Here is a 57,335-nt window from a genome sequence, read left to right on the forward strand (position 1 = left end):
CGGAGACACGGCCACCAGGGTAGAGACATGATCGATTTAGTGCGCACTTTTCGCCGTTCCCGAGGGGAAACTACGAGGTCAGCGCGTTGTACTCAGCGGCGATCCTGAACCGTGAGCCAAGTCAGGTCTGACGGCGCGTCCCGCGGCCGCTTCGCCGGCTGAAAGCCGTGCGCGGCCGGGTCGCCGATGGGTCAGGCGCGGGCGCGCTCGCAGCCGCACTCGCCGGTGATGCGGGCCTCCCGGCCGCCGGCGTCGCGGAAGATCCCCGAGCCGGGGGTCGCGCGGGCGAGGGCGTCCGCGGCGAGCACCACCGCGGCGGCCGTGTATCCCGAGCGCTCGTTGGGGAAGTGCCGCTCGTTCACGAACTGCCAGCCGGTCCAGTAGGAGCCGTCCTCGTGGCGCAGGTGCTGCATGTCGGCGAACACCGCCAGCGCGCGGTCCCGCTGCCCGGCGGCGTCGAGCGCGAGCACCAGTTCGCACGACTCCGCGCCGGTCACCCAGGGCTGGTCGGAGACGCAGCGCGCGCCGAGGCCGGGCACGACGAAGGTGTCCCACTCCAGGTCGAACCGCCGGGCCGCCGCCGTCCCGCGCACCGCGCCGCCGAGCACGGGGTAGTACCAGTCCATCGAGAACCGGCTCTTGTCGGCGAACGCCTCCGGGTGGTCGGCGATCACGTGGCCGAGCTGGTCGGCGGCGAGCTCCCAGTCGGGCTGCGGGTCGCCCAGCCGCTCGGCGAGCAGCGCCCCGCACCGCAGGCCCTGGTGGATGGACGAGCACCCGGTGAGCAGGGCGTACTCCGCCGGACGCCCTTCGGCGTCGCGCTGCCAGAGGATCTCGCCGCGCGCGGTCTGCAGGCCGATGACGAAGTCGAGGGCCCGCGCCACCACCGGCCACATCGACCGGGCGAAGTCCTCGTCGCCGGTCACCAGCAGGTCGTGCCAGACTCCCACCGCGATGTACGCCGCGTGGTTCGACTCCCCGGCCGCCTCGGCGGGCTCGCCGTCGAGGACCTTCATCGGCCAGGAGCCGTCCGGGCGCTGGTGCCGTGCGAGCCAGTCGTAGCCCTTGCGGGCCTCCTCGCGCAGCCCGGCCACGGTCAGCGCCATCAGGCACTCGATGTGGTTCCATGCGTCGATGTGGCCCTCGGGCCAGGGGACGCCGCCCTGGTCGTCCTGAATTGCGGCGATGCTCCCGGCCGTACGGACGACCTGCTCTGCGGTGATGATCCCTGGAACGTCCGGCACCCGCCTCATGTGGGCTTCCGGACGTAGACCACGACGCTCTTGCCGATCAGGGGGTTGAGCACGGCCTCGGCCAGCCGGGTGGCGAGGGGACGCTTCATGATGTCCCAGACGAGAAGCTCGTGGTAGGCCTTGGCCAGCGGGTGCTGGTCGTCGTTCACCCCGACCGCGCACTTGATCCACCAGTACGGCGAGTGCAGGCCGTGGGCGTAGTGGTGGCCGCCGACCTCCAGCCCGGAGGCCTTCAGCTTCGCCTGGAGCTCCGCCAACGTATAAATGCGGATATGTCCGCCGGGGGCGGTGTGGTAGTCCTCCGACAGGGCCCAGCAGATCCGCTCGGGCAGGAAGCTCGGCACCGTGATCGCGGCCCGGCCGCCCGGCTTCAGCACGCGCACGATCTCGCGCATCGCGGCCATGTCGTCGGGGATGTGCTCGAGCACCTCGGCGGCGATGACGCGGTCGAACGACGCGTCGGGGAACGGCATGGCGAGGGCGTCGCCGACGACGGTGTCCCCGGTCGCGCCCGCCGGCACCTCGCCCTCCTTGTCCATGGCCGCGAACATGGCCGCCACGCTCTCCATCTCGGCGGCGTCCATGTCGAAGGCGACCACGTCGGCGCCCCGGCGCAGCACCTCGAAGGCGTGCCGGCCACCGCCGGCCCCGAGGTCGAGGACACGGTCACCCGGTCCGACGGGCAGCCGGTTGAAGTCGACGGTCAGCACTCGCTGCCTGCCTTTCGTAAGTTCTGAGGAGTCACCGCGAGGGGGTGTGGGCGGCGATGGCCTCGTGGTAGGCCTCGACCGTGCGGCGGGCGACCACCGGCCACGCGTAGCGCTCCATGACGCGGTCGTAGCCGCGCCGGCCGAACTCGGCGCGCTCCTCCGGGGAGTCGAGCAGGCGGCGCAGGACGGCGGCCAGCTCCTCGGGGTCGCCCGGCGTCACCTGCACGGCCGCGTCGCCGACCACCTCGGGCAGGGCGCCCGTACGCGAGGCGACCAGCGGCGTGCCGGACGCCATGTGCTCGACGGCCGGCAACGAGAACCCCTCGTAGAGCGAGGGGACCACCGCGACCTCGGAGGTGGCGATCAGCTCGGCCAGCTCCTCGTCCGGGATGCCGTGCACGAACCGCACACGGTCGTGCAGCGACAGCTCGTTGACGAGCTGTTCCGTGGGTCCTCCGGGGGTGGGCCTGCTCACCACGGTGAGGTTGACCTCGCGCTCGGTGGCGAGCTTGGCGACCGCCCGCAGCAGGGTCGCCACGCCCTTCATGGGCGAGTCGGCGCTGGCCACGGCCACGATCGAGTTCTCCCGCTTCGGCAGCTCAGGCCGGGGGTGGAAGAACCGGGTGTCGACGCCGAGCGGGATCAGCCGCATGTTGGACTGCGGCACGTTGAAGTCGCGGTGGATGTCGGCGAGCGACGACTCGCTGACGGTCAGGATCGGGCTCAGCCGGGGCGCGACGATGCTCTGCATGCGCACGAAGCCGTACCAGCGGCGCATCGACAGCCGCTTCCAGCCCTTGGCGGCCTTCAGCTCGATCCGCCGGTCCACGCTGATGGGGTGGTGGATGGTGCCGACCACGGGGAACAGCCGCTGGATGCCGAGCAGGCCGTAGCCCAGCGTCTGGTTGTCCTGGACGACGTCGAAGTCGCCCCGCCGCCTCTTCAGCTCCCGGTAGGCCCGCAGGCTGAACGTCAGCGGCTCGGGGAAGCCGGCCGTCCACATCGTGGCGACCTCGAGCGCGTCGATCCAGTCGCGATATTCGTCGCGCTTCGGCGTGCGGAACGGGTCCTCGTCGCGGTAGAGGTCCAGGCTCGGCACCTTGTTGAGGATCACGCCGTCGTCCAGCTCCGGGTAGGGCTGGCCGGAGAACACCTCGACGTGGTGGCCCAGAGCGACGAGCTCGCGGCTTATGTGGCGCAGATACACCCCCTGGCCGCCGCAGGTGGGCTTGCTGCGGTAGGACAGCAGCGCGACTCGCAGCCTCTCCGCCAAGAGGCACCCCTTTCAGCCGGTTTCCAGCCGTGCCCCCGTGGGGCTGCTGCCAGGAACACTACCATTTGACCTTAGATGGGGTAGGTGAGGTGGAAAGGGTCCTCGCTCGACTCTCACCCTGCCCGACCTGGGGTGTTAGCTTACCCGAACGAGATTCGGTGTAACACGTTCTAGCAGCGCGTATGTGGGCGCGGCCGGGCAGGGCGGTACATTCGCCTCTCATAGGCCAAGTTGGGCGCTACGAGGAGGATCCGTTGGCCAGGCGTGCGCTGATCACCGGCATCACCGGTCAGGACGGCTCCTATCTCGCAGAACACCTGCTGAGCGAGGGATACGAGGTCTGGGGCCTGGTCCGCGGGCAGGCCAACCCCCGCGTCCCGCGCGTGCGCCGGCTCCTGCAGGACGTGCGGCTGGTCCGCGGCGACCTGCTCGACCAGGGGTCGCTGATCTCGGCGGTGGAGAAGGTGCAGCCGGACGAGGTCTACAACCTGGGGGCCATCTCGTTCGTGCCCATGTCGTGGGAGCAGGCCGAGCTCACCGCCGAGGTGACAGGCATGGGCGTGCTCCGCGTGCTGGAGGCCATCCGCGTCTGCTCGGGGATCACCGCCTCGCGTGGGTCGTCGGCCGGGCAGATCCGCTTCTACCAGGCGTCGTCCTCGGAGATGTTCGGCCAGGTCAGGGAGACGCCGCAGACCGAGCGCACCCCCTTCCACCCCAGGTCGCCGTACGGCGTGGCCAAGGCGTACGGGCACTTCCTCACCCAGAACTACCGCGAGTCGTACGGCATGTTCGCGGTGTCGGGCATCCTGTTCAACCACGAGTCGCCCCGGCGGGGGGCCGAGTTCGTCACCCGCAAGGTCTCGCTCGGCGTCGCGCGGATCAAGCTCGGCATGGCCACCGAACTGCGCCTGGGCAACCTGGAGGCGCGGCGCGACTGGGGGTTCGCCGGCGACTTCGTCCGGGCCATGCACATGATGCTGTCGGCCGCCGACCCCGAGGACTACGTCATCGGCACCGGGCGCACGCACTCGGTGCGCGAGCTGGTCGAGGCGGCGTTCGCCGCCGCCGATCTGGACTGGGAGCGGCACGTCGTCTGCGACGCGTCCCTGCACCGTCCGGCGGAGGTCGACCTGCTGTGCGCGGACCCGAAGAAGGCCCGCACCCAGCTCGGCTGGGAGCCCACGGTGTCGTTCGAGGAACTCGTGGCGATGATGGTCGAGGCCGACCTGCGCCTGCTCGCCGGCGGCGGCGACCCCGAACAGGACTCCTCCTGGGCCTGACGCCTGCCGGCGAGGGGCTGATGGGGGCTACGGCGGAGTGAGAGCCCGGCTCACCGCCTCCGCGACCTTGCCGATGCCGTATTCGAGACGGCGGAAGTAGGTGGCCCTGGACAGGTGGAGGCGATGCGCGAGGAGGTCGTGGCCTCCGGCGCGGGCGAGGTAGTAGAGGCGGAGGATCTCCCCGGCTTCGGCGTCCACGGCCGACGCCGACGACGCGAGTGCCTCCACGGCCTGCCGCAGGTGGTCGGCGAGCGCGGGCGACGGCCGCGGGCCCGAGGCGGCCGTCCGGGCCGGCGTGCGAAGGTCCCGCAGCGCGGCGCGGACGAACTCGGCCGTCCGGCCGGGTCCCCCGGCGTGAGGGTCCTGCATCCGCCGCAGCCACGCGGACAGGTTCCGTGCCGTGAACGTGCGGGCGAACAGGGCGCTCGGCCGGCCGCACCGGTAGAGATCGTGCCGCGTCTCGCCCATGCGGCGCAGGCCGAAGCGCACCGCCATCTCCTGGTAGGGGATCCACGGCGTGGACACGACGAGCCGGCCGCCGTCGATCCCCGTCGTGAGGATGCGGCGGACGAGTGCGGGCTGGGCCCGGGCGAACCGCGGCTCGACCGCCATCATGCCGACGACCGATCCGGACGATCCGGACCGCCCGAGGTTGAGCACCGTGTCCGCGTGCTGCTGGAGCAGCGGCTCCAGCGCCGGTGCGCCGTCGGGATCCAGCGGCGTGAGGTTGACCATTCCCACCGCGTGGTCGTCGGTGTCCACCGCGAGATGGAAACCGTGGTCGGCGCCGGAGAGCCACAGATCGCGCATGCGCTCCACCTGGCGTTCCGCCAGGCCCTCGGCGTCGCCCCACAACCGGATCAGGCGGCCGATCGCCTCGTCGTCGCCGTCGCCGGCGCGCCGGACCGAGAACTCGCCGCGCTCGTCGGCGTACAGGTCACGGCGCGCACGCCGGCTCCCCGACAGGTAGAGGACCTGGTCGGCGAGCCGGGCCCGCAGCGGTGGGTCGGAGGTGCGGGCCAGCTGGCGATGCCGATGCTCGGCGGCCCGGGCGGCCAGGTCGGCGCGGAGGACCGGATGACGCCAGCGATAGGCGAGATCGAAAAGCGTGCGGTAGGGCTCGGCGACGGTCAGTCCGTGACGGTCCTGGCGGATCACGCTCAGCCGTCCCAGCCGCGTGAAGGCCCCGGGCGGCAGCCGTGCCAGGGCGGTGAGGAGATCCTCGTCCGCCCCGTCGACCACGGCCACGATCGGCAGCACATCGGGAGGAATCCCCCGGGACTCCACGCCCAGGCGAAGCAGCACCTCGGTGGCGGCCACATCGGCCAGCGCGCCCTCCGGGCCCGGTTCGCCGCCTCTGCGGATCGCCCGGCACAGCGAGTCCGCGACGAGCGGGATCCCGCCGCTGAGCCGTACGACCAGGTCGGCGCGCGCCGGGTCCGTCACCCCGAGCGCGGCGGCCAGCCCGCGGATGTCGGCGGGCGACCACGGCCCGAGCTCGACGGTGACGAGCGGCCTGTGCGCCCATCCGGGCCGCGAGGCCAGGGGCAGCCGGCCGGCGATCAGGAAGCGGCCGCGACCGGCCCGGTCCAGGAAACGCGCCGCCGCGTCCGCACGGCGGTCGGTGTCGACACCGTCGACGGCCAGCGGCGCGCGCCCGCCGCGACGGATCTCGACCGGCGTACGGACGCCGTCCGGCGTGCGGAGGTCCACGAATCCGGATGACAGCGTCGCGAGCAGACGGCTCTTGCCGACCCCGAGCGGGCCCACGACGTTGACGACCACCGGCGCGTGCTCGGCGTCCGTCTCGTCCAACGCGGTGGCGACGCCACGGGCGGCCTCCTCGACAACGACCGGTGTGCCGGCGAGCCGGTGGACGGGGGCGGGGAGGGTGAGACCCGGTTGAGACTCCGCCGCGGACGAGCGCGGATACGTTCGGATCACGTCGAACACGGAGAGGTGACCATGTTCAGTGTCATCCGCGCACGCGCCGGCGCCGCGGCCGTCGTCATCGGTGCGATGAGCGTCCTCGCTGTGACCGCCCGGCCCGCCCAGGCCGCCGTAAACCCGGCCGACTGCCAGTTCAGTTACAACCTGTCCGTCGGACGCGTGGCCGCCGACTGCTGGAACAGCACCGGGTCGGGGTGGTACATCAAGCTCACCTGCGAGCGCTTCGCCAACGGCAACCACTACTACGCCAGGGGATCGATCGTCTACGGCAGCGGCGTGTCGGCCGCGCAGTGCGACGCGCACATCTCGGAGATCGCCGACGTCGAGATCGTCAACATCTGAGCCGGTGTTCACCGGGTCGCACATCGGCGGCCGGTGCCGGGCGGTGTTCCGACCGGGGGAGGCGTGCCGACCTCCCTCGGTCGTCCCGTCGGCCCGCCGGGCGTTCTGGTCGGAGTCCACTGTCTGTCCGGCCGGAACGGCCGCCTAGGAGATGTCCGAAAGGGCCGCCGCGTGGGCGGCCGGCAGCGCGGCCAGCAGGAGACCGGCCACTGCGATACGGGACGACCTGCGGGAAGAGCGCATGGATCCCCCTTCGGGACGCACACCCGCGATGCGGGGCTATGGGGCGGGAAGGGTGGTTCCAGCGCATCGTGAGCCGCCTCACCCATGCTGTCAAGATCCCCCGCGCCCCCGCTGGGGCCGTCCGAAATTGACATAAAACCTACCAAGTGTGCATGATTTTTGCATGTGGCAACCCAGGCTGGATGTCGTGTCTCCGGTGCGGCGCGGGCACGAGCAGGCCGTGCTCGGCCTGCTGCGCGCGCACGGCCCGCTCAACCGGGGCGAGCTCAGCCGGCGGTGCGGCCTGTCGCGCACGACCCTGCACGACACTCTCAGCGGACTGCTGGCCACGGGCGCGGTGGTCACGGCGATGCCGGACGACGCGCCGCGCGGCCGGGGCCGTCCCGCCGAGCGACTGGCCCTCAATCCCGCGGTCGGGCAGGCCCTCGGCATCGACTTCGCCCGCCGCGCGGTGCACGTCGCGGCCGTCGGCGTGACGTACGAGATCGTGGGCGCGGCGGGGGAGGCGCACGCGCCCGGCCTGTCGTGGCCCGACCGGGTGGCGCTCGCCGAACGGCTCGTCCGCGGGCTCGTCGGCGGCGGGTTGTGGCAGAGGGCGCTCAAGGGCGTGGGCGTGGGCGTCGTGGGCCCGCTGGCCGGGCCGCGGAACGGGACCCTCTCCGGCGTCGAGGCCCTGCTCGGGGAGCGCTTCGGCGGGCCGGTGCTGCTGGACAACAACACCAGGCTCGCGGCGCTCGCCGAGTCGACGTGGGGCGCGGCCGCCGGTGACCAGGACGCGCTCTATCTGCGGCTGTCGTACGGCGTCGGCGGCGGGGTGGTGGCCGGAGGCGTGTTGCACCGCGGCGCCGACGGAGTGTCGGGGGAGATCGGGCACATTCCGGTGGACCCGGGCGGAAGGCTCTGCGAGTGCGGTGGCACGGGGTGCCTGGAGACCGTCGCCTCGATCAGGGCGGTGCTCGACGCGTACCGCGCCCGGGGCGGGCGCGGCGACGACCTGCCCGCGCTGACGGCCGCCGTGGAGGCGGGGGACCCGATCGCCCTCGGCCTGCTGTCCGACGTGGGCAGCCAGATCGGCCGGGTGCTCGCCGCGCTGTCCAACGCGATCGGACCCAGGGTGATCGTCGTCGGTGGCGAGCTGGCCGAGCTCGGCGCCCCGCTCCTGGGGCCCGTCCAGGAGGCCCTGGAGGCGGGTGCGGTGCCGATCTCGCGCCATCGGCTGGCCCTGCGCAGGGCGGCGCTCGGCGACGCCGCGGGCGCACTCGGCGGCGTCGCCCTGGCGCTCGGGGAGTCTCCGCTGCTGTCGCGCTACCCGGCCGCGGAGCCGGAGCCCGGCCCCGCGGATTCACGCGCCGGCCGGTACGGCAGGGGGCCGGCCCGGCCGCGACTGGCCCTGACCCCGCTGCCGTCGCTGCCCGTCAGCCGAGGGCGACGGGCAGCGTCTTGATGCCGTTGATGAAGTTGGACCTCAGCCGCGTGGCCTCGCCGGTCTGCCGGATGCCGGGCAGGCGCTGGGCCAGCACCTCGAACAGCACCCGAAGCTCCAGCTTGGCCAGGTGGTTGCCGAGGCAGAAGTGCGCCCCGCCGCCGCCGAAGCCGATCTGCGGGTTGGGGTCGCGGCCGATGTCGAACTCGTCGGGCCGCTCGAAGACCTCCTCGTCCCGGTTGGCCGACGCGTAGAAGACCACCACCTTGTCGCCCTCGGCGATCTTCTGGCCGCGGATCTCGGTGTCCGCCGTGGCCGTACGCCGGAACAGGTTGACCGGGGACACCCAGCGGACGATCTCGTCGGCGGCCGTCCTGGCGAGGGAGGGGTCGTCCACCAGGCGCTTCCACTGGTCCGGGTGCTCGAAGAGGGTCAGCATGCCTCCGGAGGCCGCGTTCCTGGTGGTCTCGTTGCCCGCCACGATCAGCAGCAGGACGAACAGGTCGAACTCGTCCTCGGTCAGCGTCTGCCCGTCCTCGTCGGGCTGCAGGAGCTTGGTGACGATGTCGTCGCGCGGCTCCTGCCTGCGTGCCGCGGCCAGCGTGTGGGCGTACGAGTAGACCTCGAAGGCGGCGGCCTGTCCCTCCTCCGGGCTGGTGGAGTAGTCGGGGTCGTCGCTGCCGATCATGCGGTTGGACCACTCGAAGATCTTGTCCCGGTCCTCGACCGGCGCGCCGAGCAGCTCGCAGATCACGTACAGCGGGAGCGGCGCGGCGATGTCCCGCACGAAGTCGACCTCGGGCTTGCCCTGGACCTCGTCCACCAGGGCGTGGCAGATGTCCCGGATGTGCTCCTCCAGCCGCCCGATCTGGCGCGGGGTGAAGCCGCGGTTGACCAGCGAGCGGCGCCGGGTGTGGTCGGGCGGGTCCTGGTTGAGCATCATCAGCCGCTGGAACTCGCGCTGCTCCTCGGGCATCTCGTCGAACAGCGCCAGTTTCCGTGCCGAGGAGAACAGGTCGGAGTGGCGGGAGACGTGGACGACGTCCGCGTGCTTGGTGACCGCCCAGAATCCGGGCCAGTCGTCCTGTCCCTCGTGCCGGTAGACGGGCGCGTTGTCCCTGAGCCAGCGGAGCTGGTCGTGCGGCACCCCGCTCTGCGCGTAGCGGTCCTTGTCGACGAGGTTGATTTCCATGCACCCACCTAATCGGGTTTGGCTGCCCTTGGTAAGAGGGACGATCGCCCTGCCGGCGCTCGGCGATAGCGCGGTCAAGCGCTTGTTCGCGGCGATTCTGAAACGTGTTCTATTACGTGCGCGACGACCCGTCAAGCGACCCGGAGGTGACGGATCGCTGCCGCCGCCTTGTCGGTGGGCTCTGGTACGACTGGGCGTATGGGTGTGAGCGTCGAGGAGTTTCTCGCCATGCTGGACCGGTTGCCCGAGGTGAGCAAGGGCGAGGGCGGCGACTGGGTCTCGTTCAAGGTGCGCGGCAAGGGGTTCGGCTACCTGTGGGAGCGCACCGAGACGGTGGGCCTCAAGGCGACGATCGAGGAGCAGATCGCGCTGGTGGCCGAGCGGCCCGAGGTGTTCGAGCGGCAGTTCACCGCCGGACGTTTCGGCTGGGTCGTGGTCCATCTGGCGAAGATCGACCCTGACGAGCTGTTCGAGCTGGTCACCGAGGCGTGGTGCCTCACCGCGCCGAAGTCCCTCGTCCAAGCGCACGAATCCCGCTCCTAGCGCGCTGTCCGCACACGTTCACCGGGCTCAAGGGAGCGGAGCGGGCTTCGGGGGGACCGGAGGTTCCTCTTCCGGCGCAGGCCAAGGTTCGTGGGCACCCCACTAGCCGTCACAGCGCGCGGCGCAGCCACTCCTCGACGCCCGCGATGTGGACGGTGGCCCAGGCCTGCGCGATCTCTGGCCGGCGGCCCGCGATGGCCTCGTAGATGGCGGCGTGCTGCGCCCGCGTCGTCTCGGCCGCGCCCTCCTGGGTGAGGCCGCGCCAGATGCGGGCCCGCGCGGTCGGGCCGGAGATGCTCTCGATGAGGGAGCTGAGCACGGGATTGCCGGCGCCCTCGGCGATCCGCTGGTGGAACCGCAGGTCGTTGGCGACGAAATCCTCCGTGCTCGGTTCCTCGGGGAACGCGTCCAGGATGTCGCGCAGCTCGGCGATGTCCTCGCCGGTCATCCGGGTCGCCGCCATCGCGGTGGCCGCGGGTTCGAGGATGCGCCGCACCTCGAAGAACTGCAGGACCGTGTCGTCCTGATGGAAGCCGACCACGAACGACAGGGCGTCCAGCAGCAGGCCCGGCTCCAGGCTGGTGACGTAGGTGCCGTCGCCCTGCCGCACGTCGAGCACGTTGATCAGGGCGAGGGCGCGGACGGCCTCCCGCAGGGAGTTGCGGGACAACCCCAGCCGCTCGGCCAGGTCCGCCTCCCGGGGCAGCCGGTCGCCCGGACCCAGCTCACCCGAAAGGATCATGTCCTTGATCCTGCTGATCGCCGCGTCGGTGACCGCCACGTCCCGTCCCCCTGCCGCGCGCCTTCGTCCGGGGGGCGCGCTCGGCCCGTTCCCGGGGAATTGTATGGCCAGGGCCTGATCACCCCTGAGGGCACGGGTCGCTGGGCTACCGCCCGTTTCCTGCGCTCGACGGCCGGGAGGGGCCGGTGGCGGCCGGATCGCCCGGTTCTGTCATGCTTGAGAAGATCGGGTACGCCCGCGCCGACCGCTCTCCGCATTGGAATTCAATCCAATAGAGCTGGAACCTGTTCTAGCCGCATAAGGGCGAATGCGTGAACGAGATCCATCTGACTCGGTGATCTTACTGATGGTTATGCGGCAGTCGATGCCGAGATGCGGGAAAGCGCGGCCATCAATAGAAGGAAAATCTAGAAACCCGCCAGCAGCCGCTCGGCGGCGATCTCGATGCGGTGCTGGATCTGCTCGTAAGTGCGCCGCCCCCGCAGCATCTCCAGCAACTCCTGCACCCAGACTCCGGCCAGGGAGCCGGTGAGCGCGAGCTGGTCCTCCGCGGGAAGGCTCACCGTGCGGCCGTCGGCGGCGACGCGCAGCAGCAGGCTCGCCATCCGGTCGCCGAACGGCGCCTCCACCTCCGCCATGATCAGGGAGCGGATGAGCGCGTCGGCGAGCTCCGGCTCGCGCATCAGGCCCCGTGTGGCCCGCATCAGCACGTCGACCGCGCGGCCGGCGGGGTGGGAGGCGTGCGGAGGGCGCCGCTCGATGCTGGACTCCAGCAGGTCGATCTCCTCGCCGACCACCGCCACGACCAGGTCCATCTTCGAGGGGAAGTAGCGGTAGAGCGTTCCCAGGGCGACGCCCGCGCGCTCGGCGACCGTGCGCATCTGCATCGCCTCGACGCCTCCGCGGGAGGCGAGGGCGGCCGCCGCCTGGACGATGCGCCGGCGCCGTTGGTGCTGGCTCCGGGTGCGAACCCCAGGAGTGGCCGGGGCCGGATGGCTGCCCGTGGCGGAGGAGCCTTCGGGAAGCGGTGGTGGGGCGTCGGCGATTGCATGCGAAGCGCGCATAGGAACACGTTATCTGATTTCCGCTCCTTCCGGATGGTTACTCGTCAGTCACAAAAGCGCTGGCGGCTATATGACTTTCCCGTTTCAGCCGCGTGTCGTCACCGGTTCGTGAGTCTCCCTCTGGACAGAGATTAGAATCCGTTCTAGTTTGCGGTTCTGGGCGGGGAACTCGCCCCGCAGGCAGGTCCGTGGAACACGCGGGAGGTCCGGTGGACTTCGAACTCGACGAGACCCATGCGGAGTTGCGCGCGCTGGCCGCGTCGGTGCTGGACCGGGAGGCGGACCAGGCCAGGATCGAGGCGCATGAGCGCGGCGGCCGGCCGTACGACGCGGGGGCGTGGAAGGCGCTGGCGCAGGCGGGCCTGCTCGGCGCGTGCCTGCCTCCCGAGGCGGGCGGGGCCGGGCTCGGCCCGCTCGCGATGGCGGTGATCCTGCGTGAGGCGGGGGCACGCGTCGCGCCGGTTCCGGCGCTGCCCGGCCTGATCGCCGCGCTGACCGTCGCCGGGCACGGGACGGACGCGCAGCGGCGGGCGCTCGCGCCGTTCGGCGAGGGGGAGGAGGTGCTGACCGTCGCCTCCCGCGAGGCCGGGTCGGGTCCGAGCGACCCGCCGACCGTGATCGCCAGGGACGGAAGGATCACCGGGCGGCCCGGAATCGTCCCGTACGCCGCCGAGGCGTCGGCCATCCTCGTGCCCGCGCTCTCCGACGGCGAGGCCGCGCTGTTCCTCGTACGGCCGGGGGACGCGCAGGTGCGGCCGGTCCCGACGGCGACCGGGGAGTCCGCGGCCGTGGTCACCCTGGAGGACGCGCCGGGCGAGATGGTGGGGGAGCAGGGCGCCGCGGCCGTCGCCGCGCTCCGGCTGAACACCCTGGCCGCCGTGACCGCGACCGCCTCCGGGGTCCTCGCGGGCGCGCTCGCTCTGACCAAGGGACACATCGCCGCGCGCAGGCAGTTCGACCGGGTGCTCGCCGAGTTCCAGGCCGTGACCATGCAGATCGCCGACGTCTACATCGCCGCACGCGCGCTCGACGTCGCCATGTGGACGGGCGTGTGGCGGCTGGGCGAAGGGCTGCCCGCGGAGCGGGACCTGGCCGTCGCCGCCTACAACGCGGCCGGAGAAGCCGTACGGGCGCTCTACACCTGCCAGCACCTGCACGGCGGCATCGGCCTCGACCTGACCTATCCGCTGCATCGTCACTTCGGCCTGGGCAAGCACCTCGCCCATCTGCTCGGCGGCGAGCAGGCCCAACTCGAACTGATCGGAGCCCTGGTCTGATGTTCATCGAACTGACGGCGGAGCAGCGGCGGCTCCGCGACGACCTGCGCGACTACTTCGCGTCCTGCCTGACCGCCGAGCAGCGCGCCGAGATCGCCCGCGACCCGTTCGGGGAGGCGTACATGGCGCACTGCCGCAGGCTGGGCCGCGACGGCAAGCTCGGCCTCGGATGGCCGAAGGAGTACGGCGGGGGCGGCTACGGCCCGGTGGAGCAGCAGATCTTCGCCAACGAGGTGACGCGGGCCGAGGTGCCCTACCCCCTGATCACGTTGCAGACGGTCGGCCCGACGCTGATGCGGTACGGCACGCAGGCGCAGAAGGAGTTCTTCCTGCCGCGCATCCTGGCAGGGGAGTGCCACTTCGCGATCGGCTACAGCGAGCCGGAGGCGGGCACCGACCTGGCCTCGCTGCGGACGACGGCGGTGCTGGACGGCGACCACTACGTGGTCAACGGCCAGAAGGTGTTCACCTCCGGCGCCCACCACGCCGACTACGTCTGGCTGGCGGCGCGCACCGATCCGGCGGCGAAGAAGCACCGCGGGATCACCATGATGATCGTCGACTGCACGGACCCAGGGTTCTCCTGGACGCCGATCATCACGATGGACGGCCGCCACCACACCAACGCGACGTACTACTCGGACGTGCGAGTCCCGCTCGACATGGTCGTCGGCGAGGTGGACAAGGGCTGGGACCTGATCGTCAGCCAGCTCAACCACGAACGCGTCACGCTCGGGCCCGCCGGCAACATCGGGCACACCCTCGACCGTTTCGCCCGCTGGGCGAAGAGCAACCGGGGGCGCGACGGCGCGCCGCTGTGGGAGCACCCCGACGTACGGCGGGCCGTGGCCGAGGTGTACGCGTACTTCCGCACGAACGAGCTGCTGAACTGGCAGGTCGCGGCGTCGATGGATCTCGGCTGGCTGGGGGCGCCCGACGCGTCGGCCACCAAGGTCTACGCCTCGGAGCGGGTGCAGGACGTCGGCCGGATCGTCGGCGACACGCTGGCCCGCTTCGGCGATCCGTACGACGAGGAGACGTGCGACCTGATCGAGCGGGTGGACCGGGGCGTCAAGGGCGCGCTCGTGCTCACCTTCGGCGGCGGAGTCAACGAGGTCCAGCGTGAGCTGATCGCCATGCTCGGGCTCGGGCTGCCCAAACCGCCACGATGAGCACGGGCCCGGTGGTGTGGGCGTTCCGGTCTCAGGGCGTGAAGACCGTCGGCACGTTGAAGAAGACGATCAGCGCGATGATCAGGCAGATCAGGATGCCGACGACCTCCCACAGCCAGTCGTAGTGCCGGTCGCCCTTGACGCGCCGGCCCCTGGCCATGCCCCTGCCCGCGCCGTCGCCGCCGGACGACTTGCCGGCGTGCTTGCTGCCCGTGCTCCTGCCTGCCGTGCTCCTGCCTGCCGTGTGCTTGTGGCCCGGACGGCGGGAGGGGGCGGACGGAGGGACGGGGACCACCGCGGCGGCCGGGTGGACGAGGGCGTCGGTCGCCGTCGCGGACGCCTCTGCGGCATGCTCGCCGGTCGTCTCCGCCGGCGGCTCCTCGGCCGCGCGGAAAGGCTCGGCAGGGAGGAACGGCTCGGCCGGTCGCTCGGCCTCCTGCGGCGCGGACGCGAACGTGTCCACGGGAGGCGCGGCCGGGAAAAGCGCCTCGGAGGGCGGCGTCAGCGGAGACTCGTCGGACGGCTCCTCGGTCCGGGGGAAGGCGTCGGCGGGCTCGGCCTGCCGCGACGTGCCCGCCGCCTCGGCCGTGCCGAACGCGTCGAAGGGCACGGCGAAGCGGAGCGTGTCGAACAACGCGTCCAGCGGCTCCGCCGGGCGGGGCGTGTCGGCGGCGCCGAAGGCGTCGAAGGGCTCCGCGGGGCGCGAGGTGGCGCCGAAGGCCTCGAAAGGCCCTTCGGAGCGCGGGGCTGTGCCGAAGGCGTCGAACGGCTCTGCGGGGCGCGAGGTGGTGCCGAAGGCGTCAAAAGGCTCCGCCGGGCGCGGTGGGGCGGTGCCGAAGGCGTCCAAGGGCTCTGCCGGGCGGGAAGCTGTGCCGAAGGCGTCGAAGGGCTCCGCAGGGCGGGGCGTACTGGCGGTGCCGAAGGCGTCGAACGGATCCGCACGATGGGAGGCGGCGGTGGCGCCGAAGGCGTCGAACGGCTCGGAAGTGGTCTTCGCGACGTCCGGGGCAGGTGGCGGCGTGGCCGGCGAGGTCTGCGCGGATTCCTGCGGTGACGCCTGCGGCTCCACGGGCGCGGCCAGGGCCGCAGGGCGCTCGGCGGGCGCGGGCCGCCCGGTGCGCTTCCTGCGCAGACGGCCCTCGCTGAGCGAGTTCAGCAGCGCTCCGCGCAGCCGGGGCATGGGCTCGGTCGTCGCCTCGTGCTTGGCCTTGCGCCGGGGGCCCTGCGGCTGCGCGATGGCGTCGGTCTTGACCACGCAGGTGTTGGTGACCTGGTCGGGGTCGCTCAACGGCAGCGGCCAGGTCGGAGTGGTCGGCCACAGCCTCTTGGTGACCAGTTTGGAGGACTGTTCCCCGCCCGTCGTGGCGCTCCCCGGCTCCTCGTACGGCAGCGCCGCCAGCACCCGGTCGCGCACGGACGCGGCCGGCCGCCGCCAGGGCAGCCGGGCCAGCACGTCGCCGACGGGGGAGACGCCGATGGCGTCGTAGACCTCGGTGACGGAGGCGGGCACGAACGGCGCCGACCTCGCGGCGGTGACCGCCGTCTCCAGCGTCTGGGTGAAGCGGCGCGTCGCCCCCGCGATCAGTTCCTCGGCGGTGTCGGCCGCCACGTCGAGGACCAGCGCCAGTTCGGGCGCCGGCAGGCCGCATATCTCCGACAGGAGCAGGACCTCACGCTGGTGGGGCCGGATGTCCCGGAACACCCGCTCGATCAAGGCGGTGGCGGGGTCGGCGACGGAGTCGACGGCCGGCAGCGCGTAGCTGACGTCCCGGCGGTAGATCTCCCGGCGCGCCAGCGCGTACAGCGCGGCGCGTGAGGGCGGCTCGGCGGTCGGAGCGGTGGTGAAGACGGCCACCACGGCGTCGGCGGCGGACGCGGTCTCACCGAGCTGGTCGTGGCAGTACGCGAACAACCCCGCCGCGTGACGCTCGTAGAGCTCGGCGATCAGCTCGCTCCTGGAGCGCTGACCGGTGAGCGGTGCAGTCACGACCGGCTCCTCTTGAGTTTCGTGGCTGGTCCGTTCGGAGGGACGCGGCGGAGGGACGGGAGAGGCGTGAGAGTAATCATGCCAACACATCACCGCGCCACGCATCATGAGATGCCCTATTGATAGATATCTAGGCCCGGATATCGGAGGTTCCCACCGTAGGCTGGCCGCCGGGTGGTGTGTCCGGAACGGGTCGCGTTGGATATCCGGGAGGTTCACGGGGAAGAGCGAGTAGGCCTCCCGACGTTGGCTTGATCGCACACTCTTTCGAAGGGCGAGATGGCGTGATCACGTTCGAAGACGTCACCAAGCGCTACCGGGATGGAACGGTGGCCGTGGACGACCTCAGCCTGGAGGTGCCCACAGGTGCGATCACCGTGTTCGTGGGCCCCTCCGGCTGCGGCAAGACCACGTCGCTGCGGATGATCAACCGCATGATCGACGCCACCTCCGGCCGCATCACCCTGGACGGTCAGGACGTGCGCGAGATCGACCCGCCCACGCTCCGGCGCGGCATCGGGTACGTGATCCAGCAGGCGGGCCTGTTCCCGCACCGCAAGATCGTGGACAACGTGGCGACGGTGCCCTACCTGCTGGGCTGGAGCAAGAAGAAGGCGCGCACCCGCGCGATGGAGCTGCTCGAACTGGTCGGGCTCGACCCCGGCCTGGCCGGCCGCTATCCCTTCCAGCTCTCCGGAGGGCAGCAGCAGCGCGTCGGCGTGGCGCGGGCGCTCGCGGCCGACCCTCCGGTGCTGCTCATGGACGAGCCGTTCAGCGCCGTCGACCCGATCGTGCGGGCCAGCCTCCAGGACGAGCTGCTGCGCCTGCAGTCGGAGCTGCGCAAGACGATCGTGTTCGTCACCCACGACATCGACGAGGCGGTCAAGCTCGGCGACACGGTGGCCGTCCTGCGCGTCGGCGGGCGGCTGGCCCAGATGGCCGGCCCGGCCACGCTGCTCACCGAGCCCGCCGACGACTTCGTCCGCGAGTTCCTCGGCCGCGACCGCGGCATCCGGCGGCTGTCGTTCATCTCGGCCAAGGAGGTGCGGCTGAGCCCGTCGCCGTCCGATCTGGTGACCGACGAGGACGGCAGGGCGCTCGGCTGGCGGACCGCGGACGGGCTCGCGACGCACGGCACCTTCAACCCCGAGACCGACTCGCTGCGCGTGGCGCTCGACGCGGCGTTGCTGTCGCCCAACGGCACCGCGGTCGCGGTGGACGAGGAGGGCCGCGTGCGCGGCGTGGCCGGCCGGGACGCGATCGACGAACTGCTCGCCGAGTACGCGCCGCCTGCCGCGGGCCCCGCCCGGGGCGGGCCGAGCGGCGGCTCCTCCTCAGGCGCCGGCGACTCCGAGGAGGCGCCCGCGTGACCGAGGAGCCCCTGGTCCGCTGGGACTGGATCGCGCGCAACTGGGCCAACGGAGGCCCCACCGCGATCAGCGCCCTGCTGGAGAACCACGTCGTGATGGCCTTCCTGCCCGTGCTGTTCGGGCTGGTCGTCGCCCTGCCGCTGGGCCTGGCCTGCGTGCGCTGGCGCTGGCTCTACCAGCCGACGGCCGCGCTGATGAACGTCACCTACTCGCTGCCGTCCCTCGTGCTGTTCTCGATCTTCCTGTCGGTCACCGGGCTCACCCGGTCGACCGTCGTCATCCCGCTGACGTTCTTCGCGCTCGCGGTCCTGATCCCCGCCGTGGTGGACGGCCTGGCCTCGGTGCCCGATCCCGTACGGCAGTCGGCGGTGGCGATGGGGTTCCGGCCCGCGCGCCGGCTGCTCAGGGTCGAGTTGCCGGTCGCGGTGCCGGTGGTCCTGGCCGGGCTGCGGGTCGCGACCGTGTCCAGCATCAGCCTGGTCAGCGTGGGCGCGCTCATCGGCCAGGGCGGGCTGGGCAACCTGTTCATCGACGGCTGGCAGCGGCAGTTCTACACGCCGATCGTGGTCGGGATCGTGCTCATCGTCCTGCTCGCCGTGCTCGCCGACGGGCTGCTCGTGCTCGCGCAGCGGCTGCTGACCCCCTGGTCCCGGGCGAGGAGGACGGCGTGAACTGGCTGGCCGACTTCTTCGGCGACGCGGCGCACTGGTCGGGCCCGGACGGCATCCCGGTCCGGCTGCTCGAGCACCTGGAGTTCTCCGCGGCGGCCTTCCTCGTCGCGGCGCTGATCGCCGTGCCGCTCGGCATGCTCATCGGCCACACGGGCCGCGGCGCGCTGATCGTCGTGATCGCGGCGAACGCCGCCAGGGCGTTGCCGACGCTCGGCCTGCTCGTGCTCGTGGTGCTGCTGGCGGGCGTGGGGACCGTCCTGCCGGTGCTGATCCCGCTGATCGTGCTGGCGGTCCCGCCCATCCTCGTGAACACGTACGAGGGCGTGCGGGGGGTGGACGCCGACCTGCGCGACGCGGCGTACGGCATGGGCCTGCGCGGGCGTCAGGTGCTGTTCCAGACGCTGACCCCGGTCGCGCTGCCGCTGATCCTGCTGGGCCTGCGCCTCGCCGCCATCCAGGTCGTCTCGACCGCCACCGTCGCGGCGTTCGTCGGGCTGGGCGGGCTCGGCCGGTTCATCATCGACGGCCTGGCCACCAAGACCTATGCGGACGTGATCGGGGGAGCGGTCCTGGTGGCCGCCCTCGCCCTGGCCGTCCAGTTCGCCTTCCTCCTGCTCGACCGGGTGGCCGTCTCGCCCGGTGTCCGTCAGGTCCGCTAATCTCGCTATTATCCCCCTAAAATGAAGGGATTTTTTGGTATGAGACGTATCTTCGGCGTCGCGGTGGTCGCCCTGACCGCGGCGCTCACGTTATCGGGCTGCGGGGGCTCCGACCCCCTTTCCACGACCGCGTCCGCCGCCCCGTCGGCGTCGGGCTCGGGCGACGCCGCCGCCGCGAAGGTCGTCGTCGGCTCCTTCAACTTCCCCGAGAGCGTCCTGCTCGCCTCGATGTACGCCCAGGCCCTTCAGGCCAAGGGGGTCACGGTCGAGGAGAAGCCCAACATCGGCAGCCGCGAGGTCGTCTACGACCAGGTCAAGAGCGGCGGCCTGACCGTGCTGCCCGAGTACGCCGGGTCGCTGCTGGCGTTCGTCGACAAGTCGAGCACGGCCAGGACCAAGGACGAGATCCTCGCGGGCCTGAAGGCCAAGCTGCCCGCGGAGCTGGAGATCCTGGAGCCCGCGGCGGCCGAGGACAACAACTCGCTCACGGTCACCAAGGCCACGGCCGAAAAGTACAAGCTCAGCACCATCGAGGACCTCGCCAAGGTGGCGAAGGACTTCGTGGTCGGCGGCCCGCCGGAGTTCAAGCAGCGTCAGGAGGAGAACTTCAAGAACGTCTACGGCCTGGAGTTCAAGCAGTGGAAGCCCACCGGGGACACCACCGCTGACGCGATCAAGAGCGGCACGGTTCAGGTGGGCAACGTGTTCACCACCGACCCCAAGATCGTGCTGAACGACCTCGTGCCGCTGCAGGACAACAAGAACGCCTTCGGCTCGGAGAACGTGACGCCCCTCGTCTACAAGGCCGGGGTGAACGACACCGTGACCTCCACGCTGAACGCGGTCTCCGCCAAGCTGGACACCCAGACGCTGGGCACCTTGATGAAGCGGATCTCCGTCGACAAGGACGACCCGCCCGTGGTGGCCAAGGACTGGCTCACGCAGAACGGCCTGCTCTGACAGCGAGCATGTAGGTGAACGCCTCCCGGTGGAGCATGGCTCTTGCTCAGAACCGGGAGGCGTTCGTCTGTGCTCACCTATCGGTCCGATGCGGTGTCGTGTCAGCGGCCGCGTCAGCACGGCGACGGCCCGATGTCAGCGCGGCCGGCGATCGTGGATGCCATGAACGGAAAAGCGATCGCGGCCTCGGGGCCGCGAAAGGCTTCCGGAGACAACGCCGTGCTCGGCGGCTGACGAGGGGAATGGCCATGGAACACACCGTCACGACGATGCCGACCGCGCGCCGGCCCGGATGCCCCTTCGACCCGCCGAAGGAGCTGATCCAGGCCCGCGAGCACGGCCCGATCAGCCGCTTCCCCTTCCCGGACGGACACGAGGGCTGGCTGGTCACCGGATACGACCTGGTCCGGTCGGTCCTGGCCGACCCGCGGTTCAGCTCGCGCAAGGAGCTCATGCGCCACCACCCGCTGATCGACTACGGCGACATCGAGGTCCCCCCGGCGCCGCCCGGAGAGTTCCTCCTCATGGACGAGCCGCAGCACAGCCGCTATCGCAAACCACTGGTGGGCAAGTTCACCGTACGGCGGATGCGACTGCTCACCGAGCGCGTCGAGCAGGTCACCGCCGACCACCTGGACGCCATGGAGAAGGCCGGGCCGCCGGCGGACCTGGTGACCGCGTTCGCCAAGCCCATCCCCGCCGTCATCATCTGCGAGCTGCTGGGCGTGCCGTACGAGGACCGGGGCTCCTTCCAGGACAACATCGACAAGTTCCTCGGCGGGGAGGTCGGCGACGAGGAACTGATCGCGGCCTACACCGCGACCCAGCAGTACCTCGCGGAGCTGGTGGCCGCCAAGCGCGCCAACCCCACCGACGACGTGCTCAGCGACCTCACTGACAGCGAACTGACCGACGAGGAGCTGCAGGGGATGGCCCTGATCCTGCTGTCGGCCGGATTCGACACCACCGCGAACATGCTGGCACTGGGCACCTTCGCGCTGCTGCAGAACCCGGACCAGCTCGCCGCGCTGCGCGCCGAGCCCACGCTCGCCGACCAGGCCGTCGAAGAGCTGCTGCGCTACCTGAGTGTCGCCAAGCAGTTCCACAGGGTCGCGCTGGAGGACGTCGAGCTGGGCGGCCGGACCATCGCGGCCGGGACGACGGTCATTCTGTCCCTCAACACCGCCAACCGCGATCCGGAGCGCTTCCCCAACCCCCACGTGCTCGACCTGCGCAGGCAGGACGGCGGCCACCTGGCCTTCAGCCACGGCATCCACCAGTGCCTGGGCCAGCAGCTGGCCCGCGTCGAGATGCGGGTCGCCTTCCCCGCGCTGCTCGACCGCTTCCCCACGCTGCGCCTGGCCGTACCGGCCGAGGAGGTCGGCCTGCGGCCGGAGACCGCCGACATCTACGGGGTGAAGAGCCTCCCGGTCACCTGGGACGTGTGACCGCGAGATACGGCTGATCCCCGGCTGGTGAGCCCCCGACCGACCCAGGGCCGGATCGACGCAGGTGGCCGGATCGACGCAGGTGGGCGGTGCGCGCGCGGCCGCGGTTAGCCGATGTCGCCACGGCTCGGCACAATTGCTGACGTGCGAGTCGAACTGCTCGGACCGTTCGAGGTCCGCAACCGCGATGGGGCCGTGGTGGAGGTTCCCGGGATTCGGCTGCGCGCACTGCTCGCCGCGCTCGCCCTCGAACCTGGCCGGATCGTCACGCGGGCGAGGCTGGTGGACTGGATCTGGGGGGAACGGCCGCCCGCGGACGAAGCCAATGCCCTGCAGGCGCTGGTGTCCAGGCTGCGCAGGGTGTTGCCGGACGGCGTGATCGAGGCGGACTCCGGCGGCTACCGGCTGGCCGTGGCTCCTGATGCCGTGGACGTGTGCCGGTTCGAGCGCCTGGTCGGTCAGGCCCGTGCCGCCGAGCCCGCGGCGCGGGCCGATCTGCTGCGCTCGGCCCTGGCACTGTGGCGCGGTAAGGCCATGGCGGACATCGCGCTGCGCGACAGCGACGCGTTCGACGCCGCGGTCGCGCGTCTGGACGAACTCCACGTCGCCGCGCTCGGGGACCGGGTGGATGCGGACATCCGCCTCGGCCGTGGCTCGGAGCTGGTCTCCGAGCTGACCGAGCTGGTCGCCGCGTACCCGCTGCGGGAGGGGTTCGTGGCGGCCCTGATGCGAGCGCTCGCCGAGGCGGGACGCGCGGCCGAGGCGTTGACCGTGTACCAGCGGACGCGTGAGCGGCTCGCCGAGGAGTTGGGCGCCGATCCGTCGGCCGAGCTCGCCGCGCTGCACACCGCGGTGCTGCGGGGCGAGCTGGGCGGGCGGGCGGACACCCACAGGACGAACCTGCGCGCCGAGCTGACGAGTTTCGTCGGCAAGGACGACGACGTCTCCGCGGTCGCCGGTCTGGTCGTCAAGCACCGGCTGGTCACCTTGGCGGGGGCGGGCGGCTCAGGCAAGACGAGACTGGCCACGGAGACCGCGCGGACGATGCTCACCGAGCTGCCGGACGGGGCGTGGCTGGTCGAACTGGCCTCGGTGCGGGCGGGCGGTGACCTGGCGCAGGCCGCCCTTACCGCGATCGGCCTGCGCGACCAGGCACTGCTCGGCGCCGCGCGGGGCGGGGAGCCGATGGACCAGCTCATCGCCGCGGTCCGGGAGCGCGCGATCTTGCTGATCCTGGACAACTGCGAGCACGTGATCGAGGCGGCCGCGGCTTTCGCCGATCGGCTGCTGGGGGAGTGCCGGAGGCTGCGGATTCTGGCCACGAGCAGGGAGCCGCTCGGTATCACCGGGGAGGTCCTGTGGCAGGTCGAGCCGCTCGCGCTGCCCGCGAAGGGAGCGGACCCCTCCGCGGCCGGGTCCTCGCCCGCCGTGCGGCTGCTGCGCGACCGCGCGGAACTGGTGCGCAAGGACATCGGCTCCGACGCGCACACCCTGTCGGCCATGGCCCGGATCTGCCGGGCGCTCGACGGGATCCCGCTGGCGATCGAACTGGCCGCGGCACGGCTGCGCACCATGTCCGTCGATCAGCTGGCACGCCGGCTCGATGACCGATTCCTTCTGCTGACCGGCGGCAGCCGTACGGCGCTGCCCCGGCACAAGACGCTGCGCGCGGTCGTGGACTGGAGCTGGGACCTGCTGACCGAGGCCGAGCGCCGCGTGCTGCGGCGGCTGTCGGTGTTCTCCGGCGGGGCGAGCCTGGAAGCGGCCGAACGGGTCTGCGGGGACGAGGCGTTCGCCGGCGAGCAGGTGCTCGACGTGCTGACCACGCTGATCGAGAAATCGCTGCTGCTCGCCGACGGCGAGGGCACGCCGCGCTACCGGATGCTCGACACCATCAGGGAGTACGCGGCGCACCGGCTCGCCGAGGCCGGGGAGACCGAGCCGGCGCGCCGGGCGCACCTCGCCTACTTCACCGAGCTGGCCGAGACGGCCGATCCGCACCTGCGCCGGGCCGAGCAGCTGGAATGGCTGGCCAGGCTCGAGGCCGAGCACGACAACATCAGCGCGGCCCTGCGCGGGGCGATCGCCGAGGGACGGGCTCAGGACGCGATGCGGCTGGTCGGGGCCGCGGGCTGGTACTGGTACCTCAGCGGGCACAGGGCCGAGGGCACCGAGCTGAGCATCGCGGCGGCCTCGATGCACGGTGAGGTGTCCGACGAGGTGCGGGCGATGGCGTACACCATCGTGGTGGTGTTCGTGACCTCCAGGGTCGGCGGCGATCAGTTTCAGGCGCGGGAGTGGATCGAGGAGGCGCACCGGCTCGCCCAGCGCAGCGGGTATCGCAATCCGCTGCTCGGGTTCGTCGCGCCGCTGGAGCGGATGCTGCAGGGCCCGGCGGAGTTCCTGCCCGCGTTCGAGCCGCTCATCGGCGACGACGATCCGTGGGTGCGCGCACAGGCCAGGCTCGCTCGTGGCCGGCTGCGGCTCACGCTCGGCGGCGACGAGACCGATGTGGACATCGACGCCGAGATCGGCCTCGCCGAGTTCCGTACTCTGGGTGACCGGTGGGGAATCTCGCTGGCGCTGACCTTCCTGGCCGATCGGCTCGCCATGCGCGGTGAATTCGCACGCGCGTGCGAACACTACGAAGAGGCGGCTGTGGCGCTGACCGAGGTGGGCGCGACGGAGGACGTGGTCGGTCTGCGGGCGCGGCAGGCTCAGCTGTACTGGCTGCTCGGTGACGAGCCGTCCAGCACCTCCGCGATGGCCGAAGCGCAGCGGTGCGCGGGCGGGATCACCTGGCCGGGCGTGCTCGGCGAGCTGGCGTTCTCTGCGGCACAACTGGCGCGCTGGCGCGGCGAGCCGGACCAGGCACGCCGGCATCTGGCCAAGGTGGGGGCGACGCCGGACAACATGGCGATGGACCAATCCGCCCGTGCCCGGACCATGGACCTGTACGGCTACCTCACCGAGGATCTCGCAGAGGCCCGCGAGTATCGGACCGAGGCGTTCCGTGCGGTTGTGGATGTGATGTACCCGCCGATGATCGCCGAGGTGCTGATCGGGATCGCGGATCTCGCGCTGCGCCAGGGAGACTACGAGCAGGCCGCGCGACTGCTCGCGGCGAGCGACGCCGTGCGCGGCACGCCGGATCGTTCGCAGCCGGACGCTTCCAGGATCGCCGCGGAGACGCGAAATCGCCTCGGTGAATCCGTGTTCACCGAGGCGATCCGTGACGGCGGGAGGCGGGATTGGCGCGAGCTGGCCGAGATCACGCTCGCTTGTTGAACGACGCGCGCGCCCACAGGTAGCCGACCAACGTCAGCCCCACGCACCAGGCGATCGCCGTGATGGCCGAGCCCGCCGACGGCGCGCCCGTCAGCAACCCGCGCAGGGTTTCGATGATCGGGGTGAACGGCTGATACTCGGCGAACTGCCGCGCACCGGGACCCATCTTGTCGGCCGGCACGAACGCGCTGCTCAAGAAGGGCAGGAGCATCAGCGGGACGGCGGCGAAGCCCGCGCTCTCCGGCGTCTTCGCCGCGAGACCGAACGCGACGGTCAGCCAGCCGATCGCCAGCACCGTCAGCACGACGATGCCGATCACGCCGAGCCATTCCGCGAAACCCGCCGACGGCCGGAATCCCATCAGGAACGCGACCCCGGTGACGAACGCGATGGCCACCAGGCTCCGCAGCATGGTGGCGATCACATGCGCGTTCAGCACCGCGGCACGGGACACGTCCATGACGCGAAGCCGGTTGATGAACCCGGTCGTCATGTCGGAGTTCACCGCGACCGCGGTGGCGCCGACGCCGTAGCAGATGGTCGTCAGCATCAGCCCCGGCGTCGCGTAGTCGGCGTAGCCGACGCCGACGCTGAACGCGTCGCCGAACACGTAGACCATCAGGAACATCAGGAAGACCGGCATGACGATGCCGTTGAACAGCGCGACCGGATTTCGCATCGTGTGCCGGAAGTTGCGCCGCAGCATGGTCGTGGAATCCGCGATGACGTTCATCGGGCGTTGATCTCCTTGTTCGCGTTGCCGGTGAGGGCGAGGAAGACGTCGTCCAGGTCCGGGGTGTGCACCGACAGCTCCTCGACGTCGATGGAGTGCGCGTCGAGCTGTTCGAGCAGCGCGCGCAACGACCGCACCCCGCCGTCGCCGGGCACCCGCAAGGTCAGCTCTTCGTCGTCACCCGTGGACCCGGGCAGGATCCGTGCCGCGGCGTCGAGCTCGTGCCGGCCCGTGAACCGCAGCCGGACGTGGCTGCCGGGAACCCGGCGCTTGAGCTCGTCGGCGGTGCCCTCCGCGACCAGCCGGCCCTGATCGAGCACCGCGATGCGGTCGGCGAGCTGGTCGGCCTCCTCCAGATACTGGGTGGTGAGGAAGATGGTCGTACCGTCGGCGACCAGTTCCCGGATGATCTCCCACATGGTGCGGCGGCTGCGCGGGTCGAGTCCCGTCGTGGGCTCGTCCAGGAAGATGATCTGCGGCTCGCCGACCAGCGTCATGGCGAGGTCCAGCTTGCGGCGCATGCCGCCGGAGTAGGACGCCGCCGGTTTGCCCGCCGCTTCGGCCAGATCGAACCGGTCGAGCAACCGGGCGGCGATCCGCCGGCCCTCCGCCTTCGGCAGGTGCAGGAGATCCGCCATCAGCAGCAGGTTCTCCTCGCCGGTGAGCAGGTCGTCCACCGAAGCGAACTGCCCGGTGACCCCGATCGCCGCGCGCACCGCCTTGGTCTCCGTCGCCACGTCGTGCCCGGCGACGACCACCTTGCCGGCGTCGGGGGTCAGCAGCGTGGTCAGCACGTTCACCGTCGTGGTCTTGCCGGCGCCGTTGGGCCCGAGCAGGGCGAAGATCGTGCCGGCCCTGACGTCCAGGTCGATGCCGTCGAGCACGACCTTGTCCTTGTATGCCTTTCGCAGTCCCGAGGCCGCGATCGCTGATCCGTTCATGTCGTTCACGATCGCCGACCGCTCTGATGCCGGGCCGTCGCCGTGCTGACGCGCCCGCTGACACGGGCTGTATTACCCGCTTCGCTCGTCGGGGCACTCTTATCCGCCGGGTCGTGCCGGAGGCGTGCGAGGGCACAGTCCCTCGTCGTTCGGGAGTTCGTTCCTCACTCCCTCTCTCCTCAGTCCAGATCGGCGGCGCGCCCCTCCGGCTCGCTCGGGTTGCCCGCTTCGCTCGTCGGGGCGCTTGGTGCCTCCTGGTTATCGGGACAGGGCGAGGTTCACCACGTCGGCGACGGCGCCGTCGGCGCAGGCGCCGACCACGACGTCCGCCGCGGCCCGGACCGTCACGGTGCCGGGGATCGCCAGGTCGGGGAGCGGATCGCCGATCAGCACGCACTTGGTGATCTCATCGGGCGGCAGGGCCGACCAGTCGCCCGGATCGCGCAGGTCGATGCCGTCGCGCCGGGCGTAGTCCCGCAGCTGCGGCATCGTCGTGCACGGCCAGCGCCTCACCTCCGCAGAACGCCACCGGGTAGACGCCCTCGGGAAGGTCGCCGAACATCTCCAGCAGCGTCCGCCACGCGCCCGGCGGCAGGTGACGGGAGCGCAGCACCGCCCCCGTGCCGAGCTCCACCGTACGGGCGCCGTTGTAGAGGATCGCGGCCCCGCTGCCTGCCATCGCACCCTCCGTGCTCCTTCGCTTGCCGCCACGCCGACCACACCGGCCGTGATGGACTGGGTCATGCTCACCGGGCTGCCGAGGGCCGAGCTGCCGAGCACGGCGCCGGTGGCCGCCGTCTCCGCCGAGACGACATGCAGCGGCCGGGTGATGACCAGGCCGCGCCCGAGCCGGGCGCCGACCCGGGAGAGAGCCGCCAGCGCCCCGGCGAGGAAGAGCGCCGCGAGGACGGCCATCCACACCGGCGGGACGTCGACGGGGCCCACCCGGCCGAGGGAAGCGCAGCCCGCGGCCGGTCAGGGTCGCCCCGTCGTTGGCCCCGCTGATCAACGTGAAGAGCACCGCCGCCGCGGCGAACGCGAGCGTCCACCCCATCAGAGGTAGGGCCGCTGGTCACGCTTGGCCTCGTCGTAGCGCTCGCGCGCGGCGCGTGCCTCGGCGAGCCCGGACACCTCGGCCACCGGCACGTCCCACCACGCCTCGGCGCCCGGCGCGGGGCCGGGGACCGTCTCGACGTAGACCACGGTCGTGCGGGGGGACGCGACGGCCTTGGCGAGCGCGGCCCGCAGGGTCTGCGGGTCGGCCGCCGTCAGCACGTCGGCGCCGAGGCTGGCGGCGTTGGCGGCGAGGTCCACCGGCAGCCGCTCCCCGTCGAGCCGGCCGCTCGGTCCGCGCTTGCGGTAGGCGGTGCCGAGCCGGAGCGCGCCGACCGACTCGCTCAGCGCGCCGATCGAGGCGAAGCCCTGGTTGTCGACCAGGACGACGACGAGCTTGACGCCCTCCTGCACGGCGGTGGCGATCTCCTGGGCCATCATCAGGTAGGACCCGTCGCCGACGAGCACGAACACCTCGCGCTCCGGGGCGGCGAGCTTCACCCCCAGCCCTCCGGCGATCTCGTAGCCCATGCAGGAGTAGCCGTACTCGACGTGGTACTGCCCGGGGTCGGAGGCGCGCCAGAGGCGGTGCAGGTCGCCCGGCATCGACCCGGCCGCGTTGACCACCACCCCGCCTGCGGCGACCTCGTTGAGGACGCCGAGCACCACCGGCTGGGTCAGCTCGGTCCCGCCGTAGAACCGGTCGGTCTCGGCCTGCCACGCGGCGGCCAGCTCGGCAGCCCGGCTCGTCCAGTCCGGGTCGGCCCGCCAGTCCACGTCATCCAGCGCCTTCAGGGCCTCGCGGGCGTCGGCGACGAGCGTCTCGGCCGCGTGCTTGGCCGCGTCGAACGCCGCCACGTTGACGTTGAGGAACCGGGCCTGCCGGAACAGCGTCCGCGAGGCGGTGGTGAAGTCGCTGTAGCGGGTGCCGATCCCGATGACCAGGTCGGTCTCGCGGGCCAGGGTGTCGGCCGCGCGGGTCCCGGTGTGCCCGATCGCGCCGACCGCGCACGGATGGTCGTACGGCACCGCGCCCTTGCCGGCCTGGGTCTCGGCCACCGGCACGCCGTGGCGTCCCGCGAAGCGGGCCAGCTCGGCGCAGGCGCCGCTGTACTTGACCCCGCCCCCGGCGACGATCAGCGGGCGGCGCGAGCCGCGCAGCAGCTCGGCGGCCCTGGCCAGGGCGGCGGGTTCGGGGACCGGCCGGGCGACGTGCCAGACCCTGCGGGCGAACAGCTCCTCTGGCCAGTCGTACGCCTCGGCCTGCACGTCCTGCGGCAGCGCCAGCGTCACCGCGCCGGTCTCGGCGGGGTCGGTGAGCACCCGCATGGCCCCCAGCAGCGCCGCCGGAAGCTGCTCGGGCCGGTTGACCCGGTCCCAGAAGCGGCTGACGGGCCTGAGGCAGTCGTTGACGCTGACGTCGTACGACCGGGGGTCCTCCAGCTCCTGGAGCACCGGCGAGGCGACCCGGGTGGCGAACAGGTCGCCGGGCAGCAGCAGCACCGGCAGCCGGTTGATCGTGGCCAGCGCGGCCCCGGTGACCATGTTGGTCGCGCCCGGCCCGATCGAGCTGGTGCAGGCGAGCGTGGACAGGCGGTCGGACTGCCGGGCGTAGCCGGCGGCCGTGTGCACCATCGCCTGCTCGTTGCGGGCCAGGTAGTAGGGCAGCGGGTCGTGGGTGCCCGCGCCCTGCTCGGCCAGGGCCTGGCCGATGCCCGCGACGTTGCCGTGCCCGAAGATGCCCACGCACCCGGCGATCAGCCGGTGCTCCACGCCGTCGCGCTCGGTCCACTGCTGCGCGAGGAAGCGCACCAGCGCCTGCGCCACCGTGAGCCTCGTCGTGTTCGTCATGACACACCTCCCAGCCGGGGATCGACGGGCTGTCCGGCCCACGAGTCGCGGATCCACGCGTGCCTGGGATCGTCGGAGAAGGCCATGGACCGCTTGTCCGCCGGGCCGGCCAGGACGTTCAGGTAGTAGAGGTCGTAGCCGGGCGCGGCCATCGACGGGCCGTGGTAGCCGTGCGGGACGAGCACCACGTCGCCCGCCGACACCTCGGCCAGCGTCTCGTGGGTGCCGTACACCCGCTGGTAGCCGGGGCCGCCCTCGAAGTAGTAGATCTCCTCGAGCACCGCCTCGTGCTCCGACGGCGTGTCGTGCTTGTGGGGCGGATAGGACGACCAGTTGCCGCCCGGCGTGATCACCTCGACCGCCACCAGCTTGTCGCAGTCGAACGCCTCCGGGGAGCAGAAGTTGTCGACCTGACGGCTCGCCTGCCCCGCGCCCCTGATCTCCACCGGCACGGCGTCGGCCGGGCCGTACCTGATGGGGAAGCGGCGGGCGGCCCGGGCGGCCGGGAGCGCGATCCTGCCCCTGCCGGTGATCGTGACCCGGGCGTCGATCGGCAGGTACGCGAAGTCGGTCGGCCCGGAGAACACCGAGGGGCGTCCGGTGAGCGACAGCCGCAGGCCGTCGGCGACGACGTCGCACGCCCCCGACAGCGGCAGGACCAGCATCTCCTCCTCACCGGTGGACAGCTCCACCGGCCGGTCCGCCAGGTCCACGACCCGCAGCCCGGCGTACGTCCAGCCCGCGGCCTCGGGCGTGATCTCGACGTCCCAGGGGCCGGAGGCGGCCGTGCCGTGGGGAATGTAGGTCATGTGGTCTCCAGCAGGGTGACCGCGGCGTCCACGGCCGCCGCGACGTCGTCGTCCGGTGGGTAGAGCAGCGCACGCCCCGCGACCAGTCCGCGGACGCCCGGCAGGCGCAGGGCCTTGCTCCAGGAGTCCCAGATCTCGTCGGAACTGGGCTCGCCGCCGAGCAGCAGGACGGGCAGCGTCGTGGCCTCCAGGACGCGGTCCATGTCCTCGGTCACCGGGAGCTTGAGCCAGGTGTGGGCGGAGGTCGCCCCAAGCCCCTGGCCGACGCTGATGGCGCGGATCATCGCCTCGGGCGACAGGTCGTGCCGCACCACGCCCCCGACGCGATGGGACCAGAACGGCTCGATCATCGCCATCAGGCCGTGCCGCGCGAGCTGGGTGACGGCCTGCCCGCAGCTCGCCAGCGTGGCGACGGTCGCGTGGTCCTCCAGCCCGATGCGGCAGAGCATCTTGCCGCCGTCGAAGCCCATCGCCGCGAGCGAGTCGGCGTCGTAGGCGGTGAAGCGGTCGTCGAACTCGAACGCCGCGCCCTGGACGCCGCCCCGGTTCATCGAGCCGATCACGATCTTGTCGTCGAGGGCGCCGAGCAGCAGCAGGTCGTCCATGATGTCGGGAGTGGCGAGCAGCCCGTCCACGCCGGGCCGGGCCAGGGCGGTCGTCAGCCGGTCGAGCAGGCTGATCCGGCTCTCCATCGCCATCGGGCGTCCGGCCACGCCGAGCGCGCCCCGGGCCGGGTGGTCGGCCGCGATGATCAGCAGCCGGCCGCGCTCGCTCAGCAGCGGACGGCGCCTGCGGGCCGCGGCCGCCTCGGCCACCCGCTCCGGGTGCCAGGCCCGGTCGTCCAGCAGGCGGCGGTAGTCCTCCTCACGCATGCCCGGCGTCCCCCCTTCCTGCTTCTCCACGAGGGGCGTCCCCCTGGATGACGTTCCCCGGGTCCGGGGGGAGTCCCCGTGCGGAACCCCGTGTCACGACGGTCTCGATCTCGCCGAGGGTCGGCATCGCCGGAGCGCAGGCCAGCCGGCCGGCGACGATCGCGCCCGCGGCGTTGGCGAACCGCAGCGTCCGCTCCAGCGGCCAGCCCGCGAGCAGCGCGTGGCACAGCGCTCCGCCGAAGGCGTCCCCGGCGCCCAGCCCGTTGACCACCTCGACGTCGACGGGCGGCACCTCGGCCGTCTCGCCTGCCGTTATGCCCAGCACTCCCGCAGAGCCCCGCTTGATGATCGCGAGTTCGACCCCGGCGTCGAGCAGGGCCCGGCCGGCCGCCTCGGGATCGCGCAGGCCGGTGGCCACCTCGGCCTCGTCGAGGTTGCCGACCGCGACCGTCACGTGGTCGAGCGCCTCGCGCACGTGCCGCCGGGCCGTGCGCGGGTCGGGCCAGAACATCGGCCGGTAGTCGAGGTCGAGCACGGTGTGCGGGGCGCGTCCCCGGGCCTTCAGCGCCGTCAGGTGCGCACCGCGCGACGGCTCGTCCGACAGCCCGGTCACGGTCGTCCACAGCAGTGCCGCGCCGGTGACGGCGGCCAGGTCGAGCTCGGCGGGGAGGATCTCCAGATCGGGGGCCTTGGGCCAGCGGTAGAAGTACAGCGGGAAGTCCTCAGGCGGCCGGATCTCGCAGAACGTCACGGGGGTCGGCAGGCCGGGCACCGCGGTCACGTAGCGGTCGTCCACGCCGTACTCGCGCAGCGCGTCGTGCACGAACCGCCCGAACGGGTCGGCGCCGGTGCGGGTGATCACGGCGCTGCGGCGGCCCAGACGGGAGGCGGCCACGGCCACGTTGGTCGGGCTGCCGCCCAGGTATTTGCCGAAGGTCGACACCTGCCGCAGGGAGACCCCGACCTGCAGCGGGTAGAGGTCCACCCCGACCCGCCCCATGGTCAGCACCTCCGGCGCCGCCGTCTCAGTGCCGGTCACGCGTCCTCCGGGGAGGCCAGGCCCGTGAGGTAGGCCAGGCTCGCGCGCACGTCCGCCAGAGGGTCGGCGTCGGCCGACGTGAGGATCACGTCCTGCTCCATGACGTACCAGCCGGTGTAGCCGGCGGCCGTCAGGCCGGAGACGATGCCCGCCACGTCGACGTCGCCGCGGCCGAGCGGACGGTACATCCCGGCCCGCACCGCGTCGGTGTAGGCGAGCTCGCTCGCTCTGACCCGCCCGGCGAGGTCCGCGTCGACGTCCTTGAGATGCGCGTGGGCGATCCGCTCGGGGGCCTTCCTGACGACGTCGAGCGGGTCGGCGCCGCCCGCCAGCAGGTGCCCGGTGTCCAGGCAGAGGGAGACGGCCGCGCCCTCGAGGACCCGCTCCACCTCCTCGCCGGTCTCGACCATGGTGCCCACGTGGGGGTGCAGGGTGACCAGGTGGGAGATCTCCCGGTCGATGCGGTCGAGGTTGGACAGCAGCGTCCGCCAGCCCTCGTCGTCCAGGGCGGGGCGTCCGTCGTAGCCGTCCACCCCGGTCGCGGCGGCCAGCACGACCACCGCGTCCGCCTCGAAGGCGGCCACCGTGTCCCGCAGGGCGGGCAGCGGGTCGTGCGCCGGATCGTGCAGGACGACCGGGACGAAGCCGCCGATCGCGCGCAGGCCGTAGCCGCCGAGCAGGGCGGTGCGGCGGTCCGGCTCCGGCGGCAGGAACCCGTCCGGGCCCAGCTCGGTGGCGGTCAGCCCGAGCGCGGCCATCTCGGCCAGCACACGCTCAGGGGTGAGCTGGTGGCCCCAGCCGGGCACCTCGCAGACCCCCCAGGAGATGGGAGCGGCGGCGATCCTCATTTGGTCACCTCCACCACGCGGACGGGACGGTCGGTCCGGCGGGACAGGTCCGCCGCCTCGGCCACGTACAGCGCGGCCAGGGCGTCGCGGACCGTGCAGGGGCTTTCCCCCTCGCCCCGCGCCGCCTCAAGGAATGCGGTCATCTCCGTGACGTACGCCTCCTCGAACCTGGCCTGGAAGTCCGGCCAGGGGTCGCCGTCCGGCGTGAAGCCCTCGGCCGAGCGCAGCGGGGTGCGCCCGCCGAGCCCCGCCGCCCAGGCGCCGCGGGTGCCGGCCAGCTCCATCCGCACGTCGTAGCCCGCGCCGTTGTAGCGCGAGCCCTGCAGGGTGGCCAGCGTGCCGTCGTCCATCGTCAGGATCGCGGCGCTGGTGTCCACGTCGCCCGCCTCGGCGAAATACTCCTCGCCGCGGTTGGCGCCGGTCGCGTAGACCGTGTCCACCTCGCGCCCGGTGACCCAGCGCAGGATGTCGAAGTCGTGGATGTGGCAGTCGCGGAAGATGCCGCCGGACAACGGGATGTAGCCGGCGGGCGGCGGCGCGGGATCGGCGGTGATCAGGTGGACGCGGTGCAGCACGCCCAGGTCGCCGGAGCGCAGCGCGTCGCGGGCGGCCAGGTAGCCCGCGTCGAAGCGGCGCTGGAAGCCGATATGCACGACGGCGCCGGTGCGCTCGACGGTCTCGGCGACCCGCAGCGTCTCCTCCACCGTGGGCGCCGCCGGCTTCTCGCAGAACGCCGGGACGCCCAGCTCACAGGCGCGTTCGAGCGCCTCCGCGTGGGTGGTCGTCGGAGTCGCGATCACCACGGCGTCGGCGTCGAAGGGGTCGCCGACCGTCGCGGACAGCCGTGCCGCCACCTCCTCCGCCCGGCTCCGGTCCACGTCGGAGACCACCAGCTCGTCCGCGACACCGGCAAGGGTGGCGGCATGGAAGACGCCTATGCGGCCAAGGCCCAGCAAACCCACACGCATGTGTCAGCTCCTCGTCCAGAGGCCTCCAGTTCTAGATGAGCGGCAGGTAAAGGTCAAGAGTTTGTCCTGACATTCGGATGAACTATCATCCCGATGAGAAAAGCGTGACTCAGCGCTCGACGAGGGTGACCTCAAGGGAATAGTGCGAGGCTCGATACACGTGTGAGCCGTGCTCGACCGCCCGGCCCTGGTCGTCGTACGTGGTGCGGACCATCGTGAGCAGCGGGCAGCCGCGCCGCTCCTCCAGTAACCGGGCCTCCGCCGGGGTGGCCGCGCGGGCGCCGATGCGCTGGTGCGCCACCCGCATCCGGATGCCGGTCTGGCGCAGCATCTCGTAGAGCCCGCGTTCCACCAGCGACTCGGACGTCAGCGGGGCCAGCCCGAGCGGCAGCCAGTTGTGCAGCAGGGCGAGCGGCTCTCCCATGGCGAACCTGATCCGCTCCAGCCGCAGCACCTCCGTGCCCGGTTCGACGTGCAGGGCCACCGCGACCTCCTCCTCGGCCGGTACGGTGTCCAGGGACAGCACCCGGGTCTCCGGCTCCTGGCCGGCCCTGCGGAGGTCGTCGTACAGGCTGGTGAGCTCGACCGCGCGCTTCACCTGGCCGTGCACGATCTGGGTGCCGACGCCGCGCTTGCGGACGACGAGGCCCTTGTCCACGAGGAACTGGATCGCCTGGCGGATGGTGGGGCGGGAGAGGCCGAGTTGCTCGGCGAGTTGGATCTCGTTGTCCAGCCGGGAGCCGGGGGGCAGCTTGCCGGCCTGGATGGCCTCCGTGATCCGCTCGGCCACCTGGAAGTAGAGGGGCACGGGGCTCGACCTGTCGAGGTCGATGTCCAATCTGGTGACTGTCACGAATCGACGGTATCTGACATCAGAATGTCTTGACCAATGCCACGGGGGGCCGAGTCGTGGGGGTCCACCCAGATGGCGGGGTCGTCGCCGTTGGCGTTGCCGCCGGCCTCGTCGTCGTACAGGGCGGGGGTCTCCACCTGCGGGTACACGGTGGCGACGCCGCTGCTCGACGTGGGGACCGCCGCCCCGCCTACGAGGGAGATCGTCAGGGTGGCGAGGAACGGCCCGGACAGGGGACGCAGCGCGCCTCCTCGGTTGGGGGATGATGTCGCCTCGACCGTAAAGACCAATTAACACCAATTCGATAGGTCATGCTTATGTCATGACGTATTCACCAGCACTGCGGTTGCGCGTCCCGGTCCCCGATGGCACAGTCGCACGCCGAAGGGAAGGAGTGCCGACGTGGGACTGTTCACCGAGGCCATGGGGCAGCTGGCCGCGGGCGTGGCGGTCGTGACGGTCAAGGACGACCGCGACGACCTGGGCACGACGGTCGCGACCCTGATGTCGGTGTCGCTCGACCCGCCGCTCGTGCTGATCAGCCTCGACTCGGCCGGATATCTCGCCGAGGTGCTGCTGCGCAGGGACCGCTGGGCCGCGAGCGTCCTCGCTGACGGCCAGCAGGCGGTCGCCTCCAGGTTCGCCGCGGCCGGACGGCCGGGCGCCCGGCTCCTGCTGGCCGGGGTCGCCCACCACCGCGGCGCGCACAGCGAGGCGCTGGTCGTGGAGCGCGGGGTGGCGGCGATCGAGGCCGAGACGATCCAGGTCGTCCCGGCCGGCGATCACACGCTGTTCATCGGGGAGGTCCTCGGCGTCGACTACGTCGACGCCTCCAAGGCCCCGCTCGTACGGCTGCGCTCCCGCTACCGGATCGTCCAGTAGCCCGGCAGCACGAGCGGGCCGTACGCCGGGAGGCCGAGCTGCCCGGCCATGCGCGCCAGCGGCCCCCACGCCTCCAGGCGCACCCGGGCGAGCGCGGCCGACTTGTCCTCGCTGGACTCCGGCGGGCGCAGCCGCTCCAGCGGGTGCATGCGCGGATAGGTCCGTACGGGGGCGTCGCCGGCCAGCCCGGCCCGGCGGCGGGCCAGGGCGAGGGCGTCCTCCAGGCCGCCGAGCTCGTCGGCGAGACCGGCCGCCCTGGCGTCGGCGCCGGTCCACACACGGCCCCTGGCCAGCTCGTGCGCCCGCTCCTTGGTGAGGTTGCGGCCCTGCGCCACCTTGCCCACGAAGTCGTCGTAGATGCGGTCGAGCCAGGCGTTCACCCGCTCCCACTGGTCGTCGGAGAACGCGGTGGACGGCGAGAACATCCCGGCGTTGGCGCCCTCGGCGACCGACTCGGTCACCACGCCGAGCTTGCCGAGCAGCTCGCCGACGACGGGCTTGCCGCCGAACACGCCGATCGAGCCGGTCAGCGTGCCCGGCTGGGCCACGATCACGTCGGCGGCCATCGACACGAAGTAGCCGCCGGAGGCCGCCACGTCGCCCATCGACACGATGACCGGCTTGCCCGCCCGGCGCGCCAGCACGACCTCCCGCCAGATCGCGTCGGAGGCGACGTACGACCCGCCGGGGCTGTCCACGCGGAACACGATGGCCTTGACCTTCTCGTCCCTGCGGGCCGAGCGCAGGGCGGCGCAGATGGTGTCGGAGCCCATGGCGCCCCCGCCGCCCAGCGGTGAGCGGCCGCTGCGCCCGAGACGGATCATGCCGTTGCCGTGGACCAGGGCGACCGTGGCCGCTCCGGGGTGGGGGAGCCTGCCGGACAGCGCGCTCTTGGCGTACCGCGACACGTAGAGCAGGTGCGCGCCCTCGTCGACGGTCTCGGCGTAGACCTCGTCGCGATATTTCAGCTCGTCCACGAGCCCGGCCTCGACGGCCTCCGACCCGATGAACGGGCCCTGGTCGATCAGCTCGCGCACCCGCTTGGGGTCGAGGCCGCGGCCCTCGGCGACGCCGGCGACGATCTGCTCGGTGACCGACTCGGCGATGCGCCCGGCCGACTCGCGGTGGGCGTCGGTCATGTGGTTCTGGGTGAAGGTGTTGGCCGCGGTCTTGTACTCGTGCCGCTGGCCGATCTGATACTCCACGCCGGCCTTGGCGAGCGCGTCACGCAGGAACCGCTGCTCAAGCGCCACCCCGGTCAGGCCCACGTCACCGGAGGGCTGGAGGTAGACCCGCTCGAAGGCGCTGGCCAGGTAGTAGGGGACGGTGCCGGCGCCGAACTCGCCGAACGTCTCGGCGAACGCGACGGTCCGCTTGCCCGCGGCGCGCAGCTTGACCACGGCCGTGCGCAGCTCCTGCACCATGCCGAGGCCGAGGGGGTTGCCGCCGATCTTGACGATCAGCGCGGTGACGCGAGGGTCCTTGCGGGCGCGGCGCAGGCCCGACAGCACCTCGGCGAGGCGCGCCTTGCGCATGGACAGCAGGGCGGTGACGGGGTCGGCGGGCGGGCCTTCCGACAGGCCTTCGGTCAGGTCAAGTTCCAGCACGAGCGGCGCGGTGCGGCGCTGCCGCAGCTTGCCGACCGTTTCTACGATCGTCCTCGTCGCGTCCATAAATGCCACCATAAGCGAAGGTTTCGCCGGGATGGCCGGATGACAGAGCCCCCGCGCGAGACGCGCGGGGGCCCCGATCGGTTCGAAGCGGTTACTTCAGGCCGTTGGACATCGCGTTTATCAGCTCACCGTTGGAGGTGTCGCCGCTGAACTCCCAGAAGAAGGCTCCGCCGAGACCCTGGTTCTTGGCGTAGGTCATCTTGCCGCCGATCGTGGCGGGGGTGTCGTAGCTCCACCAGTTCGAGCCGCACTTGGCGTAGGCGGTGCCGGCGACCGTGCCGGTGGCCGGGCAGCTGGTCTTGAGGACCTTGTAGTCCTCGATGCCCGCCTCGTACGTGCCGAGCGCGGCGCCGGTGGCGGTGCCGCCGGGGGCGTCCTGGGTGACGCCGGTCCAGCCGCGGCCGTAGAAGCCGATGCCCAGCAGGATCTTGTTCGCCGGGACGCCCAGGCTCTTCAGCTTCTGCACCGCGTTGTCGCTGTAGAAGCCCGCGACCGGGATGCCGGAGTAGGACGTGAGCGGCGAGTGCGGAGCCGTCGGGCCCTTGGCGTCCCAGGCGCCGAAGAAGTCGTAGGTCATGACGTTGTACCAGTCGACGTACTGCGACGCGCCGCCGTAGTCGGCGAGGTCCATCTTGCCGCCGGAGTTGCCGTCGGCGGTGATCGCCGCGGTGATCAGGTAGTCCTTGCCGAACTTGGCGCGCAGCGCGGCCATGAGGTTCCTGAACGCCGCAGGGCCGCTGCTGTCACAGCTGAGGCCGCAGGCGTTCGGGTACTCCCAGTCGATGTCGATGCCGTCGAACACGTCCGCCCAGCGCGGGTCCTCGACCAGGTTGTAGCAGGAGTTCGCGAACGCGGTGGGGTTGGCCGCCGCCTGCCCGAAGCCGCCCGACCAGGTCCAGCCGCCGAAGGAGTAAAGGATCTTGATGTTCGGGTACATCGCCTTGAGCTTGCGCAGCTGGTTGAACGCGCCGCGCAGCGCGTTGGGGTTGTCCCAGGTGTCGGCCTTGCCGTCCACGCTGTTGGCCGTGGTGTAGGCCATGTCGTAGTCGGCGTAGGAGTCGCCGATCGCGCACTGGCCGTTGGTCACGTTGCCGAAGGCGTAGTTGATGTGGGTGAGCTTGGCGGCCGAGCCGCTGCTCACGATGTTCTTCACGAAGTACTGCCGGCCGTAGACGCCCCAGTCGGTGAAGTAGCCCATCACCTTCTTGCCGCCGGGCGGCGGGGGCGTGCTCGGGCTCGCCGAGGGCGATGCCGAGGGCGATGCGGAGGGAGACGCCGAGGGAGACGCGGACGGCGAGGCCGACGGGCTGGGGCTCGGGCTCTTGCTCGGGCTGGCCGAGGGGGAGGCGGTCGGCCCGCCGGTGCAGGGCGCGCCGTTCAGCGTGCAGTTCAGCGGGGTCGAGCCGCCGGGCGCGCCGACGAAGCCGAAGCTCGCCGAGGCGCCCGCCGCGAGACCGCCGCTCCAGGAGGGGTTCTTGAACGTGTAGTGGTTGCCGCTCTTGGTCATGGTGGCGTCCCAGGCCGAGCTGATCGTCGCGCCCGAGGGCATGTCGACCTCGACGGTCCAGCTCGGCAGGGCGTCCGACCCGGCCTTCACGGTGAACTTGCCCTGGAAGCCGGATCCCCAGTCGGAGTCGACGGCGTACGTGGCGGTGGCGGGGGTGGCGGCGGTCGCGGTCCCGAGCGCGAGCGGCGCGAGTAACGCGGCGCCCGCGATCACGGACCCTAGGAGGATCTTTCGCAACGGAGCTCCTGCTCTTGGGGGGTAAAGGACAGGAAAGTTTCCTATTAGTTAGGAGAGTAAGCACAGACCGCGAAGGGGTCAACGCCCTCGCTCCCCACTAAGCGTCGTTTAAGCCTCCGCTAAGGTCGCCCCGCCCCCGGCGACAGGACAGTCCCCCACTTGGGGGCGGCGCGGCGGGCGCCGGCTCTCGTACCATGATTCGGTGCACGGCTTCGTCCGCTCCGTGTGGTACGAGCCCCGTCCCCCCGATCCACCCGTACGGGTGTGGCGGGACTGGGCGCTCGTCGGGGTGCTCGTACCGCTCGCGGTGCTCGAAGGGGTGCTGCGTCCGGACCTTCCGTGGCGGCTCTTCGCGGTGGCCGTCACCGTCGGACTGGTGCCCACCCTGCTGTGGCGGCGCACCAGGCCCCTGGCGATGCTCGCGATCTGCTTCGTCGCCACGGGTGTGATCCCGATCCTCGTGACCGGTACGACGCTCGACACGTACACGCTGGGATACATGCTGATCCTGCCCTACGCGGTGTTCCGGTGGGGGTCGGGCAGGGAGATCGTGGCCGGCTTGGGGATCATGCTCACCGCCGCCGGTCTGTCCGCGCTCGTCGACCACGCCGCTCTGCCCGACGTGGTCGGGCCGTTCGCCGTCATGCTGGCGACCACCAGCCTGGGCGGCGTGTTCCGCTATCGGGCCGGGGCGAGGATGCGCGAGCTCGACCAGGTCAAGCTGCTGATGCGCGAGCAGCTCGCCCGCGACCTGCACGACACGGTCGCGCACCACGTCTCCGCGATGGCCATCCGCGCACAGGCGGGGCTCGCCACGGCGGCGTCGCGTCCGGACTCCGCCGCCGAGGCCCTCCGCGTGATCGAGGCCGAGGCGGCACGGGCCCTCGACGAGATGCGCGCCATCGTCCGCGTCCTGCGCCGGGACCGGCCGGCGGAGCTGACCCCCGGGCGGCGCATCGCCGAGCTCGAAGGGCTCGCGAGCCGGGGCGGCTCCCACCATCCGGCGGTCGAGGTGGAGATATCGGGTGACCTGGACGGCCTGTCGGCGTCGGTCGAGTCCGCGGTCTACCGCATCGCCCAGGAGGCGGTGACCAACGCCGTACGGCACGCGCGCCGCGCCACCCGGGTCGAGGTGCGCGTCGCCGCCGACGACACGGCGGTGCGCCTGTGCGTGCGCGACGACGGCGACGGGGGCTCCACCCGCCCGGCCGCGCAGCCGGGATACGGGATCATCGGCATGAGCGAGCGCGCGAACCTGCTCGGCGGCACGTGCGTGGCCGGCCCGGACCGCGATCGGGGGTGGACGGTGACCGCGATGCTTCCCCGGGCCGGGGCCGCGACATGAGCGAGCGGAGCGAGCGAGTCGGCGGGCACGGCGTCCGGGTGCTGATCGCCGACGACCAGGAGATCGTCCGCACCGGGCTCTCGATGATCCTCGACGCCCAGCCGGACATCGAGGTCGTCGCCACGGCCGCCGACGGGCGGCGGGCCGTCGAGCTCGCGCGGCGCCTTCGCCCCGACGTGTGCCTGTTCGACATCCGCATGCCCGGGACCGACGGCATCGAGGCGACCCGGTCCCTCGCCGGACCGGACGTCGCCGACCCCCTCGCCGTCGTCGTCATCACCACGTTCGACCTCGACGAGTACGTCTACGCCGCGCTGAGAGCCGGAGCCCGGGGTTTCCTGTTGAAGAACGCCGGCGCCGACATGCTCGCGCAGGCCGTGCACGCCGCCGCCGGCGGCGAAGCCCTCATCGCCCCGAGCGTCACCGCGCGGCTGCTCGGGGCCTTCGCCCGCGCCGCTCCCGCCACGTCACCCGCGCAGCCCATCGAGGCGCTCACCTACCGGGAGGAGCAGATCCTCGCCGCCGTGGCGCGCGGCCGGACCAACGTGGAGATCTCCGCTGAGCTCCACATCTCGCTCAGCACGGTCAAGACCCACGTCGCCAGCCTGATGGCCAAGCTCGGCGCCCGCAACCGGGTGGAGATCGCCATCTGGGCCTACGAGACCGGCCGGGTCAGGAGCTGACCGGGGTCCCGGCTCCGGCGCGAGGCGGCGGCGTTCAGCGCGAGATCGCCCAGTCCGGCACCCAGGTCCCGGCGGCGTCGTGGCCGGCCGCCGTGGCGGCGAGGTGGGCGCGGAGGATGGGCAGCGCGGGGTGGGGATTGTCGCGGTGCCACAGGAGCGAGTGCGGGTAGACGGGGGTGGGGTCGGTCACCGGGATGCGCCGCAGGCCGTGGCCGGCGGGCCAGACGAGGCGGGTCTGCCCGCCCATGAAGGTGGCCAGCGCCGGGGTGTCGGCGATGGTGTCGAGGAGCGCGTCGGAGCCGAAGTTGGGACCGGTCGCCTCGATGGTGAGGCCGAACTCGGCGACGAGGTCGTCGTAGTAGGCGGTCCACTCGGTGCCGGGGACGAGGCCGGGCATCCAGATCCGGTGCCCGGCGAGCTGGGCGACGGTCACCGAACGGGCGCCGGCCAGCGCGTGGGCGGGGCCGATGAGGAGCTGGAGCGGCTCGTCGAGCACCCGGACGGACTCGATCTCCTCGGGAAGGGGCCGGCCGGGCATGGTGACGGCGCGGAAGGACGCGTCGATCGCACCGGACCGGATGGCGGCGACGGCCCTCTCGATGTCGAACAGCATCACCACGTCGAGGTCGATCTCGGGGTGCGCGCGGTGGAAGCCGCGCATCAGGCCCGAGGCCGCGCTGCGCGAGGTGAGCATGTCGACGCGCAGCGGACGGCGGCCGGTGCGCACGGACGCGACCGCGCGCTCGGCGGCGCGCAGCAGTTCCCGGGCGTGGGGCAGGAACGCCTGCCCGTCGATGGTGAGCTCGGCGCCGCGCGGCGTGCGGGTGAACAGCCGCACGCCGAGGTCGCGCTCCAGCGCGGCGATGCGCTTGGAGACGGCCTGCTGGGTGACCGCCAGCTCGGCGGCGGCCTCCTGGAACTGCCCCGCGTCGGCGACGGCGACGAAGGTCCTGACGGTGTCGAGGTCCATGCGGACACCCTACGGATACAACCGTCGGTTGTGCCGGGGCGGCCTTGCGGTTGTTTGATCTCCGGGCACGCTGCTCGCTTTGATGCTTCCGATCGCGGATCGGTTGTGCGAGTGAGTGACGAGGGGCGTCGGACATGAGGAACGGGCACCGGTTGGGGCGGCGGTTCGGGTGGCTCTGGGCAGCGTACGGGACCAGCGCGCTCGGCACTTGGCTCGCCTTCGGCGCGTTCCCGCTGATCGCGGTCCAGGTGCTGCACGCCGGGCCTGCGCAGGTCGCGGCGTTGGCCTCCGTGGGGGCCGCGGTGGGCGCGGCCGTGGCGGTGCCGCTGGGCCCGTGGATGGAGTTCCGCCGCAAGCGGCCGGTGCTGATCGGGGCGGACCTGGCGCGGTTCGCGGCGCTGCTGACGATCCCGGCCGCGTTCGCGCTCGGCGTGCTCTCCTTCGTCCAGCTCCTGCTGGTCTCGGTCGTCGTCGCGGCGGCCGACATCACCTTCCGCGCGGCCTCCGGCGCGTACCTGAAGACGCTGGTGCCGGCCGGGGACCTGCTCGTCGCCAACGCCCGATTCGAGTCCACGGCCTGGACGACCACGATCATCGGACCGCCGCTGGGCGGCGCCGCGATCGGGCTCCTCGGCCCGGTGGCCACGGTGGTGGCCGACGCGGTCAGCTACCTGCTCTCGGCCCTGGGCATCCGCGCGACGGGCGGCAGGGAGCCGCGGCCCGAGCACAAGGAGGCCACGCGTCCGCGGGCCGGGGACCTGCTCGACGGCTGGCGGTACATCCTCGCCGACGCGACGCTGCGTCCGCTGTTCTTCAACACCGCCGTGTTCAACGGCCTGGTGATGGCCGCCGACGCGCTGCTGGCCGTCCTGATGCTCGGCCGGCTCGGGTTCGAGCCGTGGCAGTACGGCCTCGCCTTCGCGGCGCCCTCGATCGGCGGGCTGCTGGGGTCGCGGCTGGCCCGGCCGCTCGTCACCCGGTTCGGGCAGCACCGGGTCCTGGTCGCGTCCGGGGCGCTGCGCGCGCTCTGGCTCGTCGGCCTGGCCTTCGTGGGGCCGGGCACCGGAGGGCTGCTGCTGGTGATGGGCCTCGAGCTCGGGCTCATCTTCTGCTGCGGGGTCTTCAATCCCGTCTGCGCGACCTACCGCCTCGAACGCACCGCGACCGGCCGGATCGCCCGCACGCTGTCCGCCTGGACGGTGACGACCAAGGCCTCGACCGCGCTCCTGACGGCCGTCTGGGGTGTGCTGGGCGGCCTGCTCGGCCCGCGCACGGCCATCGGCCTGGCCGGCGTGCTCCTGCTGGCGACCCCGCTGCTGCTTCCCCGGCGCGCCGCGGCGCTCCCTGCCGATCTCCCTGCCGATCCCCCTGCCGAGCCGCTCGCCGAGACGGACCCCGCACCGAGCCGCGCCTGACGGGCCGCCACGGCCGTCTCACGATTCATCATCCAAGGAGAGAAATGACCGTCACGACCCCGGCGCTGGACCCCCGGACGGCCGCACTGCTCGTCATGGACTACCAGCAGGCGATCCTGGCCTCGCTCCCCGGCCAGGCCGACCCGGAAGCGCTGCTGTCACGGGTGGCCGGCGCCATCGCCGACATGCGCGCGCACGGCGCCGCCGTCGCCTACGTGCGAGTCGGATTCACCGAAGCCGACTGGGCGGCGATCCCGCCGGCCAACAGGACCTTCTCGTTCCTCGGCAGGCAGCGCCTCATGCACCACGCCGATCCCGCGACGGACATCCACCATCGGCTCGCTCCCGAGCCCGGCGACATCGTCGTCCGCAAGACCCGATACGGCGCGCTGTCCACGACAGACCTGGACCGGCGGCTGCGGGATCGCGGAATCACCACCCTGGTCATCGCCGGCATCACCACCAGCGGCGTCGTGCTGTCCACCCTCACCGACGCCGCCGACCGCGACTACCGGCTCTACGTCCTGTCCGACGGCGTCGCCGACCCGGACCCGCACGCCCACCAGGCCCTGATGACCGGCGTCTTCCCGAGGCTGGCCCACATCGTCGACACCGCGGAACTGCGCTCGCTCCTGCACGAGAACCCTGCCGATCCGGCAGAGACCGGCAGTGCGTGAGCCGCTTACCTCGCCCCTCGGGACAGAGCCGGGAGTCCGGGGCCTCTGCGGACGGCCCACTCCGCGACGACGAGGTTGATCACCCATCCGGCGCCCATCAGCAACGCCCGGGGGAGCGGGCCGGGCTCGCCGGCCAGCGCCATCCAGGGACCGACGGTCAGCAACTGGGTGCCCGCGCCCATGCCGATCGCGTAGCCCCGCGTCATCCAGGCGCGGTGACGGGCGACGTCCCGGCGCCGGATCGCCGCGAAGCCGAGGACGAGGGACACGATCATGAGGGTGCCGAATACCAGCCGCAGGCCCACGAGGAGGGCGCTGTCGTTGGGCAGGTGGGGATAGAACAGCGTCATCCACAGCCCCGTGAACGCGCTGACCAGCCCGGACGGAACCACGAGCCGCCCGGCGGCGCGGTGCCAGGCGGGCCTGCGGCGGCGTAGTCCGTGGGCGAACTGGAGGGCCCCCAGGACGCTGAAGAGGGTGACGGAGATGATGTGCGCGACGACCGGCGCGGGCGTCGCGAAATACCGGACGCTGTCCTGCGTGATCGGCCCGCCGCCGGCCAGTTGCCCCAGCCGGGCGGAACCGGCGATCACCGGGACGGCGCTGAGCGCGATCAGCGCGGCGGGCACGAGCCACCCCGCCCTGCGCTTCCTGCCGGATGAGTCGCTTCGCGCGAGCGTGGGCCGTTCCATCGATTCGGTCATGCGCCGATCGTGGCCCCCGAAGGGGCAGTGGCTCATCGGCGGAACGGCCGGATCCGTGCCGCCCGATCGGCTCCCGATCGGGCGTACTTTCGGCTGATACGCCCTGCGTGCGGCGCTTCTTACGCTGGCACTCCCCACCGCCGAGGTGACGAGGAGAATGCGATGAAGGCGTACGTCTTACGCTCGTACGGTCCGCCCGACACCCTGGAGCTCACCGACGTCGGCACGCCCGTGCCCGGCCCCGGCGAGGTGCTGGTCCGGGTGCGCGCCACCTCCGTCCAGCCGTACGACTGGCACCACATGAGAGGCGAGCCGTACGCCGCGCGCCTGATGGGCGGCACGGTCGGTCCGCGCAAACCGCGCATCGGCATCCTGGGCGCCGACGTGGCGGGACAGGTCGAGGCGGTCGGCGCCGGCGTCACCGGGTTCCGCCCGGGCGACGAGGTGTTCGCGCTGCTCACGCAGGGCGGCTTCGCCGAGTACGTGTGCGTGCCGGAGAGCGCGCTGGCCCGCAAACCGGAGAACCTGTCGTTCGAGCAGGCGGCCGCGGTGCCGATGGCGGGCGTCACCGCACTGATAGCGCTCGATCAGGGACGGGTCCAGGCGGGGCACGAGGTCCTCGTGAACGGCGCCTCGGGCGGCGTGGGGACCTTCGCCGTGCAGCTCGCCAAGGCGTTCGGCGCCGAGGTCACCGGTGTGTGCAGCGGCCGGAACGCCGACCTGGTGCGGTCGATCGGCGCGGACGACGTCGTCGACTACACGAAGGAGGACTTCACCCGGAGCGGGCGGCGCCACGACCTGCTGCTCGACATCGCGGGCACCCGTGCGCTGCCGGCCTGCGCGCGGGTGCTGAAGCCCCGGGGGACGCACGTCGTCGTCGGCGGGCCGGCCGGACGGTGGCTGCAGCCGGTCGGTCACATGATCGCGACGCTCGCGGTGTCGCCGTTCGCGTCCCAGCGCGTGGTCGTGGCTCAGGTGGCCTACGGCGAGAACGCCCGGGGTGACCTGATGCGGCTGACCGACCTCATCGAGGACGGCAAGGTCACCCCGGTGGTGCACCGCAGCCATCCGTTCCACGAGATCCCGGCGGCCATCGCATACGTGGAGCAGGGGCACGCCTCCGGAAAGGTCGTCATCACGGTCTGACCGGCCCTCCGGAGCCTGCTTCGGCCGCCACGCGCAGCCGGTCGGCCAGGTCGCGCAGGACCGGGATCAGCTCGGGCGGGTCAAGCACCCGGAACGGGAATCCCTTGGCCGCGACGTGCAGGGCCAGGGTCTCCAGTGAGTCGGAGCCCGTGTGGAACAGGCAGGCGTGGGCGCCGTGCGCCTCCAGCCGGCCGGCCGTGGGGGAGGAGCGCCGGGCCACCGCCTCGATCGGGGCCTCGAACAGGATCCGGGCCCGGTAGCGATAGGGCGCCGACGAGATCGCCTGGGAGACGTACGCCGCCACGTCACCGGAGGGAGGCGTACGCGGGGTGAACCGGGCGCCGGGCGGGTCCACGGGTCCCTGGATCCGGTCGGCGCGGAAGGTCCGCCAGTCGTCGCGGTCCACGTCCCACGCCAGCAGATACCACCGCCGGTGCGTGTGAGCCAGCCGGTGGGGCTCGACGGTACGGACCGACAGGCCGTCCCGTCCCGGATACCGCAGCCGCAGCCGCCGGCGGTCCCGGCAGGCCGCCGCGAGCGCGGTCAGCAGGCCCGGGTCGACCGCCTCGGTGATCGGCGCCGGTCCGGTCAGCGGCACGGCCGCCGCTCGGAACGCGGTCACCCGGTGCCTGAGGCGGGCCGGGAGCATCTGCTCGAGCTTGGCCAGCGCCCGCACCGAGCTCTCCTCCAGCCCGGCCACGCTGCCGGTCGCCGCCGTGTGCAGCCCGATCGCGACCGCCACCGCCTCCTCGTCGTCGAGCAGCAGCGGCGGCAGCGCCGTGCCGGCGCCGAGCCGGTAACCGCCCGCGACTCCCGGCGTCGCGTCCACCGGATAACCGAGGTCGCGCAACCGGTCGACGTCGCGCCGCACCGTACGCAGGCCCACGCCGAGTCGTTCGGCCAGGTCGGCGCCCCGCCAGTCGCCGCGCGACTGGAGCAGCGACAGCAGCCGGAGCAGTCGTGCCGAGGTTTCCAGCATGACCGGAATTGTGCCCGCAATTGGTGACCAAAGCTGACACCGATCGTTCCTACGGTGATCACATGACGAGCACCGAGATCCGTCCGTTCCGCATCGAAATCCCCCAGGCCGACATCGACGACCTGCGCGACCGGCTGACCCGCACCCGCTGGGCCCCCGAGCTGCCGGGAACCGGCTGGGAGCGCGGCGTACCGACCGGCTACCTGCGCGACCTGGCGGTGTACTGGGCGGAGAAGTACGACTGGCGGGCGCACGAGGCGGCGATCAACGCCCATCAGCAGTTCACAACCACGATCGACGGCATCGATCTGCACTTCCTGCACGTCCGCTCGGCCGTGGCGGACGCCACGCCGCTGCTGCTGCTGCACGGCTGGCCCGGTTCGATCGTGGAGTTCCTCGACGTGATCGGCCCGCTCACCGACCCCGTGGCGCACGGTGGCGATCCCGCCGATGCCTTCCACGTGGTGATCCCGTCGCTTCCCGGGTACGGCCTGTCCGGCCCGCTGCCTGCTGCCGGCTGGACCGACGGACGTGCCGCCGCGGCGCTGGCGGAGCTGATGGACCGGCTCGGCTACGACCGGTACGGCGTGCAGGGCGGTGACGTGAGCGCCTTCATCGCCCCGCTCATCGGCCGGGCGGTGCCCGACCGGGTCATCGGGGTCCACCTCAACGCGCTGGTCACCTTCCCGACGGGGGACCCGGCCGACATGGCCGCGCTCACCGAGGCCGAACGGGATCGGCTGGGACGGATGAAGGACTGGCAGGACCGGTCGAGCGCGTACATGCAGATCCAGGGCACCAGGCCGCAGACGATCGCGCACGCCCTGCACGACTCCCCGGCCGGCCAGCTCGCCTGGATCGTGGAGAAGTTCCAGGAGTGGACGGACCCGGCCGCCGATCTGCCCGAGGACGCCGTGGACCGCGACCGGATCCTCACCGACGTCAGCCTCTACTGGTACACCGGCACCGCGGGCTCGGCCGCGCACACCTACTTCGAGCGGTTCAACGACCCGTCCATGTGGGCGCCGCGCGAGCGATCGAGCGTGCCGACGGCCGTGGCGGTCTTCCCCACGGACTTCGCCATCCGCGCGTTCGCCGACACGACGCACACCATCGTGCGCTGGACCGAGTTCGACCGGGGCGGCCACTTCCCCGCCCTGGAGGCGCCCGGCCTGCTCGTGGAGGACCTGCGGGAGTTCTTCCGAGGGCGCGCCTGACCTGCTCCACCCGGGGTCCGCCGCGGACCCCGGGTGGCGGGGCTCAGGACTCGGCGACCAGGCCCTCGGGCTCGGCGTCCGCCGCCTCCGGCTCCTCCGCCCGCTCCTCCATCTCCGGGCTCACGGCCGTCGGGCTCTCCACGGGCCGCAGCCAGACGACGCCGAGCGGCGGCACGGTCAGCCGGGTCGAGCAGGGCAGCCCGTGCCGCGGCTCCTCGACCGACTCGACCGCGCCCATGTTGCCGACGCCGCTCCCGGCGTACTCGTACGCGTCGGTGTTGAGGATCTCCTCCCACCGCCCGGGGGTGGGCAGGCCGAGGTGGTAGTCCTGATGGGGGGCGCCGGAGAAGTTGGCGACGCAGGCCAGCACCGAGCCGTCCGTGCCGTACCGCAGGAACGACAGCACGTTGCCCGAGGCGTCGTCGGCGTCGATCCAGCGGAAGCCCTCGTGGGTGTTGTCGCGCGAGTACAGGGCCGGCGACTCCCGGTAGACGCGGTTGAGGTCCTTCACCAGGCGGCGTACGCCCTGGTGGTAGTCGAAGTCCAGCATCCACCAGTCGAGGCCGCTCGCCTCCGACCACTCGGCCCCCTGGCCGAACTCGCCGCCCATGAACAGCAGCTGCTTGCCGGGGTGGGCCCACATGAAGCCGTACAGCGCACGCAGGTTGGCGAAGCGCTGCCACTCGTCGCCCGGCATCTTGCCCAGCAGCGACCCCTTCAGATGGACGACCTCGTCGTGCGACAGCGGCAGCACGAAGTTCTCGGAGAAGGCGTACATCAGGGAGAACGTCATCTGGTGGTGGTGATACTGCCTGTAGATCGGCTCGCGGGACATGTAGCTGAGCGAGTCGTGCATCCAGCCCATGTTCCACTTGAAGCCGAAGCCGAGCCCGCCGAGGTGGACGGGCCGCGACACGCCGGGCCAGGCGGTCGACTCCTCCGCGATCGTCACGATTCCGGGGGCCTCGCGGTAGACGACGGCGTTCATCTCCTTGAGGAACTCGATCGCGTCGAGATTCTCCCTGCCGCCGTACTCGTTGGGGGTCCACTCGCCCTCGCGGCGCGAGTAGTCGAGGTAGAGCATCGACGCCACGGCGTCCACCCGAAGACCGTCGATGTGGAACTCCTGCAGCCAGTACAGCGCGTTGGCCACCAGGAAGTTGCGCACCTCGTTCCGGCCGAAGTCGAAGACGTACGTGCCCCAGTCGGGGTGGGTGCCGCGGCGCGGGTCGCCGTGCTCGTAGAGCGGAGTGCCGTCGAAGCGGGCCAGCGCCCACTCGTCCATCGGGAAGTGTGCGGGCACCCAGTCCACGATGACGCCGATGCCGGCCCTGTGCAGCTCGTCCACGAGGTGGCGGAAGTCGTCGGGGGAGCCGAATCGCGAGGTCGGGGCGTAGTAGGAGGTCACCTGGTAGCCCCACGAGCCGCCGAACGGATGCTCGGCGACCGGCAGGAACTCCACGTGGGTGAATCCCATGTCCTTGACGTACTCGACCAGCTCGCGGGCGAGATCGCGGTAGGACAGGCCGGGCCGCCAGGAGCCCAGGTGCACCTCGTAGGTGCTCATCGGCTCGGCGAGGGCGTCGCGCGACGCCCTGGCGGCCATCCACTCCTCGTCGCTCCACTCGTACGCGGAGTTCTCGACGATGCTGGCGGTCGCCGGGGGCACCTCGGTGCGGCGGGCCATCGGGTCGGCCTTCTCCCGCCAGATCCCGTCGAGGCCGAGGATCTGGAACTTGTACCGCGTGCCCTCGCCGATCTCCGGGAGGAACAGCTCCCACACGCCCGACCGGCCGAGCGAGCGCATGGGGTGGGCGGCCCCGTTCCAGTGGTTGAAGTCGCCGATCACCCGCACGCCCTGCGCGTTCGGCGCCCACACCGAGAAGGCCGTCCCGTCCACGTCCTCGTGACGTACCACCCGCGCCCCGAGCACCTCCCACAGCCGCTCGTGCCGGCCCTCACCGATCAGGTGGAGGTCCAGCTCGCCCAGCGTCGGCCAGTGCCGGTACGGGTCGTCCGTCTCGTACGGCGGGGCGTCGGGATAGGTGATGCGCAGGCGGTAGTCGGGGATCTTGTCGACGCCGGGCAGCGTCACCTCGAACACCCCGAACGCGAGATGGCTCATCTCGTGCGCCGACCCGTCGGCCAGCACCTCGACCTTCTCCGCGAAGGGACGCAGGGCCCTGATCGTGACGCCGTCGGGCCCGGGATGGGCCCCCAATATGGAGTGGGGGTCGTGATGCGCGCCCCCGGCCAGCCGGTCCAAGTCCATGTCGCCCAACCTGCCCTAGATATATCCCTCCGAACACCCTGATCTTGTCAGCGAAAGGCCGCGAGCGGGATGGGCAACCACGAGGGGCGGTTGCGCGCCTCGTAGACGACCTCGTACACCGCCTTGCTCAGTTCGAGCGCGCGCAGCAGCACCGCGTCGTCGCCGCGGATGCGCCCGCCGCCCTCCGAGTAGCCGGCCAGGAACGCGGCCCGGTTGCGCTCCGACCACTCCCTGGCCCGGCTCTCCAGCCCGTCGGCGTTGGGATGCCCGGCCAGCAGGTGCCGCGCGGCGTATTCGAACGAGCGCAGCATGCCCGCCACGTCGCGCAGCGGCGAGTCGAGCGCCCGCCGTTCGGCCAGCGGCTGGCCGGGCTCGCCCTCGAAGTCGAGCACCACCCAGTCGGTCATGGTCCGCATGACCTGGCCGAGGTGGTAGTCGCCGTGCACCCGCTGCACCGGGATCTCGTGGTCGAGATCGGCCAGCCGGTCGAACGCCTCGGCGGCCACGGCGGCGTGCTCGCCGAGGCGCGGCACCTCGCTGACCGCCTTGTCCAGGCGGCGGCGGAACCGCTCGGTCATCCGCTTGATCTCGGGCGGCTCGATCGTCCCCGTGGGGAAGGCCCGCGCGAGTTCGCGGTGCACCTGCGCGGTGGCCAGCCCGAGCCGCCGCGCCTCGGCGGCGAAGTCGCCTCCGGCGTCCTCCGCGGGCATGCCCTCGGCGCACGCGTAGAGGTCGCGCACGCTGGTCAGCGCCATCGACCAGCCCTCGTTGGCGTTCTGCAGGTACTCCTGCATGATCGCCAAGGTGGTCGGCTCACCCTGGAGCTCGGTCTCGATCCAGCCGTACGGCCTGGCCACATGGGCCGAGCCCGCGTCCGCGAGCGCCGTGATGATCTCCAGCTCGGGGTTGACCCCCGGGTTGAGCTGGCGGAACAGCTTGAATATGTACTTGTCGCCGTACACCAGTGAGGTGTTCGACTGCTCGGCGGTCAGCACGAGGCTGCGTTGCGAGGTGTCGATCTCCGCCCCGTGCGCCGGATGGAAGCCGAGGCCGTCGAACCGGCGGTCGGCGGCCATCCCTTCCAGCAGGTGCCCCGTCAGGGCGGAGTCGTGCAGCGCGTCGTACACCTCGACCTCGCGGCCGTCCCGGCGGCAGGCGCCGATCCGGACGTGACCGAGGCGGTCGGGCAGGTGCTCGCGCAGCCCGACCGGGATCTGGTAGCGCGTGCGGCGCTCCCCTTGCCGCACGCACACGACCAGATGGAGCAGCGCAGGGTCGCCGGCGGCGATCTCGATCTCGGAGTCGATGGACAGGTCGTCGATGGCGCGCCCCTTGCCGGCGAACCACCGTTGCCCGGTGATCCAGCCGGCCAGGAGTCCCTGAAGTGAAGTCGTCACTCCTCCTTCGTGCCGGCCGTCCTCTGCGTGACGGGCAGTGTGAACCAATAGAACCCATGCCCAGGGAGCGTCAAAAGATACGGAAGCTCGCCGATCGGTGGAAAAGGAACTCCGCCCATGCACTCGACCGGCGTGGATCCCTCGAACCTGCGCAGGTCGAGCTCGACCGGCTGGGGGAAGCGCGACAGGTTGTTGACGCACAGAACCCGGTCGTCCCCCAGCTCGCGCACGAACGCGAGCACGCTCGGGTTGGACGAGTTCAGCTCGGTGAACTCGCCGAGGCCGAACACCGGGTGACGCTTGCGGATCTCGATCATCCGCTTGGTGAAGTGGAGGAGCGAGCTGGCGCTCTTCTGCTGCGCCTCGACGTTGATCGCCTGGTACCCGTAGATCGGGTCCATGATCACCGGCAGGTAGAGCCGACCGGGGTCGCAGCTCGAGAAGCCCGCGTTGCGGTCGGGCGTCCACTGCATCGGCGTGCGGACGCCGTCCCGGTCGCCGAGCCAGATGTTGTCGCCCATGCCGATCTCGTCGCCGTAGTACATCACGGGCGAGCCGGGCAGGCTGAGCAGCAGCGCGGTGAACAGCTCGATCTGGTTGCGGTCGTTGTCCAGCAGCGGCGCCAGCCGGCGGCGGATGCCGACGTTGGCCCGCATGCGGGGGTCCTTGGCGTACTCGGAGTACATGTAGTCGCGCTCTTCGTCGGTCACCATCTCGAGCGTGAGCTCGTCGTGGTTGCGCAGGAAGATGCCCCACTGGCAGTTCTCGGGGATCTTCGGCGTCTGGGCCATGATCTCCGAGATCGGGTAGCGCGACTCCCGCCGCACGGCCATGAAGATGCGCGGCATCAGCGGGAAGTGGAAGGCCATGTGGCACTCGTCGCCGCCGGTCACCGGGTCGCCGAAGTACTCCACCACGTCGGCCGGCCACTGGTTGGCCTCGGCCAGCAGCACCCGGTCGGGGTAGAGGCGGTCCACCTCGGCCCGCACCCGCTTCAGGTACTCGTGGGTCGCCGGCAGGTTCTCGCAGTTGGTGTCCTCCTGCTCGAACAGGTAGGGGATCGCGTCGAGCCGGAACCCGTCGATGCCGAGGTCGAGCCAGAAGCGGATGACCTCCATCATCGCGTCCTGCACGTCCGGGTTCTCGAAGTTGAGGTCCGGCTGGTGGTGGAAGAACCTGTGCCAGTAGTACTGCCCGCGGACCGGGTCGAAGGTCCAGTTGGACGCCTCGGTGTCGATGAAGATGATCCGGGCGTCCTTGTACTCCTCGTCCGTGTCACTCCAGACGTAGAAGTCGCCGTACGGGCCCTCGGGGTCGTTGCGGGACGCCTGGAACCACGGGTGCTGGTCGCTGGTGTGGTTCATGACCAGGTCGGCGATGACCCGGATGCCCCGCTTGTGCGCCTCGTCGACGAGCCTGATGAAGTCCCCCAGATCACCGAAGTCCGGAAGGATCTTCATGTAGTCCGAGATGTCGTACCCGCCGTCCTTGAGGGGGGACTCGTACAGCGGGAGCAGCCAGAGGCAGTCGATGCCGAGCCACTGGAGGTAGTCCAGCTTCTCGATGAGGCCGCGGATGTCGCCGGTGCCGTCGCCGTTCGAGTCGGCGAAGCCCCGGATAAGCACCTCGTAGAAAACAGCCCGCTTGTACCAGTACTTGTCCCGTGGTTCCTCCTCGGTGAAGGTGTTCGGGACGGGCTGGGTGTGACTGGGCTGGATGTGACTGGGCTGAGGTGTCGTCGAGCTCACCTTTGACTCCCCGGATGTGCCGAGCTGCGCTCACGGGCGGTGCGCTGACCCGTGGCGGAGCGTGAGAATGTGTGCGGGATGGACGTGCGGGTCGAGGCGCACGTAGTTCGCCTGCCCCCAGCGGTACGACTCGCCCGACAGCTGGTCGTCCACGACGAACTCGGCATGCCAGTCGAGACCGAGGGCGGGCATGTCGAGCCGGACCGTCGCCTCATGTGTGTTGTGTGGATCCAGATTGACGACGGCCAGCACGACATCGCCTAGTCCGTGCCGTCGTGAGGCCGTGTCGTAGGCGCCGGGCAGCCGCTTGGAGAAGCAGATCACGTCCGGCTGGTCGACGTTGTGAAACCGTAGGTTACGCAATTCCTGGAGCGCCGGGTGTGCTCTTCTCAACAAATTGAGCTGGGTAATGAACGGGGCAAGGCTACGGCCCTCACGCTCCGCCTCCGCCCAGTCACGCGGTCTGTACTGGTACTTCTCGCTGTCGAGGTACTCCTCGCTGCCCGGGCGAACCGGGACGTTCTCGGCCAGTTCGTACCCAGAGTAGACCCCCCAGGTGGGCGCCATCAGCGCCGCCAGGACCGCCCGGATCTTGAACGCCGGCACGCCTCCGTGCTGGAGATACTCGTGCAGGATGTCGGGCGTGTTGACGAACAGGTTCGGCCGCAGGTAGTGCGAGGTCTCGTGGGACAGCTCCCGCAGGTACTCCTCCACCTCGGGCTTCGAGTTGCGCCATGTGAAGTACGTGTACGACTGGTGGAACCCGATCTTGGCGAGCGTGCGCAGCATGGGCGGGCGGGTGAACGCCTCGGCGAGGAACAGCACGTCGGGGTCGGTCGCGTTGATGTCGGACAGCAGCCGCTCCCAGAACCGGACCGGCTTGGTGTGCGGGTTGTCCACCCGGAAGATCCGCACGCCGTGGTCCATCCAGTGCCGGACCACCCGCTTGATCTCCGCGTAGATCCCCTCGGGGTCCTTGTCGAAGTTCAGGGGGTAGATGTCCTGGTACTTCTTCGGTGGGTTCTCGGCGTACGCGATCGAGCCGTCGGCCCTGATGTTGAACCACTCCGGGTGTTCCTTGACCCAGGGGTGGTCCGGGGAGCACTGGAGCGCGAGGTCGAGGGCGACCTCCATGCCCAGCTCGCGGGCCTTGGCGACGAACTCGTCGAAGTCCTCGATCGTGCCCAGATCGGGGTGGATCGCGTCGTGCCCGCCCTCCTGCGCGCCGATGGCCCAGGGCGACCCCGGGTCGTACTGGTCGGGGGTCAGGGTGTTGTTGCGGCCCTTGCGGAACTGCGTCCCGATCGGGTGGATCGGCGGCAGGTAGACCACGTCGAAGCCCATCTGGGCGATCGCGGGGAGCCGCTTGGCCGCCGTCCTGAACGTCCCCGACTTGGGCGCGACGCCCTCCTGCCCCACCAGGGCCCCCTCGGAGCGGGGGAAGAACTCGTACCAGGAGCCGAACAGCGCCCGCCGCCGGTCCACCCGTACGCGGTTGCGGCCCGACCGGGTGAGCAGGTCGCGCAGCGGGTGCGCGGAGATCAGCGCGGCCGTCTCGGGCAGCTGGGTCACCGCGAAGCGCGCCCTGGGGTCCACCGCCTCGTCCCGCAGGCGGGCCGCGAGGGCCAGCAACGCGGCCCGGTGCCCGCAGGTGCCGCCCGACTCCGTCGCCGCGCAGTCCGCCGCCCGCACGCCCTTGGCCGCCCGCTCGAACAGCCGGGCGCCCTCCTCGCACATGAGGTCGGCGTCCAGATCGCGCGGGATCTTGATGCCCGCGTCGTGCATCCACGTGGCGATGGGATCACTCCAGGCCTCCACCCGGAACTGCCACAGGCCCTCGGTGGGCAGCGTCACCTCCACGCTCCACCGGTCGGTGCCGGGCGCGACCTCGCGCATGGGCAGCATCCGGCCCGGCGTGCCGCTCGGGTCGATCAGCACCACCCCGGCGGCGACCGCGTCGTGTCCTTCGCGGAACACCGTCGCGCTGATCTCGAAGGTCTCTCCCGCGGCGGCCTTGGCGGGCCACTGGCCGCAGTCGACGACGGGCTGGATGTCCTGGATGGGAATTCGTCCGATCATCGTCACTTCGTACTCGGGGGCGGCACACCGGGTGCCGCCGGGGCTTGCGGGGCGGGAACAGCTGTGGTCAGGGCGGGCAGCGCGAGTGGCAGGATCCGCTGGCCGCGGTCCTTCCTCGTCCATACAGGGGTTGCCCTAATAGTCCACTCTTACCCCTGCCGAACGAAAGACCGTTCGCCGTGTTTGGGATGGCGTCCCCGGGAGATCGATCATTGCGTGCCGGCCGTCGTCGTCCGGCCAGGACATCACCAGGTCAAGGGTACTTTGGTGAGGTTTGAACCGGCTTGATGGTGGTGAGAGCGTTCGAGAACTGGCATCGCAGTACGACAAGTTTGATTCGGTCGCGCGTCGTGGCGCTGAGTAACTAGGGTCTGGCCCCGTGAGAGCTATCCGCAGGTTCACTGTCCGAACCGTTCTTCCCTCACAGCTCGCACCTCTGGGCGAGTTGGTCCAAAATCTCCGATGGTCGTGGCACCCCGAGACCATGGACCTGTTCGCCGAGGTGGATCCCGAGGTCTGGGAGCGTGTCGATCACGACCCCGTCGCGCTGCTCGGCGCGGTCGAGGCCGACAGGCTGCGCGAGCTCGCCCAGGACCGGCGCTTCCTGCGCCGCCTGGCCGACGCCGCCGACGACCTGCGCGAGTACATGACCGCCCCCAGGTGGTACCAGTCGCTGGAGGGCGCGCCCAAGGCGATCGGCTACTTCTCGCCCGAGTACGGCATCTCCGCCGCACTGCCGCAGTACTCCGGCGGCCTCGGCATCCTGGCCGGCGACCACCTGAAGGCCGCCAGCGACCTCGGCGTGCCGATCCTCGGCGTCGGCCTGCTCTACCGGCACGGCTACTTCACCCAGTCGCTGTCCGCCGAGGGCTGGCAGCTCGAGCACTACCCCTCCCTCGACCCCGGCGGCCTGCCGCTCACCCTGCTCAAGGAGGCGGACGGCGCGCCGGCCCGCATCAAGATCGGCCTGCCGGAGGGGCGCGTCCTGCACGCCCAGATCTGGGTGGCCCAGGTCGGCCGGGTGCCGCTGCTCCTGCTCGACTCCGACGTCGCCGAGAACGACACGGTCGCCAGGGACGTCACCGACCGCCTGTACGGCGGAGGCGGCGACCACCGCCTGATGCAGGAACTGCTGCTCGGCATCGGCGGCGTGCGGGCCATCCGGGCCTACTGCCGGATCACCGGCCACCCCGAGCCCGAGGTGTTCCACACCAACGAGGGCCACGCGGGCTTCCTCGGCCTGGAGCGCATCCGCGAGCTCACCGAGGCCCGGCTGTCGTTCGAGGAGGCCCTGGAGGCCGTACGCGCCGGGACCGTGTTCACCACCCACACGCCGGTCCCCGCGGGCATCGACCGGTTCCCCGCCGAGATGATCGCCCGGCAGTTCGGCGGGTCCAACGCCTGGCCGACGGTGTCGGTGGACCGCATCCTCGAACTCGGCGCCGAGCCGGACGGCCCCGAGGCCGACAAGTCGGTCTTCAACATGGCCGTCATGGGCATGCGGCTGGCCCAGCGGGTCAACGGCGTGTCCGAGCTGCACGGCCACGTCAGCCGGGAGATGTTCCAGGGCCTGTGGCCGGGCTTCGACGT

The 57,335-nt window shown here is 71.6% G+C and carries 48 protein-coding genes and 1 pseudogene (1 of these 49 running past the window's edge); 20 read left to right on the plus strand and 29 right to left on the minus strand.

Features of this window, described 5'->3' with window-relative positions; all coding sequences use genetic code 11:
• Positions 1 to 191: 191 nt before the first annotated feature.
• The 3 genes from FLW16_RS22525 to FLW16_RS22535 are packed head-to-tail and all read right to left on the minus strand — an operon-like array spanning position 192 to position 3,236.
• Complete coding sequence (locus FLW16_RS22525; protein WP_142562105.1) at positions 192 to 1,253, minus strand: prenyltransferase; 1,062 nt, start codon at positions 1,251 to 1,253, stop codon at positions 192 to 194.
• Complete coding sequence (locus FLW16_RS22530) at positions 1,250 to 1,963, minus strand: class I SAM-dependent methyltransferase (RefSeq protein ID WP_142562106.1); 714 nt, start codon at positions 1,961 to 1,963, stop codon at positions 1,250 to 1,252. The genes FLW16_RS22525 and FLW16_RS22530 overlap by 4 nt, the downstream gene beginning before the upstream one ends.
• 31 nt (positions 1,964 to 1,994) lie before the next feature.
• On the minus strand, positions 1,995 to 3,236 hold the full coding sequence (locus FLW16_RS22535) for a glycosyltransferase family 4 protein (protein ID WP_142562107.1): 1,242 nt from the start codon (positions 3,234 to 3,236) through the stop codon (positions 1,995 to 1,997).
• A 254-nt stretch (positions 3,237 to 3,490) separates the two neighbouring features.
• On the opposite strand from FLW16_RS22535, the gene FLW16_RS22540 reads away from it, so the two are divergent.
• The gene (locus FLW16_RS22540; protein ID WP_142562108.1) at positions 3,491 to 4,516 is read left to right on the plus strand and encodes a GDP-mannose 4,6-dehydratase; all 1,026 of its coding nucleotides are present in this window, start codon (positions 3,491 to 3,493) and stop codon (positions 4,514 to 4,516) included.
• A gap of 27 nt (positions 4,517 to 4,543) precedes the next feature.
• Here the strand turns inward: FLW16_RS22540 and FLW16_RS22545 are convergent, their stop codons facing one another.
• Positions 4,544 to 6,460, minus strand: coding sequence for a hypothetical protein (locus tag FLW16_RS22545; RefSeq protein ID WP_142562109.1), 1,917 nt, complete (start codon positions 6,458 to 6,460; stop codon positions 4,544 to 4,546).
• Positions 6,461 to 6,475: 15 nt separating this feature from the next.
• Between FLW16_RS22545 and FLW16_RS22550 the strand changes: the two genes are divergently transcribed.
• Positions 6,476 to 6,808 (plus strand): hypothetical protein, encoded by a 333-nt coding sequence (locus tag FLW16_RS22550; RefSeq protein WP_221891222.1) that lies wholly within the window; start codon positions 6,476 to 6,478, stop codon positions 6,806 to 6,808.
• A gap of 406 nt (positions 6,809 to 7,214) precedes the next feature.
• Positions 7,215 to 8,495 (plus strand): ROK family transcriptional regulator, encoded by a 1,281-nt coding sequence (locus FLW16_RS22555; protein WP_142562111.1) that lies wholly within the window; start codon positions 7,215 to 7,217, stop codon positions 8,493 to 8,495.
• Here FLW16_RS22555 and FLW16_RS22560 read toward each other — a convergent pair.
• Positions 8,467 to 9,666: a cytochrome P450 gene (locus FLW16_RS22560; RefSeq protein ID WP_142562112.1), complete on the minus strand. Its 1,200-nt coding sequence runs from the start codon at positions 9,664 to 9,666 to the stop codon at positions 8,467 to 8,469. The genes FLW16_RS22555 and FLW16_RS22560 overlap by 29 nt on opposite strands.
• Before the next feature lie 198 nt (positions 9,667 to 9,864).
• Between FLW16_RS22560 and FLW16_RS22565 the strand changes: the two genes are divergently transcribed.
• Complete coding sequence (locus FLW16_RS22565) at positions 9,865 to 10,209, plus strand: MmcQ/YjbR family DNA-binding protein (protein WP_142562113.1); 345 nt, start codon at positions 9,865 to 9,867, stop codon at positions 10,207 to 10,209.
• Positions 10,210 to 10,318: 109 nt separating this feature from the next.
• On the opposite strand, the gene FLW16_RS22570 is transcribed toward FLW16_RS22565, so the two are convergent.
• Together FLW16_RS22570 and FLW16_RS22575 are read right to left on the minus strand one after the other, a co-directional pair.
• The gene (locus FLW16_RS22570) at positions 10,319 to 10,990 is read right to left on the minus strand and encodes a FadR/GntR family transcriptional regulator (RefSeq protein WP_142562114.1); all 672 of its coding nucleotides are present in this window, start codon (positions 10,988 to 10,990) and stop codon (positions 10,319 to 10,321) included.
• Between the two features lie 368 nt (positions 10,991 to 11,358).
• Positions 11,359 to 12,015 (minus strand): TetR family transcriptional regulator, encoded by a 657-nt coding sequence (locus FLW16_RS22575; RefSeq protein WP_142562115.1) that lies wholly within the window; start codon positions 12,013 to 12,015, stop codon positions 11,359 to 11,361.
• A 209-nt stretch (positions 12,016 to 12,224) separates the two neighbouring features.
• Here FLW16_RS22575 and FLW16_RS22580 point away from each other — a divergent pair, with 209 nt between their 5' ends.
• Together FLW16_RS22580 and FLW16_RS22585 are read left to right on the plus strand one after the other, a co-directional pair.
• Entirely contained in the window at positions 12,225 to 13,292 is a 1,068-nt protein-coding gene (locus FLW16_RS22580) for an acyl-CoA dehydrogenase family protein (protein WP_142562116.1), read from the plus strand.
• Positions 13,292 to 14,464: an acyl-CoA dehydrogenase family protein gene (locus FLW16_RS22585; protein WP_142562117.1), complete on the plus strand. Its 1,173-nt coding sequence runs from the start codon at positions 13,292 to 13,294 to the stop codon at positions 14,462 to 14,464. Before FLW16_RS22580 ends, FLW16_RS22585 begins: the two co-directional genes overlap by 1 nt.
• 31 nt (positions 14,465 to 14,495) lie before the next feature.
• On the opposite strand, the gene FLW16_RS22590 is transcribed toward FLW16_RS22585, so the two are convergent.
• Positions 14,496 to 16,451 (minus strand): hypothetical protein, encoded by a 1,956-nt coding sequence (locus tag FLW16_RS22590; protein ID WP_142562118.1) that lies wholly within the window; start codon positions 16,449 to 16,451, stop codon positions 14,496 to 14,498.
• Between the two features lie 284 nt (positions 16,452 to 16,735).
• On the opposite strand from FLW16_RS22590, the gene FLW16_RS22595 reads away from it, so the two are divergent.
• From FLW16_RS22595 to FLW16_RS22620, 6 genes are all read left to right on the plus strand, one after another.
• Positions 16,736 to 17,821: an ABC transporter ATP-binding protein gene (locus tag FLW16_RS22595; protein WP_142562119.1), complete on the plus strand. Its 1,086-nt coding sequence runs from the start codon at positions 16,736 to 16,738 to the stop codon at positions 17,819 to 17,821.
• Positions 17,818 to 18,492, plus strand: a complete 675-nt coding sequence (locus FLW16_RS22600) for an ABC transporter permease (protein ID WP_205826162.1) — start codon at positions 17,818 to 17,820, stop codon at positions 18,490 to 18,492. Before FLW16_RS22595 ends, FLW16_RS22600 begins: the two co-directional genes overlap by 4 nt.
• Positions 18,489 to 19,151, plus strand: a complete 663-nt coding sequence (locus FLW16_RS22605; RefSeq protein ID WP_142562120.1) for an ABC transporter permease — start codon at positions 18,489 to 18,491, stop codon at positions 19,149 to 19,151. The genes FLW16_RS22600 and FLW16_RS22605 overlap by 4 nt, the downstream gene beginning before the upstream one ends.
• A gap of 39 nt (positions 19,152 to 19,190) precedes the next feature.
• The gene (locus FLW16_RS22610) at positions 19,191 to 20,111 is read left to right on the plus strand and encodes an ABC transporter substrate-binding protein (RefSeq protein WP_142562121.1); all 921 of its coding nucleotides are present in this window, start codon (positions 19,191 to 19,193) and stop codon (positions 20,109 to 20,111) included.
• A 248-nt stretch (positions 20,112 to 20,359) separates the two neighbouring features.
• Positions 20,360 to 21,559 (plus strand): cytochrome P450, encoded by a 1,200-nt coding sequence (locus tag FLW16_RS22615; protein WP_142562122.1) that lies wholly within the window; start codon positions 20,360 to 20,362, stop codon positions 21,557 to 21,559.
• Positions 21,560 to 21,703: 144 nt separating this feature from the next.
• Positions 21,704 to 24,847 (plus strand): BTAD domain-containing putative transcriptional regulator, encoded by a 3,144-nt coding sequence (locus tag FLW16_RS22620; protein ID WP_185949557.1) that lies wholly within the window; start codon positions 21,704 to 21,706, stop codon positions 24,845 to 24,847.
• Here the strand turns inward: FLW16_RS22620 and FLW16_RS22625 are convergent.
• From FLW16_RS22625 to FLW16_RS22675, 12 genes and pseudogenes are all read right to left on the minus strand, one after another.
• Positions 24,831 to 25,580, minus strand: a complete 750-nt coding sequence (locus FLW16_RS22625; RefSeq protein ID WP_221891223.1) for an ABC transporter permease — start codon at positions 25,578 to 25,580, stop codon at positions 24,831 to 24,833. The genes FLW16_RS22620 and FLW16_RS22625 overlap by 17 nt on opposite strands.
• Positions 25,577 to 26,521 (minus strand): ATP-binding cassette domain-containing protein, encoded by a 945-nt coding sequence (locus FLW16_RS22630; RefSeq protein ID WP_142562124.1) that lies wholly within the window; start codon positions 26,519 to 26,521, stop codon positions 25,577 to 25,579. Before FLW16_RS22630 ends, FLW16_RS22625 begins: the two co-directional genes overlap by 4 nt.
• Positions 26,522 to 26,779: 258 nt before the next feature.
• A complete protein-coding gene (locus tag FLW16_RS22635) occupies positions 26,780 to 27,466 on the minus strand; it encodes an inorganic phosphate transporter (protein ID WP_142562125.1) in 687 nt (228 codons plus the stop codon).
• A gap of 108 nt (positions 27,467 to 27,574) precedes the next feature.
• Complete coding sequence (iolD, locus tag FLW16_RS22640; RefSeq protein ID WP_142562126.1) at positions 27,575 to 29,425, minus strand: 3D-(3,5/4)-trihydroxycyclohexane-1,2-dione acylhydrolase (decyclizing); 1,851 nt, start codon at positions 29,423 to 29,425, stop codon at positions 27,575 to 27,577.
• On the minus strand, positions 29,422 to 30,234 hold the full coding sequence (gene iolB / locus FLW16_RS22645) for a 5-deoxy-glucuronate isomerase (RefSeq protein ID WP_142562127.1): 813 nt from the start codon (positions 30,232 to 30,234) through the stop codon (positions 29,422 to 29,424). The genes iolD and iolB overlap by 4 nt, the downstream gene beginning before the upstream one ends.
• Positions 30,231 to 31,106, minus strand: coding sequence for a deoxyribose-phosphate aldolase (locus FLW16_RS22650; protein ID WP_142562261.1), 876 nt, complete (start codon positions 31,104 to 31,106; stop codon positions 30,231 to 30,233). Before FLW16_RS22650 ends, iolB begins: the two co-directional genes overlap by 4 nt.
• On the minus strand, positions 31,099 to 32,106 hold the full coding sequence (gene iolC / locus FLW16_RS22655; protein ID WP_142562262.1) for a 5-dehydro-2-deoxygluconokinase: 1,008 nt from the start codon (positions 32,104 to 32,106) through the stop codon (positions 31,099 to 31,101). Before iolC ends, FLW16_RS22650 begins: the two co-directional genes overlap by 8 nt.
• 35 nt (positions 32,107 to 32,141) lie before the next feature.
• A complete protein-coding gene (locus FLW16_RS22660) occupies positions 32,142 to 32,729 on the minus strand; it encodes a sugar phosphate isomerase/epimerase family protein (RefSeq protein ID WP_396686802.1) in 588 nt (195 codons plus the stop codon).
• Positions 32,730 to 32,738: 9 nt separating this feature from the next.
• A pseudogene (locus FLW16_RS46230) lies at positions 32,739 to 32,831 on the minus strand (inosose dehydratase); the annotation flags it as partial.
• Between the two features lie 158 nt (positions 32,832 to 32,989).
• Positions 32,990 to 33,961 carry a Gfo/Idh/MocA family oxidoreductase gene (locus FLW16_RS22665; protein ID WP_142562129.1) on the minus strand — a complete coding sequence of 324 codons (972 nt, stop codon included), beginning with the start codon at positions 33,959 to 33,961 and terminating at the stop codon, positions 32,990 to 32,992.
• Positions 33,962 to 34,070: 109 nt separating this feature from the next.
• Positions 34,071 to 34,814: a GntR family transcriptional regulator gene (locus FLW16_RS22670; protein WP_142562130.1), complete on the minus strand. Its 744-nt coding sequence runs from the start codon at positions 34,812 to 34,814 to the stop codon at positions 34,071 to 34,073.
• Positions 34,811 to 35,104 carry a hypothetical protein gene (locus FLW16_RS22675; RefSeq protein WP_142562131.1) on the minus strand — a complete coding sequence of 98 codons (294 nt, stop codon included), beginning with the start codon at positions 35,102 to 35,104 and terminating at the stop codon, positions 34,811 to 34,813. The genes FLW16_RS22670 and FLW16_RS22675 overlap by 4 nt, the downstream gene beginning before the upstream one ends.
• A gap of 112 nt (positions 35,105 to 35,216) precedes the next feature.
• Between FLW16_RS22675 and FLW16_RS22680 the strand changes: the two genes are divergently transcribed.
• The gene (locus FLW16_RS22680; RefSeq protein WP_260615480.1) at positions 35,217 to 35,696 is read left to right on the plus strand and encodes a flavin reductase family protein; all 480 of its coding nucleotides are present in this window, start codon (positions 35,217 to 35,219) and stop codon (positions 35,694 to 35,696) included.
• On the opposite strand, the gene sppA is transcribed toward FLW16_RS22680, so the two are convergent.
• Positions 35,678 to 37,369 (minus strand): signal peptide peptidase SppA, encoded by a 1,692-nt coding sequence (sppA, locus tag FLW16_RS22685; RefSeq protein ID WP_142562132.1) that lies wholly within the window; start codon positions 37,367 to 37,369, stop codon positions 35,678 to 35,680. The genes FLW16_RS22680 and sppA overlap by 19 nt on opposite strands.
• A gap of 91 nt (positions 37,370 to 37,460) precedes the next feature.
• A complete protein-coding gene (locus FLW16_RS22690; RefSeq protein WP_142562133.1) occupies positions 37,461 to 39,113 on the minus strand; it encodes a glycosyl hydrolase family 18 protein in 1,653 nt (550 codons plus the stop codon).
• Positions 39,114 to 39,315: 202 nt separating this feature from the next.
• Between FLW16_RS22690 and FLW16_RS22695 the strand changes: the two genes are divergently transcribed.
• Complete coding sequence (locus FLW16_RS22695) at positions 39,316 to 40,458, plus strand: sensor histidine kinase (protein WP_142562134.1); 1,143 nt, start codon at positions 39,316 to 39,318, stop codon at positions 40,456 to 40,458.
• Positions 40,455 to 41,141, plus strand: coding sequence for a response regulator transcription factor (locus tag FLW16_RS22700; RefSeq protein ID WP_142562135.1), 687 nt, complete (start codon positions 40,455 to 40,457; stop codon positions 41,139 to 41,141). Before FLW16_RS22695 ends, FLW16_RS22700 begins: the two co-directional genes overlap by 4 nt.
• A gap of 34 nt (positions 41,142 to 41,175) precedes the next feature.
• Here the strand turns inward: FLW16_RS22700 and FLW16_RS22705 are convergent, their stop codons facing one another.
• Complete coding sequence (locus tag FLW16_RS22705; protein WP_142562136.1) at positions 41,176 to 42,111, minus strand: LysR family transcriptional regulator; 936 nt, start codon at positions 42,109 to 42,111, stop codon at positions 41,176 to 41,178.
• Positions 42,112 to 42,245: 134 nt separating this feature from the next.
• On the opposite strand from FLW16_RS22705, the gene FLW16_RS22710 reads away from it, so the two are divergent.
• The gene (locus FLW16_RS22710; protein ID WP_142562137.1) at positions 42,246 to 43,526 is read left to right on the plus strand and encodes an MFS transporter; all 1,281 of its coding nucleotides are present in this window, start codon (positions 42,246 to 42,248) and stop codon (positions 43,524 to 43,526) included.
• Positions 43,527 to 43,570: 44 nt separating this feature from the next.
• Positions 43,571 to 44,203 (plus strand): cysteine hydrolase family protein, encoded by a 633-nt coding sequence (locus tag FLW16_RS22715; protein WP_142562138.1) that lies wholly within the window; start codon positions 43,571 to 43,573, stop codon positions 44,201 to 44,203.
• Between the two features lie 5 nt (positions 44,204 to 44,208).
• On the opposite strand, the gene FLW16_RS22720 is transcribed toward FLW16_RS22715, so the two are convergent.
• The gene (locus FLW16_RS22720) at positions 44,209 to 44,907 is read right to left on the minus strand and encodes a DUF2306 domain-containing protein (RefSeq protein WP_260615482.1); all 699 of its coding nucleotides are present in this window, start codon (positions 44,905 to 44,907) and stop codon (positions 44,209 to 44,211) included.
• A gap of 162 nt (positions 44,908 to 45,069) precedes the next feature.
• Between FLW16_RS22720 and FLW16_RS22725 the strand changes: the two genes are divergently transcribed.
• On the plus strand, positions 45,070 to 46,053 hold the full coding sequence (locus FLW16_RS22725; RefSeq protein WP_142562140.1) for an NAD(P)-dependent alcohol dehydrogenase: 984 nt from the start codon (positions 45,070 to 45,072) through the stop codon (positions 46,051 to 46,053).
• Here FLW16_RS22725 and FLW16_RS22730 read toward each other — a convergent pair.
• Positions 46,043 to 47,032: a YafY family protein gene (locus FLW16_RS22730; RefSeq protein ID WP_142562141.1), complete on the minus strand. Its 990-nt coding sequence runs from the start codon at positions 47,030 to 47,032 to the stop codon at positions 46,043 to 46,045. The genes FLW16_RS22725 and FLW16_RS22730 overlap by 11 nt on opposite strands.
• Before the next feature lie 62 nt (positions 47,033 to 47,094).
• On the opposite strand from FLW16_RS22730, the gene FLW16_RS22735 reads away from it, so the two are divergent.
• Positions 47,095 to 48,249, plus strand: coding sequence for an epoxide hydrolase family protein (locus FLW16_RS22735; RefSeq protein ID WP_142562142.1), 1,155 nt, complete (start codon positions 47,095 to 47,097; stop codon positions 48,247 to 48,249).
• Positions 48,250 to 48,292: 43 nt separating this feature from the next.
• On the opposite strand, the gene glgB is transcribed toward FLW16_RS22735, so the two are convergent.
• Genes glgB through FLW16_RS22755 form a run of 4 tightly spaced genes read right to left on the minus strand, consistent with a single transcriptional unit; the run spans position 48,293 to position 55,745 of the window.
• Positions 48,293 to 50,521, minus strand: coding sequence for a 1,4-alpha-glucan branching protein GlgB (glgB, locus tag FLW16_RS22740; RefSeq protein ID WP_142562143.1), 2,229 nt, complete (start codon positions 50,519 to 50,521; stop codon positions 48,293 to 48,295).
• A gap of 47 nt (positions 50,522 to 50,568) precedes the next feature.
• Complete coding sequence (locus tag FLW16_RS22745; protein ID WP_142562144.1) at positions 50,569 to 51,918, minus strand: maltokinase N-terminal cap-like domain-containing protein; 1,350 nt, start codon at positions 51,916 to 51,918, stop codon at positions 50,569 to 50,571.
• Positions 51,915 to 53,666 (minus strand): maltose alpha-D-glucosyltransferase, encoded by a 1,752-nt coding sequence (gene treS, locus FLW16_RS22750; protein ID WP_260615483.1) that lies wholly within the window; start codon positions 53,664 to 53,666, stop codon positions 51,915 to 51,917. Before treS ends, FLW16_RS22745 begins: the two co-directional genes overlap by 4 nt.
• A gap of 30 nt (positions 53,667 to 53,696) precedes the next feature.
• Positions 53,697 to 55,745, minus strand: a complete 2,049-nt coding sequence (locus FLW16_RS22755; RefSeq protein ID WP_142562145.1) for an alpha-1,4-glucan--maltose-1-phosphate maltosyltransferase — start codon at positions 55,743 to 55,745, stop codon at positions 53,697 to 53,699.
• A gap of 379 nt (positions 55,746 to 56,124) precedes the next feature.
• Between FLW16_RS22755 and glgP the strand changes: the two genes are divergently transcribed.
• Positions 56,125 to 57,335: the 5' end (the start) of an alpha-glucan family phosphorylase gene (gene glgP / locus FLW16_RS22760; protein WP_142562146.1), read on the plus strand. Its footprint extends 1,387 nt past the window's final position; only the first 1,211 of its 2,598 coding nucleotides appear in the window; it begins with the start codon at positions 56,125 to 56,127; its stop codon lies off the right edge, out of view.

This window comes from Microbispora sp. KK1-11 (assembly GCF_006874435.1).
Classification (GTDB): Bacteria; Actinomycetota; Actinomycetes; order Streptosporangiales; family Streptosporangiaceae; genus Microbispora; species Microbispora catharanthi.

Excerpts from the sequence above, each read along its gene's own strand:
- FLW16_RS22525 (WP_142562105.1), bottom strand. The coding sequence starts at position 1,253 with ATGAGGCGGGTGCCGGACGTTCCAGGGATCATCACCGCAGAGCAGGTC.
- FLW16_RS22555 (WP_142562111.1), top strand. The coding sequence starts at position 7,215 with ATGTGGCAACCCAGGCTGGATGTCGTGTCTCCGGTGCGGCGCGGGCAC.
- FLW16_RS22560 (WP_142562112.1), bottom strand. The coding sequence starts at position 9,666 with ATGGAAATCAACCTCGTCGACAAGGACCGCTACGCGCAGAGCGGGGTG.
- FLW16_RS22565 (WP_142562113.1), top strand. The coding sequence starts at position 9,865 with ATGGGTGTGAGCGTCGAGGAGTTTCTCGCCATGCTGGACCGGTTGCCC.
- FLW16_RS22575 (WP_142562115.1), bottom strand. The coding sequence starts at position 12,015 with ATGCGCGCTTCGCATGCAATCGCCGACGCCCCACCACCGCTTCCCGAA.
- FLW16_RS22585 (WP_142562117.1), top strand. The coding sequence starts at position 13,292 with ATGTTCATCGAACTGACGGCGGAGCAGCGGCGGCTCCGCGACGACCTG.
- FLW16_RS22610 (WP_142562121.1), top strand. The coding sequence starts at position 19,191 with ATGAGACGTATCTTCGGCGTCGCGGTGGTCGCCCTGACCGCGGCGCTC.
- FLW16_RS22615 (WP_142562122.1), top strand. The coding sequence starts at position 20,360 with ATGGAACACACCGTCACGACGATGCCGACCGCGCGCCGGCCCGGATGC.
- FLW16_RS22625 (WP_221891223.1), bottom strand. The coding sequence starts at position 25,580 with ATGAACGTCATCGCGGATTCCACGACCATGCTGCGGCGCAACTTCCGG.
- FLW16_RS22630 (WP_142562124.1), bottom strand. The coding sequence starts at position 26,521 with ATGAACGGATCAGCGATCGCGGCCTCGGGACTGCGAAAGGCATACAAG.
- iolD (WP_142562126.1), bottom strand. The coding sequence starts at position 29,425 with ATGACGAACACGACGAGGCTCACGGTGGCGCAGGCGCTGGTGCGCTTC.
- iolB (WP_142562127.1), bottom strand. The coding sequence starts at position 30,234 with ATGACCTACATTCCCCACGGCACGGCCGCCTCCGGCCCCTGGGACGTC.
- FLW16_RS22650 (WP_142562261.1), bottom strand. The coding sequence starts at position 31,106 with ATGCGTGAGGAGGACTACCGCCGCCTGCTGGACGACCGGGCCTGGCAC.
- iolC (WP_142562262.1), bottom strand. The coding sequence starts at position 32,106 with ATGGGGCGGGTCGGGGTGGACCTCTACCCGCTGCAGGTCGGGGTCTCC.
- FLW16_RS22665 (WP_142562129.1), bottom strand. The coding sequence starts at position 33,961 with ATGCGTGTGGGTTTGCTGGGCCTTGGCCGCATAGGCGTCTTCCATGCC.
- sppA (WP_142562132.1), bottom strand. The coding sequence starts at position 37,369 with ATGGACGCGACGAGGACGATCGTAGAAACGGTCGGCAAGCTGCGGCAG.
- FLW16_RS22700 (WP_142562135.1), top strand. The coding sequence starts at position 40,455 with ATGAGCGAGCGGAGCGAGCGAGTCGGCGGGCACGGCGTCCGGGTGCTG.
- FLW16_RS22705 (WP_142562136.1), bottom strand. The coding sequence starts at position 42,111 with ATGGACCTCGACACCGTCAGGACCTTCGTCGCCGTCGCCGACGCGGGG.
- FLW16_RS22710 (WP_142562137.1), top strand. The coding sequence starts at position 42,246 with ATGAGGAACGGGCACCGGTTGGGGCGGCGGTTCGGGTGGCTCTGGGCA.
- FLW16_RS22715 (WP_142562138.1), top strand. The coding sequence starts at position 43,571 with ATGACCGTCACGACCCCGGCGCTGGACCCCCGGACGGCCGCACTGCTC.
- FLW16_RS22720 (WP_260615482.1), bottom strand. The coding sequence starts at position 44,907 with ATGACCGAATCGATGGAACGGCCCACGCTCGCGCGAAGCGACTCATCC.
- FLW16_RS22725 (WP_142562140.1), top strand. The coding sequence starts at position 45,070 with ATGAAGGCGTACGTCTTACGCTCGTACGGTCCGCCCGACACCCTGGAG.
- FLW16_RS22730 (WP_142562141.1), bottom strand. The coding sequence starts at position 47,032 with ATGCTGGAAACCTCGGCACGACTGCTCCGGCTGCTGTCGCTGCTCCAG.
- FLW16_RS22735 (WP_142562142.1), top strand. The coding sequence starts at position 47,095 with ATGACGAGCACCGAGATCCGTCCGTTCCGCATCGAAATCCCCCAGGCC.
- glgB (WP_142562143.1), bottom strand. The coding sequence starts at position 50,521 with ATGGACTTGGACCGGCTGGCCGGGGGCGCGCATCACGACCCCCACTCC.
- FLW16_RS22755 (WP_142562145.1), bottom strand. The coding sequence starts at position 55,745 with ATGATCGGACGAATTCCCATCCAGGACATCCAGCCCGTCGTCGACTGC.